This window comes from Frondihabitans sp. GW821-FHT04F02 (assembly GCF_059420045.1).
Genome location: NZ_JBWKSZ010000004.1, coordinates 1 through 56,480 on the forward strand (window position 1 = coordinate 1; position 56,480 = coordinate 56,480).

The window sequence follows — 56,480 nt, forward strand, 5'->3', positions numbered from 1 at the left end:
TCCACGTTCAAGACCGACGCCGTCAAGCCCGGACTCCTCGTCGGCACCGCCACCATCGCCGCCCAGATCGCCGAGTAATCTCACGCATCACCCCGAACGGCCCGTCGCACTTCGTGCGGCGGGCCGTTCTGCGTGCCCGACGCGCCGGCCTCGCCGCGCGTTCGCAAGGATCGGCAGGGTAGACGTCCTTGTGGGGCGCGCACCAGCTGGCCGATCTCCTTGCCAGCCGTGCACTCCGCGCCCCTTCTCCTCGCGAGCGCACACCCCGTCCTTCCCCAAGGAACGAGGCGCGGCAGCGGGCTAGTGGAGCTTCGCGTCGCGCACGCGATCGAAGACGTCGGGATAGTCGCTCAAAGCCGACCAGTGCTTCTGCGGCCACGTGATCACGAACGCGCGGCCGACGACGTCGCTGATCGGGACGTACGGCGAGACGTCCTTGCGGGCGTTGTGGTACTCCGAGTCGGCCGAGTCGTAGCGGTTGTCGCCCATCACCCAGAGCATGCCGGGCGGAACCGTCACCGAGAAGTCGTTCGGCGACGCCTTCGTCTGGTTGGCGGCGATGGTGATGTAGGGCTCCTTGATCGGGACGCCGTTCACCTGGAGCTCGCCCGACGCGTTGCAGCAGGACACCGTGTCGCCGGGCAGGCCGATGACGCGCTTGATGAGGTGGTCGTCGCTGTCGTGCGTGCCGAGTCCGACCGCGGTGAGCGCCGACTGGATCGCCTCGACGGCCGCCGGCTGCGGCGCCGTCGCCGGAATCGCGTCGCTGTCGAGCCACCCGCCCGGGTCGGTGAAGACCACGACGTCGCCGCGGTTCAGCGCCGCGACCTTGGGCACGAACTCGTTGACCAGAATGCGGTCGCCGATCTGCAGCGTCGACTCCATCGATCCCGACGGGATGTAGAACGAGCGGACGACGAAGGTCTTCACCACGAAGGAGATGAGCAGGGCGCACGCCAGGATGATGACGATGTCGCGGACGAACCTGAGGGCGCCGTGGCGCGGTCGGGCGGGTGCGGTCTGTGTGCTCATGCCGTGCTCCCCCCGCTCGCCGAGCGCCTAATGCGCCGGACCGAGCATGACGGCGAGCAGCGTCGCAGCGCCGCCCACGATGAAGAAGAGGGTTCCGAGCTGCATCGTGCGGGTCTTGTTGCGGTCGGCGATCGGCACCGAGACCTCGAGGATCGGGCAGCCCGACCAGCCGATCATGCCGATGCTGAGGGCGACGAGCACGGAGCCGATCCACCAGAGCGCCGCGAGGCCGGAGTGCAGGAGGGCGGGGCGCCAGCCGGAGGAGAGCAGAAGGCCGAGGCTGAGGGCGACCGTGCCTGTCGAGACGCCGAACCAGGCAGTCCCCGTCCACATGATGCGTTCGAGGTTGTTCTCTGGGGTCATCATCTCGTGGGTCACTGGCTTATCTTGCTCCGACCGAGTCGACAATTCCAATCGACGGAGCGTGTCGATCACTCGTGGTTCGTTGCGAACCTGCCTGTTCTGCGGTTTACTCATCACGACCACTTTGAGATGAGAGACTCTCACACCCACGAGACCACACCAGCACCACGGATCAGACTTCTCCCCCGGCCTTCATCGGCCTTTCCCCAAGACGGCAGCGGCGACGGGCTGCCCTACCAGCGCGTCGCCTCCCGACCGGGTTCGTCCCGGGCCGGACACCTGCCGAACCCGGGGCGCCGCTCTCCTAGCAGGGGCGGCGACCCCGGGTTTCCTCTGCTTCGAAGCGCACTCCGAGCGGCTAGAGGCCGATGGCCGGCGGCGCGAACCTCTCGCTCAAGAAGCGCCCGTTCGTCTCGAGGGCCCCGGCGTCGTCGGCGAGAGCTGCGTCGCGCAGCCCGCTCACGGCCTCCTCGAGCACGCCGAGCTGATCGAGCAGCTCCTGCGCCGGGGTGGCACCGCTCCGGAGCACGTGCGTGGCGGCCCAGTCGCCGGGGAGCGCGAGGTACGCGCGCAGGGTGTCCGGCAGGTAGGTCGTCGCTGCGCGGGTGAGCAGGAACTCGGGCTCCGCCCGTCCAGCCACGCGAGGCAGCGTGTCGCGGAGCATCGCACTGATGCGGGCCACCCGCTCACCGGCCTCGGCCGGCACCCGGCGCGCCACTCGCGCCGGCAGCGCCGCCAGCCCGGCGTCGAGGGCGGTCTCGTCGATGACGATGTCGTCGCCCGCACCGGCCAGCCCGAGAGCGCTGAGGGCCTGCGCCGCGGTCGCGGAATCTCCGGCAGACGCGGCCACGCTCACCGATACCTGCTCGGCGAGCGCCGCGAGCCACTCGCCGAGCGGCGGCTGACGGCGCGAGATGACGACGCCGCCGCTGACGCGGGCGGCCTCGCACGCGACGCGGTCGCCCCGCTCGACCCGCGCGGTGAGGCGGACCCCGTCGCCGAGGAAGGCGAGCGATGACACCGAGCCCGGACGGCCGGCGAGGCGGTCGGCCATGCTCCGTGAGCGCTCGACCTCGACGGCGGAGTCGCCGACGGCCCTCGGGAGCTCTGTCGCCAGCCGTTCCAGCAGGTCGTGGGCCTCGGTCACCGCGGGGCGTCCGTCAGCGGGAGCACCAGGCTGGGCGTCGCGATGACGTGGTCGTCGCGCAGCGATCGCACGGCGGTGCCGATCGCGAAGAACTCGGTGGTGTGACCGCCCCAGCGGTGCGGCAGCGAGAGCAGCTGGACGCCGACGATGCCCTCGGCTTCGAGCACCTCGGCCTCGGTCTGCATTCGCCCCATGGCCAGCTCGCGCGCGTCGTAGAGCGCCTCGGTGTACTGCGGGATCTCGACGTTCGAGCCCACGGTCGAGAGCGACGCCATCATGCCGCGGTGGGCGATGTGATAGACGCAGGTGCCCATGACGAGGCCCTGCGGGGCGTACCCGGCCTGGATCAGCGTCCAGAAGTCCTGGCCCGAGAGATCGGAGGTGAAGGGCAGGCCGCGGTTGTTCCGCCAGGCACCCGTCGGGGGTGCCTCGTCGGCGATGACGGCGGTGCCGATGGCGACGAACTCGGCGAGGTCGTTGCCGTACTCCTTGAACTCGATCTCGAGCCGCACGCCGACGATCCCGTCGGCCCCGAGGGCGTCGGCCTCAGCCTCCATCCGGGTCATGGCGAGGTCGCGGGCGTGGTACATCGCCTCGGAGAGCTTGTCGAGCTCCATGTTCTTCGACCACTTCGCGATCTGCAGACCCACGTGGTAGACGCTCGACCCCAGCACCAGGCCGACGGGACGGAACCCGGCCTGCTTCACGAGCAGGAACTCGTTGACGCTCAGGTCGGAGGTGAACAGGTGCTTCTTGCCGTCGGCGAGGCGGGCTCGCGCGTCGGGGGGAAGCGAGACGTTCGAGAGGTCGCTCATCGTCGACTCCTTCGGGTGGGTGGGTCGGTCAGGGGGAGCACGTTGAGGATCCGGCCGGTGCCGGGCTTGTCCTTGCCGCGGAAGGCGTGCATCGGACCGGGCGCGAGAACAGTGCCGACGAAGAACGCCTCCGCGTGGAAGTCCTTCTCGCCGCCGCACTCGGTCTCGAACTCGTGCATCTCGGAGCGGTCGACGACGAGGTCGGAGCCGCCCATCGACTCGGCGCGCTTCGACATCAGCGAGCGGGCCTCGCCGCGGGCGGCCTGCTGCACGGCCGACAATCCCTCGATCTCGGTGTTGCCCCAGCTGAGACGCTGCGAGCGCAGCAGGGAGTCCTCGTGCTTCGTCGCGACCGACAGCCCCAGGACGATGCCGCGGGGGACGAGCGACGAGAGGATCGCCGCCGCGGTGTCTTCGGGCGACAGCACGCTCGACCAGACACGGGTGCCGTGCGCCGATGCGCTGACCAGCGAGCCGTCAGCGGAGCGGACCGCGGTTCCTGCCGCCGTGAACTCCCAGATCTGGCCTTCGAGGCGAGCCCGCTTGATGGTGACCCCGACGACCCCCTCGGCTCCGAGTGCGGCCGCCTCGGTGAGCATGCGGTTCAGCGCGCCCTGCCAGGCGGCCTCGAACGCCTTCACGTACGGCCCGAAGCCGCTGTAGCGGTTCGTGTTGCGGCCCGACGTGAAGACGGGGGTCTCGCGGTACTGGGTGAAGCCGGCGATACCGGCGTTCAGGAAGACGCCGTTCGGCTGCGTGGTCGCGTAGCCCAGGCCGTAGACGCCGCACTGGCCGCCGGTCCAGCCCAGGTTCATCACCAGGCAGCCGAAGACCTCGCCGACGGGGGCGAGTCCGGCGCTGCGGAGCGCGGCGGCCGCCGGGGCCGAGAGGAGCGAGCCGGACGTACCGCTGGCGCGCTGGCGGTCGATGCGCTCGTGCGCTGCCGGGGGGAGTCCGCCCGTCCATGGGGTCACTCGCTCATCCAAGCACCCGGTGGCCCCCGGGGCTGGGATTCATGCAGAGTGCGCAGGAACCAGGGTCGGTCGCCCTACGAGGCCGCTCGCGCCGGCAGGTGGTGCAGCGCCTCCGTCGCGAGCTCGGCCGCGATGGCGTCCCCGGCGACGAGCGCCTGTTTCAGCTTCGTGAACTCGCGCGTGCTGGCTTCGACCCCGAGGATCTCGACGATGTTGGGCAGCCGCAGCTGATAGGCGAGGCCGTCCTCGACGCTGCGGGTGACGCGGATGAGCGGCGGGTTGCCGCAGTTCACGACGAACACGTCGAACAGCTCGACCGCGTGGCCGTTGAGCGCGGCGCCGTCGCCGGCCTTCACGTCGCGCAGGCAGTCGTCGATCGAGGCCTTCGCCTGGGCCACCGCGTCGGCGGGCATGCGGCCGACCGCGAGCCGGACCACTCCGCCGAACAGGACGCCCAGGGTCTGCAGCGAGTCGACCGCCGCGTCGGGGTCGGGGATCGCGACGCGCGTATAGCGGTTGGGCTCCATCTCGATGAGGCCAGCGTGTGCGAGATCGGCGAGGGCTTCGCGGATGGGCGTGCGGGAGACGCCGAGCCACTTGAGGAGGTCGTCGTCGCTGAGACGCTCGCCGGCTTCGAGGGTTCCGTCGAGGATCGCGGCGCGGATCTGCTGCCGGACCCGGTCGCGGAGAAGCTCGCGCTCCTGCGACGGCCCACCTGGGGGGACTGGCATGTTCTTCACCTTTCTCACACGATATGCGAGACGCTAACAGGTGGGATGCCGATCGGTTCGCAAGCCGGGCTGTGTCGTCGCGGGCTGTCCGTTCACTCCAGTCGCAGATCGGGAGGCGGGGCAGTCGACTCGCGCACGATCAGCCGCGTCGCCAGCTCGACTCGCGTCGCGCTGCGCGAGGCCGACGCCCCGTTCGAGCGCTGCCGGATCTCGTCGAGCAGGATCCTCAGGGCAGTCGCACCCATCCCGGCGGTGAGCTGCTGCACGGTCGTCATCGGCGGGCTCGCCCACTGCGCCTCCGGGAGGTCGTCGAAGCCGACGACGCTGAGGTCGTCCGGAATGCGCAGACCGAGCTCGGCGGCCGCGTCGTAGATCCCGAACGCCATGCTCTCCGAGCACGCGAACAGGGCTGTCGGCCGATCGGCGTCGGCCAGCATCGGGAGCGCCGCGCGATGGCCGTCGATCCGCGACCACTCGCTGTGGGCGACCCATCGGTCGGGGACTCCGCGCCCCGCATGCCGGAGCGCGGTGCGGAAGCCGTCGACGCGGGCGTCGTTGAACAGGGTCCCGTGAGCTCCGTCGATGATGCCGAGGCGCATATGGCCGAGCGAGACGAGGTGCTCACCGGCCGATCGGCCGCCCTCCCAGTTGGTCGCGCCGACGCTCGCGATGTCGTCGGGCGGCCGGACGACCGGGTCGACGAGCACGACCGGCACGGATGCCGCCGTGAGCCCGGCCAGCTGCATCGCCGTCGGCCCGACCCCGACGATGACGGCACCCTCCGAGCGGCGACGCAGCAGGCGGGTCACCCACTCGTCGCGATCGCGGGCCACCGTGATGACGATCCCGATGCCGGCCTCGGCGGCGGCGGCCTCCACCCCTCCGAGCGCTCGTGCTGCCCACGAGTTGTCGACGGCCGTCAGGACGAGGTCGACCAGGGCGGGCACCGCGGCGGCGGCCGTCGGCCGAGCGCTCGCCCGTGCCCGGTAGCCGGTCGCGGCCACGGCCTTCAGGACGCGCTCCCGGGTCGTGGCCGAGACGTCTGTGCCGCCGCGAAGCACCTTCGAGACCGTCGGAATGCTGGTGCCCGCCAGGACGGCGACCTCCTGGAGGGTCGGTCGGATCGCGGGCATGGGATCACGGTAGTGATGTCATGTAATTTGCGCAAACTAATTTGTCTTGCACCCCAACAAAGCCTGGTGCATACTCTCGGCAAGCGCGAGTTCGGTGACGATATTGCGCAAACTCACCGTTCAAAGAAGAACAAGTCGCGGGCACCACCGCGACAGGAGGAAAGTCGATGACGACAACGAAGACAGCAGTCTCGCGCCGCGGATTCCTGGGGCTGATCGGAAGCGCGGCAGCCGTGACCACACTGGCGGCCTGCTCCGGCGGCGGCGGCGGGGCGTCCGGAGCCATGAAGTTCTGGAACATGCCCTGGGGCGGCCCGGCGTTCAACCCGCTCGACAAGACCATCACGCTCGACTACAAGCCGAAGTCGGGTCTGCCGACTCCGACCTATCAGGCCATCCAGTGGGCCAACTTCACCCAGACCTTCGCGTCGGCGATGGCCTCGAAGACCGGTCCGGCCGTGAGCTCGGGCGGCGGCACGCAGGCCTTCCAGTTCGACAAGCAGGGCTTCATCGCCCACGCGGACGACCTCCTCGACAGCTGGAAGTCGAACGGCCTCTTCGACGACTTCCTGCCCGGGCTCCTCGACACCATGAAGACGCCGAACGGCTACGTCGCCATCCCCTACAACCTCGACATGCGGGTGCTCTGGTACAACAAGAAGCTGCTCGACAAGGCCGACGCCGAGGTTCCCACCGACTGGCAGTCCTACCTCGACACGGCGGCGGCCCTGAAGAAGATCGGCGTCTACGGATTCGCCGCGAACGGCAACACCAGCGGCGGCAACGCCTTCCAGATGATCACGGGCTTCATGATCAACAACGGCGGCGGCATCTTCGACGAGGACGGCAAGCCGAACCTGGTCACTCCGGCTAACATCGGCGCGCTCGAGTTCATCGAGGAGAACATCCGCAAGGGCTATGTCGACCCGGGTGCCATCAGCTACACGGCCACGAACTCGAACTCCCAGTGGAAGGCCGAGAAGTTCGGCATGGGCATCGACGTGCCCGGACTGGCGGCGAACGTCGGCGGAAGCCAGGCGGCCGACCTCCTCGTCATGGACCCGATCGAGAGCGACGGCGGCACGAAGGGCGCTCTGTACTTCCCGAACAACATCATGATGTACACGAACACCCCGAGCCAGAAGGGCTCGGAGGAGTTCCTGACCTACTACTACAAGAACATGGCGCAGCTCTGGACCAAGAAGACCGGCATCGGCCTTCCCGTGCTCAAGTCGATCGCCGAGACGCCCGAGTTCAAGTCCGACCCGAACCAGGTGAAGATCGTGAACGACTGGCAGCCGGTCTCGAAGACCTGGGCGGCGCCGGGCGGCTCCGCCCTCTTCGCGAACGTCAGCTACGTCGACAGCACGACGCCGATGTCGGAGTTCGGCCAGGACGTCCTGTCGGGCAAGTCGCCCAAGGCCTCGCTGAGCGCCCTCCAGACGAAGCTGGCATCGCAGATCAAGTAGCTCGAAGCCGACTCAGTCGACCTGGCGCCTCGCCTGGTTCGCCCGGCGCCGCACGGATCGCGGCGGCGCCAGGGCGAGCTGGGCGCGCACGTCGCCGACGACGCTCTCGAGCACGGACAGCTGGGCGTCGTCGATGCGGTCGAGCAGCAGGTGCCGCACGAGTGCCGTGTGCTGAGGCAGGAACTCCGCAATCCGATCGCGGCCGACCTCGGTGACGCGGACTTCGACCGAGCGCTCATCCCGCGTCGACGCCCGGCGCTCGACCATGCCCGCCGCCTCGAGCTTGTCGACCTGGTACGTGATGCCGCTGCGCGACGTCACGAGCCCGTCGGCGATCTCGGTCATGCTCAGAACCCCGGCCGGCGCGGCGAGCAGCCGCTGCAGGATCCCGAACTGAACGATCGTGATCCCGGCGATGTCGCGCACCTGCTCGTCGAGGAGCGCCCGGACCGAGTCGACGGTCTCGACGAGCCCGAGCCAGACGCCGATCTCGCGGTGAGAGAGGGGTGCCGTGTGCTCGGAGAGCTCGTCGAACGAATCGGGAATGGTCACGCAGTGCCTCAGGTTGTTTCGAATTAGAAGCAGATGTTCAAAGGAACACCGCTCGTCCTAAGGAGATTCTCATGCAAGCAGTGCAGTTCCGAGCCTATGGCAGCCCCGATGTCCTCGACGTGGTCGACACCTCCGAGCCGGTCGCGCCCGCCGGGGGCGTCCTGATCCGAGTGATCGCGTCCGGCGTGAACGGCCTCGATGCCATCCTCCGCCAGGGGTTCATGGCCGAGCAGATGCCCGTCGAGTTCCCGGCCGGGGTCGGTCTCGAGGCATCGGGCGAGGTGCTGGCGGTCGGCGAGGGCGTCACCGGCACGGCCGTGGGCGACGTCGTGTTCGGGTTCGGGGCGGCGACCGCCGCCGAGAAGGCCGTGCTGGTGACGTGGGCGGCAGTTCCTGCGACCGTGGATCCGATCGAGGCCGGCGGCTGGGCCGTCGCGATCGAGACGGCCGGGCGGGTCCTGACCCTGCTCGCCCCGGCCGAGGGATCGACCGTCTTGGTGAGCGGCGCCTCGGGCGGCGTCGGCACCGCTCTCGTGCAGCTCGCGGTCGCCCGCGGTCTGCGCGTGATCGGGACGGCGAGCGAGGCGAACCAGGAGCGCGTCACGGCGCTCGGCGCCACTGCCGTCGTCTACGGCGACGGCCTCGCCGACCGCGTTCGCGCGACTGCGCCCGAAGGCGTCTCAGCCGCGTTCGACCTGGCCGGGTCGGGGATCGTCCCCGAGCTGATCGAGATCGTCGGCGACGCGTCGCACGTCATCTCGATCGCCGACTTCAGCGCCCCGGAGCACGGCGCCCGCGTCTCGACGTCGCAGACCGAGGCCGACCCGGCCGCCTCGTTCGCCGAGGCGATCGCCATCGACGGGTTCGGGATCCCCGTGGCGGCCACGTTCCCGCTGGCCCGGGCGGGCGAGGCGCAGGAACTCGTCGCCGGCAAGCACAGCGGCGGCAAGGTGCTCCTCGTCCCCTAGCGGACCCGCGCCGACCGCTTGGCTCTCGTCGATCGACCGCGCTAACCTGGGTGAATGCTGAGGGGCGGCGGCGCCGTCGCCCCTCCCTCACGCCACGATCACGAAGGAACATCGATGTCGACTCCTCCCGCCTACCCCACGCCCGCAAAGCAGCAGAACGAGCCGCCCCGCGACCAGCCGTACTACGGCGCTTCGCCGGTTGCGGCGGTCAAGCGCTTCTTCCAGAAGTACGCCACCTTCTCGGGTCGGGCGAGTCGTTCCGAGTTCTGGTGGTGGATCCTCGCGAACTTCGTCGTGACCCTGATCCTCAGCAGCATCTGGGGTGCGAGCCACCCGATGGACATGACGACGACCACTTTCAACTTCACCACGTTCGCACAGCAGAGCTCCGACCCGCTGTCGGGCGTCTGGGGTCTCATCACCCTCGTGCCGAACCTCGCGATCTCGTGGCGACGACTGCACGACACCAACCGCAGCGGCCTGTGGATCCTGATCAACCTGATCCCGATCGTGGGGTGGATCATCTACATCGTGTTCGTGGCGTCCGGCCCGAAGCCCGAGGGTGCTCGCTTCGACAAGCGCTGACGGCTGATCGCCCGTCCCTGACGAAGGAAGGCGGCGCGGGTGCTCCCTGTGGGGGATGCACTCCGCGCCGCCTGTCCTCGTGGGGCGTGCAGATTCGTGTCGGGATCCTCGTGAGGAGCCGCGGCGTCCTTATCTGAGGACGCCGAAGGCCGCTCTACGGGGCGCTGTCGAGGTCGATCTCGTCGCCCTCGAGGTCGTTCTCGGCGTACTCGGGCTCACCCTCGGTCGGCGCACCGCCCGTCGGGCCGTCGTTGCCCTCGCCGACGCCCGGCTCGACCGTCTCGCCGGCCACGGCGTCGTTGGTCGTGATGGCGTTGGCGGCCTCGAACTCGGCCTCCGGGTCGCTTGCGTCGGTGAAGGGCTCGTCGGCGGACGGCGCGTCGCTCATCAGGAGTCCAGCCCGAGCTGCTTCTGCAGGCCGGCCTCGTCGGTGGCGCCCCAGCGCTCGACGATCAGGCCCTCGTCGTTGAACTTGGCGACCTGAATGCCGCGCACGGTGAACGACTTGCCCGTCGGCTCGGCTCCCTGGAACGGACCGGTGTGCGTGCCGTGGATCGTGAAGACCGCCGTGACCTGCTCGTCGTCGGCCACGAGCGTCTCGACCGAGAGGTCGAGGTCGGGGAACGCCTCCAGGAACGACGACCAGAACTCCTGAATGCCCGCCAGGCCGGCCGACGCGTCGGGAGCCGGGTCGTGGTCGACGACGTCCGCGTGGAACGCCTCGCCGAGTCGCGATACCTCGCGAGCGGTGATGATGTCGCCGAGCTTCTGCTGGGTTGCGATGTTGGTTTCCTTAGCCATGGGCCCGGTCTACTCCGGCCGCGTCCCTTCCACTCAGCAGACGGGGGACAGCCGAGAGGTGCAGGTACACGAGGATCGCCGGGGCAGGCGTCGTCGTGGCGGGCGCAGGAACGCGCAGAACTCCTCGTCGGCCCCACGTATCGGGCCCGATATCCTCGCGGGCGCACGCGCCGTCCCTGCCGGAGGACGCCGCCTGAATAAGGTGGGAGTGCACACGCGCCCCGACCCGGAAGAGACCATGGACGACCCTCAGGCCACCGAGACCGATCGCGAGTTCCTGCGCGCGACAATCGCCGTCGCGACGCGCTCGCGCGAGCACGGCAACCACCCGTTCGGCGCCGTGCTCGTCGACGACCAGGGCCGCGTCGTGCTCGAGGCCGAGAACGGCGTCACCACCGAGCACGACATGCTCTCGCACGCCGAGGTCACCCTGGCGCGCCAGGCGTGGCGGCTGTTCGGCGCCGAGCGGCTCGCGGGCTACTCGCTCTACACGAGCGCCGAGCCGTGCGCCATGTGCTCGGGCGCGATCTACTGGTCGGGGATCGGCCGCGTCGTCTACGCCCTCGCCGAGCGCTCGCTGCTCGGCCTCACCGGCGACGACCCCGAGAACCCGACGATGTCGGTCGACTCGCGCGTGGTCCTGAACGGCGGCCAGCGCGCCATCGAGGTCGTCGGCCCGGCCCTCGAAGACGAGGCCGCCGCGCCTCACGCCGGCTTCTGGAACTAGGCGCCCAAGAACTCCTCGACCACGTCGGCGAACTCGTCGGGCCTCTCGATCTGCGGCATGTGGCCGGTCTTCGCGAACACGTGGGTCGTCGCGTGCGGGAGGGCGGCCCGGGCCGCCGCCAGGTGCGAGAACGGCAGCACGTGGTCGTGGTCGCCCCACACGACGAGGGTCGGGATCGCGAGCGGGCGGAGCTCGCTCAGCAGAGCCTCTCGCCACTCTTCTCTGACCCCGCCGAAGGTGCCGAGATCCTGCGCCAGGTCTCGGAGGGTGCGTGTGTGCGAGGGCAGCTGCGCGAGGGCGAACGAATGGTCGACGCGCTCGGGTGTCGCGAGCGACTTGCGGTAGAACACCGACTCGACCGTCTGCTGCGAGGTGGCGCGGCTCGGCCTCGTCAGGAGCGCGCCGATCGGCGGCACCGAGACCAGCCGCAGCGCGAGCGCCACCTCCGACCCGAAGCCGGCGCTGTCGGCCAGCACCAGCTCTGACACGCGCGTCGGATGGGCCACGGCGAAGGTCATCGCCACGGCACCGCCGAGCGAGTTGCCGATCACCGGCACTGCGCCGGCGACGCCCACGGCGTCCAGGAAGGCGGGCAGGATCGCGGCCAGCGTCGAGAGGGTCGACCTCCCAGGCCGCCGCGCCGAGTACCCGAACCCGGGCAGGTCGAGGCTGTAGACCGTGTGCCGCTCGGCGAGCAGCTCGTGCTGCTCGGTCCAGTCGTCGAGGCTCTGGCCGATGCCGTGCAGCAGGAGCACCGGCGACCCGGCTCCGGTGACGCGGTATCGGAGCCGAGTTCCTGCGACCGTGATGAACGCGGTGCCCGGCAGCGCCAGTGGGTCGTCCTCGCGAGGAGAGACGGCTTCGCCCCGCCGGCCGAAGCGCACGTGGTCGCCGGTGCGCCCGACGCGGAGGAGCCCGTAGTCGCGCACGTAGTTCTGGTGGAGGCGCCACGGAGAGCTCGCACCCTGCTTGGGCATCTGGTCGATGCCGCGCAGCACGTAGCCGGCCTGCAGGTCGATCAGCGACCCGACCTCGCCGCTCGCCACCGAGTCGGGAGCGTCGGGCGCGACCCAGTCGTGACCGCCGCGGTCGAGCCGGCGGAGGAGCCGGACGACGTACTCGGCGACCAGGTCGGCCTTGAGCGTCCACGACGCGTTGGTGTAGCCGATGGTCAGGGAGAAGTTCGGCACGCCGTCGAGCATCATGCCCTTGTAGGTGAGGCGCTTCGAGTAGTCGACCGCCTCGCCGTCGACCGTCATGGCCATGCCGCCCATGATGAGCAGGTTGAGCCCGGTGGCCGTGACGATCACGTCGGCGTCGAGCTCGGCGCCTGATGCGAGCGCGATCCCGGAGGGCGTGATCGCGCGGATGCGGTCGGTGACGATGTCGGCGGTGCCGGCGCTGATGGCGCGGTAGAGGTCGCCGTCGGGGATCGCGCAGAGCCGCTGGTCCCAGGGCTCGTAGGTCGGCGCGAGGTGGGTGTCGACGGCGAAGCCGGCCGGGAGCTTCGCGACGGCCGACGAGCGGAGGATCGCCTTCATCTTCTCGGGCCGGCGCCGGCTCAGCTGGTACGTGAGCATCGAGAAGCCGATGTTCTTGAGGCGCACGGCGTCGTAGGCGAGCTTCGCCGGGAGTCGTCCGCGGAGACGGTCGGCCAGATGGTCGCGCGACGGCACCGGCGAGATGTAGGTCGGCGAGCGCTGCAGCATCGTGACGTGCTCGGCCGCCTTCGCCATGCTCGGCACGAGCGTGACGGCGGTGGCGCCGCTGCCGACGATGACCACGCGCTTGCCCTCGTAGTCGAGGTCGGCGGGCCAGTGCTGCGGGTGCACGATCGGCCCGGCGAAGGTCTCCGCGCCGGGGATCGCCGGCGAGTAGCCCTCGTCGTACCGGTAGTAGCCCGAGCAGACGGAGAGGAAGGAGCACGTCACGGTGACCGTCTCGTCGCCGAGAGCGGCCTCGCTGTCGCCGGTGACGCGGGCCGTGATGGTCCACTGAGCCTCGGCACTCGACCAGTCGGCGCTGACGACGCGGTGGTGGAGGCGGATCCGGTCGGCGAGCCCCTCGTCGCTGACGGTGTCGCGGATGTAGTCGCGGATCGAGTCGCCGTCGGCGATCGCCTTCGCGTCGGTCCACGGCCGGAACGAGTACCCGAGCGTGTACATGTCGGAGTCGGAGCGGACACCGGGGTACCGGAAGAGGTCCCACGTGCCCCCGACGGCCCCGCGCGACTCGAGCACCAGGAACGACTTTCCCGGCAGGCTGCGCTTCAGTCGGCTGGCCGCGCCGATTCCGCTGAGGCCTGCGCCCACGATCACCACATCCACGTGCTCTGTCATGTCCTGACGGTATCAACACCGTGTCGACTTAATCAACACACTGTCGATAAAGGTGGCTAGAGTGGCGGCATGCCTGCACGTGGACGCCGCACCACCCGCCCCTCGGGCGACGAGCGCCAGTCGGCGATCCTGTCGACGACCGAGCACCTCCTGGCCGAGGGGTCGTTCGACGACATCTCGATCGAAGACATCGCCGCAGGCGCCGGCATCTCGCGGCCCACGTTCTACTTCTACTTCGCGTCGAAAGACGAGGTGCTCCTCGCCCTTCTCGACCGGGTGATCACCGAGGTCGAGCACCGCGTCCAGTCGCTGAGCCGCGACTTCGAAGCCGACCCCGCCGGCTCCTGGCAGCGGTCGATCGGGGCCTTCGTCGAGGTGTTCTCGGAGCACCGCGCCGTCGCCGCGGCGACCACGACCGCCCGCCTGCGCAACGCCGAGGTCCAGACCCTCTGGTCGCGCTCGCTCCAGTCGTGGGCCGACTACTCGACAGACGTGATCACGCAGGAACTCGCCCGAGGCGCGGCGATCCCCGGCCCGTCGGCGAGCGACCTCTCCATCGCCCTCAACCTCATGAACGAGCGCGTGCTGTCCGCGACCTTCGGCGGCGACACCCCGTCGATCACGGAGGCCGACGCCGTCTCGACCCTCTCGACCATCTGGATCCGCAGCATCTACGGGTCCGACCTCCCCCTCCACTGAAAGGACCACCCGTGCCCTCCATCTCCACCGTCACCGTTCTCGGAACCGGCGTCCTCGGTTCGCAGATCGCGTTCCAGGCTGCCTTCCACGGCTTCCCCGTCACCGCGTACGACGTCAGCGACGACGCCCTCGCGGCGGCCCGGACCCGGTTCGACGGGCTCGCCGCCCGGTACCAGGCCGATCCCGTCGTCGGGGCGAGCGCCGAGCAGACGGCGGCGGCGCTCGAGCGCCTGACGCTCACCACCGACCTCGCTGCGGCGGCGGCCGACGCCGACCTCGTGATCGAGGCGGTGCCCGAGAGCCTGGACGTGAAGCGGTCGGTGTACTCCGAGCTCGCCGCCTCGGCTCCGGAGAGGACGATCTTCGCCACCAACTCGTCGACCCTCCTGCCCAGCGACCTCAAGGAGTACACGGGTCGGCCGGACCGCTTCCTCGCGCTCCACTACGCGAACGAGGTCTGGCGGTACAACACGGCCGAGGTGATGGGGACGGCCGAGACCGACCCCGCCGTGTTCGAGGCCGTCGTCGACTTCGCGTCGCGGAGCGGGATGGTGCCGATCGAGATCAAGAAGGAGAAGGCGGGCTACCTGCTCAACTCCCTGCTGGTGCCGTTCCTCAACGCGGCGGCCGGCCTGCTGGTGGGCGGCTACGCCGAGCCCGAGATGATCGACAAGACGTGGCGCATCGCGACCGGCTCGCCCTCCGGGCCGTTCCAGATCTACGACGTCATCGGCCTGACGACCCCCTACAACATCGCCGCGGCCAACCCCGACCCGGGATCGCAGGCGTTCGCCGCGTACCTGAAAGAGAACTACATCGACAAGGGCAAGCTCGGCGTGGCGACGGGCGAGGGCTTCTACAGGTATTGATGCCGCGGCGAGAGCCACGGATGTGGGACGATCTCGGCGGCCCCGGACACTCCTTAGTGTGAGTGACTCCGACGAGACCGAGACAGCCCTGTGGGATCGCGCCCTGCGTGACGACGGCGACGCCTTCGGGTCGCTCTTCGACCGTCACCAGGACCGCGTCTACCGCCGCGCCCTCGGCCTCGTCGAGAACGCCCACGACGCCGAAGACATCGTCGGCGCCGCGTTCTTCGAGCTGTGGCGGAAGCGCCGCGCAGTGCGGATCGTCGACGGCTCGATCCTGCCCTGGCTCCTGGTCACCACGGTGAATCTGGCCCGCAACTCGCAGCGGTCGCACTTCCGGCACCAGCGCCTGCTCCGCAGCATGCCGCGCGTCGAGCCGACCGTCGAGCTCGACGCGGGCGCCGTCGAGGCCTCGCGGCGCCTGGCCGAGTCGCTTCGTCGGCTGTCGCCGACCGACGCCGCGCTCTTCGTGCTCGCGAGCCTCGACGAGCTGCCGCTGGCCGAGGCTGCCGCAGCCGTCGGGCTCAAACCGTCGACCGCTCGGATGCGACTGCAGCGCGCCCGCACCCGCGTGCGCGCCGATCTCCACGATCTGAACCCCGCCATCCACCTCACCGCCGAAGGACACCGCTCATGACCGCGCCTCAGCTCGACACCGACTTCGCCCGGGCCATCCGCACCGAGCTCACCGCCATCGGCACGAAGGGCAGCCGCCTCCAGCGTCGCCAGCGCACGACGCGCACCGTGGCCTGGAGCCTCGGCGCCCTCGCCCTCGCCGGTGCCACGACGGGCGCGGCCGTGGCCATCGCGAACCAGCCGGGCTCGACGACAGTGACCGCCATCGGCACATCCGTGACCGTCACGCACACGGGCACCGGCACCATCGATCTCGGCGCTGTCCCCGACCGGGCCGGCGTCGTCGTCATCGACCTCACCTGCGACAACGGCGTCGGCCAGGCCTTCGTCGAGACGACACCCGGCGACGACGGAAACCCCACCGCGCAGGGGATCGACTGCAGGAACGCCGACCACCCGATGCACGTCAGCGACGGCCTGCTGCCCGCCGACGGCTCGACCTCCATCACCGTGAAGGCCGAGCCCGAGACCACCTGGACAGCCACCGCCCGCTACGCCACCTCGACGACCAGCCCGTGGGGCGTCAACGCGAACGGCCAGACGTACGGCACGCCGAACGGCCACGGCTACCCCGACCTCGTTCCTCTGCGCGCCGACAACGGGAAGCTCGGCTACGCCCTCGCCACAGAGGCCTGGCAGCTGACCCCGGCATCCGAGAAGCTGACGTCGATCACGGTCTACGAGAAAGACGGCACGACGGTGATCGGCACGAGCAGGGTCGAGCACGCCACCGAGATCCCGGTCGACCCGAGTCTCATCCCGTACGGCGTGGCCACCGAACCCACCGGCAAGTAGGCACCGGCCCACCCGCGCCCTAGGGTCAGGTATGACCCGCACCGATTCCGCACCCGAGCTGCTCCGCCTCGGCATCCTGGCCACGTCGCGTAAACCCGACGAACGTCGCCTGCCGATCCACCCGGCCCACCTCGAGCGGATCGACGCCGACCTTCGCGTGAACATGACGCTCGAGCGCGGCTACGGCAGCCGGTTCGGCATCGACGATGCCGAGATCGAGCCCCTCGTCGGCCGCATGGCGGATCGCGCCGAGGTCATCGCGGGCACTGACGTCGTCCTGCTCCCGAAGCCCCAGTCGCAGGATCTCGCCGACCTCCGCGACGGCCAGGTGCTCTGGGGCTGGCCCCACTGCGTCCAGGACCGCGCCCTCACCCAGCTCGCCATCGACAAGGGCCTCACCCTCATCGCCTGGGAGGCCATGAACCACTGGCAGGCCGACGGCGGCTTCGGGCTCCACGTCTTCCACAAGAACAACGAGCTCGCCGGCTACTGCTCCGTGCTGCACGCGCTCCAGCTCTGCGGCTCGACCGGCGACTACGGGCGCCGCCTCAGCGCCGTCGTCATCGGCTTCGGAGCAACTGCCCGCGGCGCCGTCACGGCGCTGAACGCCCACGGCATCCACGATGTCCGCGTGCTCACCCACCGCGACACCGCGGCGGTCGGCTCGCCCATCCCTTCCGTCGACATCATCCAGTTCGAGCACAACCCCGAGGCCCCCTACGAGAGCACGGTCCACTCCGAGCACGGGCCGGTCAAGCTCGCCCCCTATCTCGCCGCCAACGACATCGTCGTGAACTGCACGCTGCAGGATCCGAACGCCCCGCTGACCTACCTCCGCGTCGCCGACCTCGGCGCCTTCCGGCCCGGCAGCCTGATCGTCGACGTCTCGATCGACGAGGGCATGGGCTTCGACTGGGCGCGCACGACCACCTTCGCCGACCCGATGATCACCGTCGGCGGCACCACCAACTACTACGCCGTCGACCACAGCCCCTCGCTCCTCTGGAACTCCTCGACCTGGGAGATCAGCGAGGCCCTGATGCCGTTCCTCCGCACTGTCATGGAGGGTCCGGCGTCGTGGTCGGGATCGGAGACCATCCGGCGGGCGATCGAGATCGATGCGGGTCACGTCCGCAACGAGGCGATCCTGGAGTTCCAGGGCCGGTCGGCCGAGTTCCCGTACGAGCCGCTGGCCTGATCGCTCGGCCGGAGGGTGTTGGCTGTCGTCATGCCCTCGCTCTCCGGAATCGACCACATCGCCCTCACCGTCCGCGACCTCGACGCAAGCGCCGCCTTCTACCGGCGCCTCTTCGGGTTCGAGCCGATCGGAGAGCTCGAGGGCGAGGGGCTGAACCGCCGCCTGTTCCGGCTCCCGTCGGGCACGAACGTGGGCCTCACCCAGCACGAGCGCGGAACGACGGGCGACTTCAGCCCCTTCACGCCGGGACTCGACCACCTGGGATTCGGCGTCGACGGCCTCGCCGAGCTGACCGCCTGGGCCGAGCACCTCGACTCCCAGGGCATCGCGCACTCCGGTCTCGTCGAGGCCCCCTACGGAACAGCGCTCAGCGTCAAGGATCCCGACGGCGTCGCCCTCGAGTTCTTCGTCGGCGCCTGACCGCCGCGCGCCCGGGGCGCAGGAACTGCCGCCGATCCTGCGAAGATCGGCCCATGACCGTCGTGCGCATCGCCGTCCTGTTCGTGTTCGCCGCCGTGGCCGAGATCGGCGGCGCCTGGCTCGTCTGGCAGGCCGTGCGCGAAGGGAAGTCGTGGTGGTGGGCCGGCCTCGGCGTCATCGTGCTCGGCGCCTACGGACTCATCGCGACGCTGCAGCCGAGCGCGGAGTTCGGCCGCATCATGGCCGCGTACGGCGGCGTGTTCGTCGCCGGATCGCTGGCGTGGGCGGTGATCGCCGACAAGTTCCAGCCGGATCGCTGGGACATCGTGGGCGCGATGATCTGCATCGCCGGAGTGGCCGTGATCATGTTCGCGCCGCATGCGCGCTCGGCGGCGTGACGGCCGGCGAGCCGCGACGCCGCGATGCGAGGATGGACGGGTGAGCAGCCCCCGACGTCCGGACGTGACGACGCTCGAGCTGGTCGGCGGGCCCGAGGCGGTCACCGTCGCGCTCCACGAGTACGAGGAGCGCTGGCCCGCCCTCTACGCCGAGCACGAGCGCCGGATCCGCGAGGCTCTCGCCGCGACGGACGCCGACGTCGAGCACATCGGCTCCACCTCGGTGCCGGGTCTCGCGGCGAAGCCGATCGTCGACGTCGTCATCGCGGTCGACGACATCACCGCCGAGGAGGACTACCTCGAGCCGCTCCTCGCCACCGGCTACGTGCTGCGCGTGCGCGAGCCGGGCCATCGCCTGGTGCGCACCGCGGCCCGCGACGTCCACGTGCACGTCTACGAGCGAGGCGCCCCGCCCATCGCCGCGTACCTGCTGCTGCGCGACCACCTGCGCCGCGACGCCGACGACCGCGCCCTCTACGAGCGCACCAAGCGAGCGCTTCTCGACCGGGCGTGGAGCGACATGAACGACTACGCCGACGCGAAGACCGAGGTCATCGAGGCGATCACGGAGCGGGCGAGGCGTCGAGATCCCGGTCGGGGTCTCGACTAAACCGACCTAACCGCTCGGTTCCGTGCCACTCTGGAGATTCGGGTCAAACCACCGAGGAAAGCGTCTGCCATGGACGGCTACGCCATCTGCAAGGATCGCCGCGACAACTTCGAGCAGATCACTCGGCACGCTGAGACGCACGCGCACCTCATCCGGCTCCTGGAGGAGTGCGCCCCGCTGGGGTCGATGGTGGTGGGGATCGTCCTGAGCTACGGCTCGCAGATCCAGCCGCGAGCGCCGCTCGAACTCATCACCTGACGCTGATCAGGCGCTGACGCCCACCTCGACGACAGCGAAGTCGCCCTCGATGAACTGCTGGTACGACAGGTCGAGAGTGCAGGCGACCGTGCTGGTCGCGGCCGGCTGGACGCGACGGAGATCACCGAAGCGGTCAGGGCGCCTCTTCGGGTACGTCGCCTGGTGGAACGCGGGGATGTCGCGGTGCGACTCGTAGAGGCTCGTCGGCTGTGCGGGTGCGGGTGCGGGTGCAGTGCCGAGCGCCGAAGCCGGCACGGCAGTCAGGGAGATGGTGTCGGTCATGCGACCTCGGTCTCGGGCGGCGTAGGCCCGGTGTCGATCGGGGTCTCCACTCGACGCGGAACCCGAGATCCGGGCGAATCGTGCGTCGTGCAGGAGGGATCGTTCATCCCGATGACCCCAGTCAACCGAGGTGATGCGGATGTGTCCAACCAGGGGGTCGGGGCATTGACGGCGGCCGCGCGGTCGGCTAGCGCTCACCCGGCGTCATATGTACCCCGTTCTGTACCCCGCCCAGCAGAAGTGCGACGATTTGTAAAGGGGTACGCGCGCCCAGGGAGAGGCGCATAGAAAGAATCCCGTGCCCCTTCCGCTCGACGCCGTCACCGTTCCCGGCGAACTCTCCGACGCCTCTACCGCGGCCCCGGTGCTGTCTCTCTCGGTGGTGATCCCGGTGAAGAACGATGCGCGGATGCTCGAGAGCTGCTTGGCCTCCCTCGCGCGGCAGGAGCGGGCACCCGGCTTCCAGCTGATCGTCGTGGACAACGGCTCGGCCGACGGCAGTGCGGCCGTCGCCACGCGAGCGGGCGCCACGGTCCTGTTCGAGGCGAGACCGGGCATCGCGGCGGCGAGCGAGACCGGCTACGACCACGCGCGCGGCGACATCATCGCGCGCATCGACGCCGACACGGTCCTCCCGGTCGACTGGGTTCGAAACCTCCTCGACGCCTTCCAAGGTGCGCCCCGCGTCGACGCCGTGACCGGCCCGGCGGGCTTCCTGGACGGCCCGCGGCTTCTCCGACGCCCCGCCGCCGTCGCCTATCTCGGCGCCTACTTCGTCCTGGGCGCCCTGGCCCTGACGCACGTTCCCGTCTTCGGGTCGAACTTCGCCATGCGCCGCTCCGCCTGGGAGTCGGTGCGCAACGAGATCCACCTGTCGCCCGACCTGCACGACGACTTCGACCTCTCGTTCCATCTCGGCGAGCGCCATCGGATCCGCTTCGCACCGCGCGTGCGTGTCGGCATCTCGATGAGGCCGTTGATCGATGGCGCAGGATGGCGGCGGGTGCGACGAGGCTTCCGCTCCGTCGCGATCCACTGGCCGCACGACCTGCCGTGGCGACGACTCGCCCGCGGCTGGCGTCTCAGGCGCGAGGCGTCGCGTCAGCGGCCGGCCGGATGAACCCCGCTGCGATCGCGGCTGCCAGGATGACCGCGCCGGCCACGACGAAACTGGTCTGCATGCCGCTCACGAAGTGAGTTCGGTCGGCGATGAGCAGGCCGAAGACCGCTATGGCGACCGCCCCTCCGACCTGCCGGAAGGTGTTGAACACGGCGCTGGCGGTACCCGACCGCTCGGCCGGGACGCTGGCCAGGACCACCGAGGTGACGGGCGGCATCGCGACCGACCCGCCCGCTCCCGTGAAGATCGAGCCGACCAGCACGCCCCAGGGGGCGCCGAGGGGCGCCGTCGCGATGAGCACGACGAGGCCGACGACCATCGTGAGGAGCCCGGAGACCACCGGCACCCGCGCGCCGAAGCGGTTCGCCAGAGTGCCGCTGACGATGTTCCCGGCGACCGCGAACGCGGCCGAGGGCAGGAAGACCAGACCCGCGAGCAGCGGCGACAGCCCGAGGTGCTGCTGCAGGTAGAGGCTGTTCACGAACACCGTGCCGAAGTTGCCGACCATGAAGGCGAACCCGACGACCAGCGCGATCCGCATGCCCCTCGGCCTGAGGAGCGGCAGCGGCATCATCGGGTGCCTCACCCGGGATTGAACGCGCAGGAACGCCGCCACCCCCGCCGCACCCACCGCGAACGCGACCACGACCACCGGCGCCCCGAACCCGATGGCGCCGCCCTCGATGAGTCCGAACACGAGGCCGCCCAGAGCCAGAAGCGCCGCCACCTGCCCCGCCCAGTCGAACGTCGTCGGCCGGGCCTCTGAGGGGGCGACCGCCCGCAGCAGGAGCAGCATCACGGCGCACACCGGCAGGTTGATCGCGAAGACGAGGCGCCAGTCGAGCGTGGTGAGGGCGCCGCCGAGGACGGGGCCGACCGCGCCGGCGACCGCGCCGCCGACGGCCCAGATCCCGAGGGCGCGGGCGCGTTCCTGCGCCCCGGGGTAGGCCTCGCGGATGAGCGCCATCGACGCGGGCAGCATCACGGCGGCGGCTGCGCCCTGGACAGCCCGCGCGGCGATCAGGACGCCCAGGCTGGGAGCGACCGCGCACGCCACGGACGCCACCAGGAAGCCCGCGATGCCGACGCCGAAGGCGCGCTTGGCGCCGATCCGGTCGGACAGGTTGCCGGCGAACAGCAGGAGCGACGCGAAGAGGAGCGTGTACGCGTCGATGACCCACTGCAGCCCTGACGTGCTGCCGCCGAACTCGCGGCCGATCCGGGTCAGCGCGACGTTCACGATCAGGATGTCGAGCGTGATCAGGAAGAAGCCGAGAGACGCCAGGAGGAGGGTTCGGCGCGCGCGAGTGGTCGTCATGGCTCGAGCCTGCCGTTCTGGCCCGGGCGCTGGAAGGTACTGGCGAGAGGTGTACCAGCAGGGCATTCCACGGCGGGCCCCGCGGCCGTAGGTTCGCCTCATGAGCAATTCGGACGAGGTGCGCGAGTTCCTGAGCAGCAGGCGGGGCAGGATCAAGCCCGACCAGGTCGACCTGCCCGCCGGCGGCAACCGGCGCGTTCCGGGGCTCCGCCGCGTCGAGGTCGCGCAGCTCGCCGGCGTGAGCGTCGAGTACTACTCGCGCCTCGAGCGCGGGACCCTGGCAGGCGCCTCCGACGGCGTGCTGCACGCCGTCGCTCAGGCGCTGCTGCTGGACGACGCCGAGCGGGAGCACCTGTTCGACCTCGCTCGCGCCGCGAACGCGTCGCCGATCCCGAGTCGGCGGCGAGCCGCGCGCACCGAGTCGGTGCGGCCCGGGCTGCAGCTGATCCTCGACGCCATCACCGGCGGGCCGGCATTCGTGCGCAACGGCCGCCTCGACATCCTCGCCTCGAACGCGCTCGGCAAGGCCGTCTACTCCGACCTCTACGCCAGCCCCGAGGCGACCCTGCCGGGCAAGCCTCTGAACCTCGCGCGGTTCTGCTTCCTCGACCTCGATCGAGCCGAGCGGTTCTACCCCGAATGGGCGAAGGCGGCCGACCAGACGGTCGCGATCCTGCGGACCGAGGCCGGGCGCGACCCCTACGACAGAGACCTGCAGGACCTCATCGGCGAGCTCTCGACCAGGAGCGAGCAGTTCAGGACCCGATGGGGTGCTCACGAGGTGCGCCGGCACGCCACGGGAGCCAAGAACTTCCACCACCCCGAGGTGGGCGCGCTCGACATGATCTTCGAGGGCACCGACCTGATCGCCGACCCCGGCCTGAGTCTGCTCATCTACACCGCCGAGCCCGGAAGCCCGACCGCCGAGCGGCTTGCCCTCCTGGCGTCGTGGGCCGCGACTCCGGCCGGCGCCACGGCCGCCCACTCGGCAGCCGACCTCACGAAGGAGAACGACTGATGCAACGACTTCCCAAGAAGCCCACCGCCAAGAACCCGCCCGCCAACTTCACCGGCGACGTCTGGGTCGACTCGATCCTGACCCCGCAGGCCGACGGGCAGCGGGCCAGCGCGGCCAAGGTCCGCTTCTCTCCGGGCGCGCACACCAACTGGCACTCGCACGCGCTCGGCCAGACCCTCTACGTGACCGAGGGGCTCGGCCTCGTGCAGAACCGCGGCGGCGAGATCCTCGAGATCCGTCCCGGCGACACGATCTACACGCCCCCGGGCGAGGAGCACTGGCACGGCGCGACCCCCGACGACTTCATGGAGCACATCGCGCTCATGGACATCCCCGACGACCCGGCGACGGCCACGACGTGGCTCGAGCCCGTGACCGACGCGGAGTACCCGGGGAGCGCCCAGTGAGCGCGGCCGAGGAGCAGGCCGCGCTCTTCCCCGGCGGCGGCCCGTCGCCGCTCAGCACGACCGATCCGGAGTTCTGGGCGTTCTACGCCGACTTCGCCTTCGACCAGACGCTCGCGCACAGCTCGCTCGACCGTCGCGACCGGCTGGTGTACCAGCTCGCCGCGACCATCGCCGTCGGCGCCGTGTCGGAGTACCGCGTGCTGCTGGGTGCGGCCCTGACCGTCGGCGTGACGCCGGTCCAGGTCAAGGAGCTCACGTACCAGGCCGTCGCCTACGTCGGCATCGCCCGGGTCGTCGACTTCCTGTTCGCGACCAACGACGAGTTCGCCGCACGAGGCATCGCCGTGCCGCTCGAGGGGCAGTCGACCACCACGCCCGAGACGCGGGCCGCCGTCGGCCGCGCGAAGCAGGAGGAGATCGTCGGGGCCGAGCCGGTCGCCGGCATGTACGCGAGCGCTCCGGACGACGCGGTGCACTTCCAGCAGTTCCTGTCGTCCAACTGCTTCGGCGACTACTACACGCGGACCGGCTTCGACGTGAGGCAGCGCGAGCTCATCACCTTCGCCCTGCTCGTCGCCCTCGGCGGCGCCGACAACCAGGTGCGCGGTCACGTCTCCGCGAACCTCCACGTCGGCAACACGCGCGCCGACCTGCTCGACGTGCTGACCGTGCTGGTCGCCTACGTCGGCTACCCGCGGACCCTCAACGGCCTGGCGCAGGTGAACGAGGCGGCGCCTGCGTCCTGACACGGGCCGGGAGGCGTCGCGGAGGATGCTCAGAAGGGCGCGTGTACCGTCACGCGCATGGACGACAGCACTCCAGCCCCCGACAGCGCTGCCTCAGAACTGGGCCTGGCGGTCAACGCCGAGGCATCGGCCGCCCTCTCGCAGGATCCCGCCCTGGTCGACGCCGCCGAAGAGAACCTGCGCGACACGGTCGACAGCCTCGTCGACGAGCCCCTCACCGACAGGCAGCAGGACGTCGTGGAGTCGCTCGCGGCCGCGAGCGGCTCGATCACGGCGGGTCTCTCCGGTGCCCTGGCGGCGCAGCAGGACCGCCCCGTCGAGGAGGTCCTCGGCGCCACGGCCCGCGTCCTCCTCGCGCGGCAGGCGCAGGCCGAAGACGACTGACGCCCACCCGACGTTCCCAGCCGATAAACGCAGAACCTCGGACGCCGATGCCTCGTCGAGGTTGGATCGGAATCTGGAGGTTCCGATGAAGTACATCGTCTACGGCGAGAACAAGATCATGACCGGCGACCGCATCGCGCACGCGGTGCTCGCCTACGCGGCGGCCCTGGGCGAGAACGGGACGACCGACATCGTCGACGTCCCGACGGCCGACGAGTACGGCCAGGCCGTGACCGCCGAGCTGCTGCTCGGGCCGGCCAGCCAGGTGATGGTCGAGGTCGCTCCCGACGACGAGCTCGAGCCCGAAGACGACGGCCTGGTCGCGGAGCTCGTCCGCCGCACGGCCGCGGTCGGGGGAGCCCGGTTCGCGGACGCCGCCTCCGCTCACTCCTCGGAGGTGCCGGCGGCTCCGCCCGAGCCTCGTCCGTCGTCCGGCGAGCCGCGCCGGGCCTTCCCGTTCGGCAGCTAGCGCGGCCCTCCGACGACGAGAGCTCGGCTGACGACCAGCGGACGCGGAGCGCCCGTCGTCAGGCGCTGACCAGCAGCTCGTGGTCGAGGACCTCGTCCGTGGCCAGGACCTTGTAGCCCTCCTCGTCGAAGAAGACGGTCATCCGATCCCCGTCGTGGCTCATGACCGTGCCCGCGCCCCAGGCCTCGTGCCGCACGTGCGAGTCGACGGGAAAGGCGCGTTCGCCGGAACTGGGCGCAGCGTCATCGACCCGGGGTCCGTCGGCCTCGCGCGCGCACCCGTCGCAGTTGCCGCACCGCTCGGGCGAGTCCTCGCCGAAGTACCCGAGCAGGGTGTGGCGACGGCATCCGGGCTGCTCCGCGTAGTTCCGCATCATGTCCTGGCGGGTCTTCTCGACCCGTTCGCGGGTCTTCGCCACATGCCTGGCCGAATCAGCGGCCTCGGCCGCTTCGAGACCCTTGCGAACCACGAACCCGCGCTTCTTCTCGATGATCGTCTCCGCCTCGAGGAGGAGGTCGATGAGGCGCGTCACCGTCTGCCGCGTGTGGCTCAGCTGCTCGGCGACCGCGGTGCGCGTCACCGGCCGGCCTGCCGCCTGAATGGTCGTGAAGACCGCTCGGAGATGCGACCGACGAGGCAGACCGGAGGCGAAGAAGCTTCGCAGGGCGAGGTCTTCCGGGCGGTAGTGCAGGGTGGCCGACGCGGGCTCGCCGTCTCGGCCGGCCCGCCCGATCTCCTGGTAGTAGCTCTCCAGGGAGTCGGGGACGTCCGCGTGGATCACGGCTCGGATATCCGGCTTGTCGATGCCCATCCCGAACGCGCTGGTGGCGACGACGAGGTCGACGTCGCCCGCGTGGAAGCGCTCGTGCACCTGACCGCGTTCCGCCGAGCTCTGACCGCCGTGGTACGCCACGACGGTCAGGTCGGGCCGCCGCTTCGAGAGGGCGTCGGCGTAGTACCCGGTCTCCTTCCGGGTCGCCACGTAGACGATCGCCGGAGTGGCTGCATTCGTCGCATCCTCGACGACGGCGTCGCGCTTCTGCTGATCGTCTTCGTGCCGGGTCACCGCGAGGCTGAGATTGGGGCGATCGAAGCCGTGGCTGAGAACGAGGGGATCCCGAAGTCGAAGCCTCTCGACGATCTCGTCGCGGATCGGGCCGGAGCCGGTCGCCGTCAGCGCCAGGACGGGAGGCCGGCCGAGGTCCGCCACGATCTGCCCCAGGTGGAGGTAGTCGGGCCGGAAGTCGTGGCCCCAGGACGAGACGCAGTGAGCCTCGTCGACGACGAGCAGCCCGACGCCGCTCGCGGCCAGCCTCGCCACCGTCTCCGGGCTCGCGAGCTGCTCGGGCGCAAGGAAGACGTAGGTGATCTCGCCGGCGTCCAGGCGCTCCCAGCCCTCGGCGTTCTCGCTGTCGGTGTGACTGGAGTTGATGGCGATCGCCGCCGGCGCCTCCGGGTGCCCGACGAGCCCCGCGACCTGGTCGGCCTGTAGCGCGATCAGGGGCGAGACGACGACGACCGGCTTCCCGAGGACGGCGCCGGCGACCTGGTAGATGGCCGACTTCCCGAAGCCGGTCGGCATCAGTGCCAGCACGTCGCGTCCGGCCAGGACAGCTTCGATGGCCTCGAGCTGCGCCGGGTGGAGCTCGTCCCAGCCGAAGGCGGATGCGGCTGTCTTCTCGATGGTCGTCCGGTCGGTCGATGTCGTCGTGCTCACTGCGTGTCCTTCGAATGGTGGACTCTCAGTTCACGAGTCCGCCGTGGGACACGCCCGACACTGCCAGTCGATGCGCGGGCGTGTACCCCCGGAATACGACGACGCGCCACTACTCCCCCGGCGCCGTGCCGGTTACCTCCTCGAGCCGCTTCGAGACGTCGATGCTGGAGCCCGAGCGACCTGGATGTACCCCCAGCGAGAACGGCCTAGCGTCAGCCGAAGTCGAGGGATCTCCCTCGACCTAGGTGTCGAGCAGAGGAATCATGATGTCGCTTGGAGACAAGGCAAAGGATCTGACCCAGAAGGCAGCCGGTCACGCCGAGGAGTTCGTCGGCGAGAAGACCGACGACGCCGAGCTGACCGCTCAGGGCAAGAAAGACCAGCAGATGGGCGAGGCCCGCAAGAACGTCGAGGACTCGAAAGACGAAGCCCGCGACACGACAGACGACACGGAGGGTGCGGGCCGGGTCTGACCCCGCCTCACCTCACACCCGGGCGCAGGCCCAGCACATCGCCGAGGTGCTTCTCGGCCACGACAGAGAGATGCAAATGGCACACGGAGTAGCAACAGTCTGGGTTCCGGTCACCGACATGAAGAGGGCGGTCGCCTTCTATCGCGACACTCTCGGACTCGACGTCAAGAGCGAGAGCGACGACTGGTCGGAGCTCGACGCCGGAGGGCTCATGATCGGCCTGAACGGACGCGAGGACGCCAGCGTCTCGTCCTCGGGCGGAGCAGTCATCACCTTCCAGCCCGACGGGACCATCGAAGACGAGCTGGCCGAGATCGCGTCTCGGGGCGCGGACATCCAGGGCGAGATCAGCGACCACGAGTGGGGTCGCATCGTCCCGTTCAAGGACTCCGAGGGCAACGACCTGCAGTTCTACACGCCGCCGCAGGGCTGACGGCCTCGCAGGTGGTCGTCCTCAGCTGAGGACGACCACCCACGCGACCACCGACAGACCCACGACGCGCAACCAGAGGGCGGCCGCGCCGGCTCCGCGCCACACCGCCGCGAACTCCGCGACAGCGACGGCGAGCGCCACGAGCGTGACGAGCACGACGCCGCCTCCGACGGGGCTGCCGACGATCATCGCCCCCACCTGCTGGAACGCGACGATCCCCCACGGAACGATCCCGACGGCTGAGCCGAAGCCGAGGGCGTGGCGCGGGCCTCGACCCTGGACCATCCCGAAGAGCACCCCGCCCGATGCCAGCGCGTAGATGCCGACGAGTGCGCCGACGTCTTCGACGCCGTTGAGCAGTGCGACCACGAAGACGACGATCGGCCACGTCAGAAGAGGATCGATCCGCGGGCCCAGGCGCCGTGGCACGAAGCGCCCGACCGCGAGCAGGGCGACCACGACCCCGAGCGCCACCCCGATATCGACGTGCGCGATCAGGTGCCGGGAGGCTCCCCCGAACGCCGCGGTCACCGGGCGGAGCGCAGGATCCCGGCCCCCCGCCACCACGACCAGCAGGGCGACCGCCTCCACGGCGAGCAGCACGCCCGCCCACCGTCGCCCGCCCACCGGCCCGGCTGCGACTCCACGCCCAGCGCTCATGTGCGTCAGGCTACGCTCCGCGAGCGGTCGAGCGGCCGGGCGCTCCAGCGGTCCAGCAGCCCAGCGGTTCAGCCGTCACAAGCCGAGAGCGGCGCGCAGGAACGGCGCGGTCCGGCTGGACGGGTGGTCGGCCACCTGCTCGGGCGTGCCCTGAGCCATCACCCGGCCGCCCGCGTCACCGGCGTCCGGGCCGAGGTCGATCACCCAGTCGGCCTGGGCGACGATTCGCATGTCGTGCTCGACGATGATGACCGTGTTGCCGCCGTCGACGAGGTCGTGCAGATGCCCGATCAGCCGGTCGGAGTCGGCGGGGTGCAGGCCCGACGTGGGCTCGTCGAGAAGGTAGAGGGTGTCGCCGCGCTGTCCTCGGCGCAGCTCGGTCGCGAGCTTGACCCGCTGGGCCTCCCCGCCCGAGAGCTCGGTCGCCGACTGCCCCAGCGACACGTAGCCGAGGCCGACGTCGAGGAGGGCGTCGACGTGGCGTGCCACCTCGGCGTCGGCGCCGAAGAACTCCTTGGCGCGGCTGACGCTCATGGCGAGCACGTCGGCGATGGTGCTGCCGTCGAGCTCGATCTCGAGCGTCTCCGGGTTGTAGCGCGTGCCGCCGCAGGCGCTGCACAGCGCGTGGACGGTCGGCAGGAAGAGCAGCTCGACCTCCATCGTGCCTTCGCCCTTGCAGACGGGGCATCGCCCGGCCGGCAGGTTGAACGAGAAGCGGCTGGCGGCGTACCGGCGGCGACGGGCCTCGGGCGTGGCCGCGAAGCGGGCCCGGATGCGGTCGAAGAGCCCCGTGTACGTCGCGACGTTCGACCGCGGCGTCCGGCCGATGGGCTTCTGGCTCACCTGGACGACGCGTCGCAGGCGTCCCTCGGGGCCGACCGCGCGCCCTGAGGTGATGTCCGGGACCGAGGCGAGGAGGGGATCCTGCGCGGCCCCTGCCGGCTCGTCGGCGTCGAGGGACTCCTCGTCGACGTCGGCGCCCAGGCTGCCTTTCAGCAGGTCGGGGACGGCATGGGTCACCAGCGTCGACTTGCCCGAGCCCGACACCCCGGTGACGGCGGTGAGGGCACCCAGCGGGAAGCTCACCGACACGTCTCGCAGGTTGTTCCGGGTCACGTCGAAGAGCTCGAGCCGGTCGTCGCCCGATCGGCGCTCACGGACGGAGGCCGACCCCGGCTCGCCGAAGAGGTACGCGCGGGTGACGGACTCCTCCACCTCGCGCAGCCCCTCCAGCGGGCCGGAGTAGAGCACCTCTCCGCCCGCGGTCCCGGCACCGGGGCCGATGTCGACGATCCAGTCCGCCTGGCGGATCACGTCGAGGGAGTGCTCGACGAAGAACACGGTGTTGCCGGAGTCCTTCAGGGCATGCAGGATCCGGGAGAGCGACTCGGTGTCAGCCGGATGCAGCCCGGCTGACGGCTCGTCGAGCACGAACACGACTCCGAACAGACGCGACAGCACCTGGGTCGCCAGCCGCATCCGCTGCAGCTCGCCCGACGACAGCGTCGGCGTCGTGCGGTCGAGCGAGAGGTAGCCGAGACCGAGGTCGATGATCGGCGAGAGCCGGGCGAGCAGGTCGCCGGCCAGCCGCTGGGCCGCTAGCCGCTTCTCGGGAGCGATCGGAGGCGCGGACGACCAGTCGGGAAGCAGAACCTGCCTCATCAGCTCGGCGATGGCGTTCAGCGGCATCGCCGCCACCTGGGTGATGTCGTGACCCTCGACCGTGACGGCCAGGGCGTCGGGCTTCAGCCGCCTGCCGTGGCAGGTCGGGCAGACGACGCTCACCATGAACTCGGCGGCCCGCTCCCGCATGCGCGCGCTCTTCGAGTTCGCGAACGTGTCGAGGACGTACTTCCTCACACCCAGGAACGTGCCGTAATAGGAGTGCGGGGCCTTCGCCGCGACCGCCTTGCGCACCTGCGCGGGCGAGAGGTCGCGGTAGATCGGCACCTGCGGGGAGTCCTCCGTGTACAGAGCCCAGTCCCGCTGCTCGCGTGGCAGGTCTCGCCACGGCACGTCGATGTCGTAGCCGAGAGAGACGAGGCTGTCGCGCAGCTGCTTGCCGTGCCACGCCGAGGGCCACGCGGCGAGCGCGCGATCGCGGATCGTCAGCGTGTCGTCGGGAACCATGAGCTCCTCGGGCACGTCGTAGACGCGGCCCAGACCGTGGCAGGTCGGGCAGGCGCCCTGCACGGTGTTCATCGAGAAGTCCTCGGCCAGCAGCAGCGGGGCACCGGGCGGGTAGGTTCCGACCCGCGAGAAGAACATGCGAAGCACATTCGCCAGGGTCGTTGCGCTCCCGACCGTCGACCGAGCCGTGCCGCCGGTCCGCTGCTGCGGGAGGGCGACCGCAGGCGGCAACCCGTCGATGCGGTCGACATCGGGGGCGCCGACCTGGTCGATCAGACGGCGCGCGTACGGGGCGACGGACTCGAAGAAGCGCCGCTGCGCCTCGGCGTACAGGGTGCCGAAGGCCAGGGAGCTCTTTCCCGATCCCGAGACGCCGGTGAAGGCCACCAGCGCATCGCGGGGGATGTCGACGTCGACGTCGCGGAGGTTGTGCTCGCGTGCGCCGCGCACTGCGACCACGTCGAGTCGATTGCGGTCATCAGTCGTCACAGACCCACCCTAGGGTCGCGCACCCGTCGGCGCCCGTGTGCCGACCGGGTGACAAACCTGCTCCTCGCCCGGAGCCGCGGCGCGTAGCGTCCGAGACAAATCGAGAGGGAATGATGACTGACCAATACACGATGCAGGACCCGACGAAGATGTACGCCGACCGGACCCCCGACGAGCAGTACCTCACGGGCGCCGGCACCGACGAAGAGCTCGCCCAGAACGTCCCGGCCGACCACGGCGAGGACTCCTACCGCGGCTCGGGTCGCCTGCAGGGCCGGAAGGCTCTGATCACCGGAGGCGACTCCGGCATCGGCGCCGCCGTGGCCATCGCCTACGCACGCGAGGGCGCCGATGTCGCGATCGTGTACCTGCCCGAAGAGCAGGAGGACGCCGACCGGATCCTGCAGCTGATCCGCGACGCCGGGCAGAAGGGCGTCGGCATCGCCGGCGACCTCAAGGACGCCGAGTTCGCCCGCGAGACGGTGGCGACCACGGTGCGCGAGCTCGGCGGCCTCGACATCGTCGTCAACAACGCCGGCAAGCAGCAGCACGTCGAGGACATCGTCGACCTCACCGACGAGGAGTTCGACGAGACCTTCAAGACCAACGCCTACGCGACGTTCTGGATCACCAAGGCGGCGGTCCCGCACCTCGCCCCGGGGTCCGCGATCATCAACACGACGTCGATCCAGGCCTACGCCCCGTCGCCCCACCTGGTGCACTACGCGGCCACCAAGGCGACCGTCAACAACCTCGCCAAGGGCCTCGCGGCGCAGCTCGCACCCAAGGGCATCCGAGTGAACGCGGTCGCACCGGGCCCGATCTGGACCCCGCTGCAGCCCGCCGGCGGCCAGCCCTCCGACGCCCTGCCCGAGGCCGGTGAGCAGACCTACCTCGGCCGCTGGGGTCAGCCCGCCGAGCTCGCGCCCGCGTACGTCTTCCTCGCCAGCGGCGAGTCGTCGTACGTGGTCGGCGAGACGCTCCACGTCGACGGGGGCATGCCCACCCCGTAGCGGGTGCGCGAGCGGCACGTCGGAATACCTCCGCGTGCCGCTCGTTGGGCTTCACATGTCGGAAATCACCACACGAACCGCCCTCGTCGTCGGCGCCTCGGGGATCACGGGCTCCGCGCTCGTCTCCCAGCTCGTCGCTGACGGCTGGCAGGTCCTCTCCCTCTCGCGCAGCGCGAAGTCGGCGCCGGGTATCCGGGGCATAGCCGCCGACCTCCTCGACCCGGTGAGCCTCGCGGCCGCCCTCGCCGACGAGATGCCGACCCACGTCTTCTTCACCGCGTGGCAGCGGCGCGAGACCGAGGCCGAGAACATCGCCGTCAACAGCGCGATGGTCCGCGACCTCCTCGCCGCGCTGGACCACGCGCCGCTCGAGCACGTCGCCCTCGTGACCGGCCTCAAGCACTACCTCGGGCCGTTCGAGGCGTACGCCGCGGGCGAGATGCCCGACACCCCCTTCCACGAGGACGAACCCCGTCTCGACACTCCGAACTTCTACTACGCGCAAGAAGACGAGCTGTTCGCCGCCGCCGAGAAGCAGGGCTTCACCTGGTCTGTGCACCGCTCCCACACGGTCATCGGCCACGCCGTCGGCAACGCCATGAACATGGGCCTCACCATCGCCGTCCAGGCCGCGATCGTCAACGAGCTCGGTCTCGACTTCGTCTTCCCCGGCAGCGAGGCGCAGTGGAACAGCCTCACCGACATGACCGACGCGGGTGTCCTCGCCGACCAGATGGTGTGGGCCGCCACCGATCCCGCCGGCGCCGACGAGGCGTTCAACATCGTCAACGGCGACGTCTTCCGGTGGCGCTGGATGTGGCCGCGCCTCGCCGCCCACCTCGGCGTGCCGGCCGAGCGCATCGTCGGTTTCGCCGACGCGCCTCGTCCCCTGGAGCAGCAGATGCAGGATCACGAGTCCGTCTGGCCGCGCATCGCCCAGAAGCACGGCCTCGTGGAGCCCGACGTCAGCCGACTCGCCTCCTGGTGGCACACCGACGCCGACCTCGGCCGCGAGATGGAGGTCGTCACCGACATGGGCAAGAGCCGCGAGGCGGGGTTCCTCGTCTTCACGAGGACCGAGCGGTCGTTCGCCGAGCTGTTCGACCGCTATCGAGCCGACCGGATCATCCCGCCGGTTCTGTAGCGATCGCGCCGACGGGCTCGCATTGCCTCGAGGGCGGCGGCCCGTCAGACTCGGTGCATCGACGTCCGTCCCCGTCTGGAGTGCTCATGGCTGACAAGCCGACTGTCCTGTTCGTCTGCGTGCACAACGCCGGCCGGTCGCAGATGGCCGCCGGGTTCATGACGAGCCTCTCCGGCGGACGGGTCGCAGTCCTGTCGGGCGGCTCGGAGCCGGGCGACCGGATCAATCCGGTGGCGGTGGCGGCCATGGCCGAGGAGGGCATCGACATCACGGGCACCGTGCCCCGGCTGCTGACGACGGATCAGGTCCGGGAGTCCGACGTCGTCATCACCATGGGCTGCGGCGACGCATGCCCGATCTTCCCCGGCAAGCGCTACGACGACTGGGAGCTCGTCGACCCCGCCGGAAAGGGCATCGACGACGTCCGGCCCATCCGCGACGACATCAAGGGCCGCGTCGAGGCTCTGCTGGCGGAGCTGCTGCCGGCGGCCGCGGGGGCGTAGAGACGGAGTGCTCGGATCGGGGGGCCAGTTCCTGCGCCCGGTATCGCAGGCCCCGGAGCAGAGAGAACCGCACCTGAACTGGGGCTGACCGTGGCCTGGCGCGGCCCTAGGATGAGCACACGCCGGCCCGATTGCGGGGTCTGCACTCTTTTCGCTCCCGGGGGAACACCGTATGTCCGCACCACGCCCGCGCCGTCGCGCGCTCACTCTCACTCTCGTCGCGGCGACCGCCACCGGCCTCGTGCTGGCCGGCGTCGTTCCCGCGATGGCAGTCACGGCGGCACCTGCCGCGCCCGTCACGTCGACCGCGGCGATGCCCAGCCCGCTCGGCACCGTCGGCCAGGCGGCACCGCACTCTCGCTCGGCCCGATCGGCAGCACCCGGAGCGAGCTCGCGCCTGCTCACCCCGTCGACAGTGGTCGGCACGCACCCGGGCGACCAGGTCGACCCCGTCACGATCAACACCCCGAGCAATCGCGACCAGGCTGTCGCGGGCGACGGGTCGGTCGCGGGAGACACCCTCTACGGCTACGGGTACATCGCCTCGCAAGACAGGAACGTGCTCGAGCAGTGGACCGATCAGGGCTGGGAGCGCCTCCCGGTCACCCTGACCGGCTCGGTCTATCAGCCCGTCGGGTTCGGCGGCGACCTCTACTTCATGACGTGGAAGGCCGCATCCTCCGGCCTCGGCACGTCGACGCTGTGGCACAAGAGCGGCGACGACTACATCGCGGTGAAGTCGTTCAAGGGCTTCACGAACCTGTCGGTCGCGGGCACGCGCCTGTCGCTGCTCGTCGACACCAAGGCGAAGACGACTGCTTACACCTACGACGGCTCGAAGCTGGCGGGCGGGACCGCGTCGACGACGAAGCACATCCTCGGCTTCATCGCGCTCGGCAGCACGCGCTACCTCTGGATCGGCGGCAGCGGCTGGAACGCGGCCATCTACCGGGTCGACGCGAAGGCGATCACCCGCGTCGTGTCGTCGCCGTGGGCCATCGCCGGCACCGTCTGGAAGGGCGCCGTGTACTTCGGCGGCGCCACCAGCACCAGCACCGGCATCTACAAGTTCACCGGCACGAGCATCGTCAAGGCGACCTCGGTCGAGCTGGCCGCGAACTTCGACTACACGTACTGGATCCCGACGGTGGGCGTCTACGACGGAGACCTCTACTTCACGGCCGACTACCTCGACGAAGAGACCTACCTCTACCAGTACGACGGATCGACGGTCACCCAGATCACCACGATGTCTCACCCGGGCATGTGGTTCTACGACTTCACCGAGTTCGACGGCAAGCTGTTCTACGGCGGGGGCGACGGCAAGCACCGGTACACCTGGTACTTCGACCGCGACGCGGCCCCGACGGGAGCGGTCGCAGGAACGACCCCGACCCTGTCCGGCACGGCCACCGTGGGGCACCGCCTCACCTCCGAGGCCGGCGCCTGGACTCCGACCGCGACGCTCGTCTACCGCTGGTTCCGCCACGGAGCGACGGGCACCTCCCCGATCGACGGCGCGACCGGCAGCTCGTACGTGCTGACCGGGGCCGACCGCGGCGCGACCGTCACGGTCTCGATCGAGGGCTCGGGGCAGGGGTATGAGACGACGACCCTGGAGAGCGCGGCGTCCGACACCGTCGCGACCGGGACCATCACCCTGGCTCCGGTCATCTCCGGGACGATGAAGGCGGGGACCACCCTGACGGCGCTGCCGCACCTCACCCCGACGACCGCCACGACGGCGTACCGCTGGTACCGCGACGGCAAGCCGCTCGCGGGCGCGACCACGAAGACGTACAAGGTCACGTCAGGCGACGTCGGGCACAAGCTCCAGGTCGCCGTTCACGCGACCGCGACCGGCTACACGGACGCCTCGGCCACGTCGGCGGCGCGCACGGCGAAGCGCTAGCGCCCGCGCGCCGCGAACTGGGGGCACGACGCCCCAAAAGGGGTTCGTGCGGCGACGAGACGCGACCTTTACGGTTAACCAACTTGACCGGGAGGCTCGCCTTGAACGTGACGGGCCCTGAGCTCCGCAGACGAATCGGCGTGCTCTCCACCTCCGTCATCTCGCGATGGCCGCGGGCCGGCGTCGCGGATTCGGGCCGGATCGTCAGCGCCGGAATGCGTCGCTTCGACCGGCTCTTCGACCTCATCGTCGGCGGCTTCGGGATCCTCTACGCGCTGCAGACCGCCGACTCGCTGGTCGCCGGACTCCCCTCCCTGTCGAACCCGCTCGGAGTCGCCATCATCGTGATGGTGTGCATCGGCGTCGCCGCCGGTGTCGGTCCTCTCGTCGCTCCCGCGCACGCCGCGCGCGTCTTCCTCGTCGGGGCGGCGGTCTACGGAGTCGCCCTCCTGCTGTGGGCGCACACGGTGACGCCGCCGGTCCCGGTGAATCCGATGCCCTGGCTGATCGCCGTGTGGCCGGTCGGCGCCGCCTATCTCGCGCGGGGATCGCGGACCCTCTTCGTGCCGATCGTGATCGCGACCGCCGTCAGCGCCGTGGCCAGCGTCGCCCTGCGGCTCCGCGGCGACGTGGCTGCGCCCGACGTCGCCGTCGACAGCCTCTTCATGACGGGGCTCGCGCTCGTGCTGGTCCTCCTCCTCGGAACCGTCCGGCACCGCGTCGTGGCCGCCGCGCTGGCGCAGCAGTGCTCGGTCGACAGCTTCGCCGCCGCGCAGCTCGAGGAAGCGACCGAGCAGGAGCGCAAGCGGACGGACGCGCTGCTGCACGACGCCGTGCTGACGACGTTCCTCTCGGCTGCCTCGGCCGACGACGACGACGCAGAAGAACTCGCCTCGCGGATGGCGGCGAACTCCCTGCGCGTGCTCCTGCATGTCAATGCCGTCGGCCGCAGCGAAGACGCCGTGCCCTTCGGACAGATCGTCGCCGACCACCGCGACCAGCTCGGCGCCTGGCTGAGCCGCTTCGACCACGACCTCGCCGCGGTGGAGGTCGTGATGCTCCCCGAGAACGTCGCCCGGGCCCTCGTCGACATGCTCGCGCAGTCGCTGGCGAACAGCGTCCAGCACGCCGAGGGAGCCACCCGTCGAACCGTTCGAGCCCACCAGCTCGGGTCGGACGGCATCCGCATCGTGATCGAGGACGACGGGTGCGGCTTCGACCCCGAGGTACTCGGACAGCGGGGCAGCGGGGGTGGCAGCGAGTCGTCCCGCGCGCTCCGCGCGCTGGAGGGACGGGTCGATATCGATACCGCTGCAGAGACCGGTACCCGCATCGTCCTCAGCTGGGGGTCCGTCGCCATCGTCGGCACGGAGCTCCTCGTCGAACAGGAAGACCGGGCACGGCCGTGATCAATGTCCCCCGCTGGCTGACGCTCGGCCTGACGCTGAGCTTCGCGCTCTTCGCGGTCGTCTTCGCCCTCGTCGTCCTCGTCTCGAGGCCGGAGACGACCTCGACGGCGGCGGGGCTGGCGCTCTTCACGGCCGCTGTCGTGGCCTGCCTCGGCGTACCTCCGGCCGCCGTTCCGTCCCTCCGCCGGGCGGGCTTCATCGCGATCGTCGGGCTGGCGCTTCCCGTTCTCGGCAGTGCCGCCCTCGACCCCGACACGGACTCGTTCTCGAATGGCGCCTGGTACGTCAGCGCCGTGGTCTGCCTGGTGGTGCAGCTGCTGCTGCATCGCCGGCAGCGACTCGCCTGGCTGGTCCTCGCCGGTCTCGTCGTGGAGACGATCATCTGGGCCGGACCCTGGGGCCTCCTGCGCTTCGGCATCCTCGCCACGATTCTGATGATCGCCGTCGTCACCGCCTCGGCCTGGGCGATCGGCGTGACCGGCACCGAGATCTCCCGGCACGCCGAATCCGAGCGTCAGGCAGCGACCTGGCGTGCCGCCCAGGATGCCTTCCACTCCGAGCACCGGGTCCGCCTCGGCAACACCGCGCTGGTCGCCGCGCCCATGCTCCGGACCATCACCGAGCAGCGAGGCCGGCTGACCGCGGCAGACCGTGCGGAATGCCGGCTGCTCGAGCAGACCATCCGCGACGAGATCCGCGGGCGGCAGCTCCTCACTCGCACGATCCGGGAGCAGGTCATGCTCCACCGACGACGCGGTGCGGTCGTCCAGGTCAACGACGACGGCGGCCTCGACGGAGTCGACCCCGGCGATCTCGATCGCCTGCTCGCCCAGCTGGCCGGCGCGATCACCGGCTTGACCTCCGACCGCATCATCATCCGCACGGCGCCGATCGACTCCCCCACCGCCATCACCGTCGCTGCCATGTCGGTCGACCCGGTGGCCGCGGCGCTCGGTCTCGACGACGACGACGACCAGATCGACCTGTGGCTCGAGCTGCCGCGGGTCGCGCGCTGACCGACCAGGGCGACGACAGGCCGGTCACGACGGCCGGCCCGCCGCTCAGGCGCGCTGCCTCGTGCGCCGCAGGTCGACCAGACCCAGCGTGAGCGCCGCCCCCGAGAAGATCAGCGAGACGATCAGGGCGAGGCCGAGCGCGTCGGCGAAGGTTGCGACGTGGGGTGCCGGCACGCCCTCGGTGCGCGAGACGACGGCCGAGCCGAGCAGGGCGACGAAGACCGTCGCGAGGATGGTCTGACCGGTGGCCGACCCGATCCTCTGCGCGGTCTGCAGCACGCCGCCCGCAGCACCGCCCATGCGCGGATCGACGTCCATGAGGCTGAGCGTCTGGTTCGGCGTGACGATGGCGCCGCCGGCGATCCCGAGCACGAACAGGGGCAGAGCGAGGCGCAGGATCACCGTGGCCGGGTCGGTCAGGTCGGGCCGGCTCTGGACGACGACGCCGATCACGATCGTGCCGGCGAAGAACACCGACACCGCGCCCACGACCAGGGGCCGTCCGATGCGAGGAACGAGCCGGCCGGCGACGGGAGCCCCGAGGACGGAGCCGAGCGCCAGGGCCGATACGCCGAGGCCGGATTGCAGGGCCGTGAATCCGAGGCCGTTCTGGTAGTAGAGCGACAGGATGAGCGGGATGCCGGTGTTGCTGCAGAAGAACACCACCGCGAAGGCGACACCGGTCACGAAGGTCGGAACGCTGAAGAGCTTCAGGTTGAGCAGCGGTGACGCCGCCTCGTGCGTGAGCCGCGACTCGCGGCGGACGAAGAGGGCGAGGAAGCCCGCCGCGGGCGCGAAGAAGACGAGCACCCATCCGCTGTGCAGCTCGTTGACCTCGACGATCGGGAACAGCACGCAGAAGAGCGCTGCGCCGAGGAGGACCGCGCCGGCGATGTCGAGCCGGCCCGACGCGTCTTTACTCGGCTCGAGCCTCGGCACCCACCGACGCGCGAGGATCACCGCGACGATGCCGATCGGCACGTTGATGAAGAACACGAGACGCCAGCCGAAGTCCGGGCCGCCGAGAGCGATGAGGAGCCCGCCGAGCACAGGACCGAGGGCCGTGCCCACGCCGACCGTGAGCCCGAGACCGCCGAACGCCCGGCCGCGCTCGGACTTCGGGAACGCGGTCTGGATGTAGCCGGACACCTGCGGCCCGATGATGCCGCCGAAGAGCCCCTGGACCACCCGGGCCGCGATGAGAACGATCGGCACGGGGGCGAGGCCGACGGCGGCGCTCGCGAGCACGAAGCCCGAGACGCCGATGATGAAGATCCTGCGCCTCCCCCGAGTGTCTCCGAGTCGCCCGCCGATGACGGGCATGAGGCCGAACGCGAGGATGTACCCGCTGACGATCCACTGGAGCTCCGCTGCGCCGGCGCCCGTCGAGCGTCCGATCGACGGGAGCGCCACGTTCGTGACGCTCACGTCGAGGAGCGCCGCGAACTGCCCCATGAGCATGACGAACAGGGCCCGCCAGCGCCGGGGATCGAGGTCCTGGCGCGGGGACGGATCGCGTGCCGTGTTTGAGACCGTGAGCTATCGTCTCCGCAGCGTGACGACGAGATGCAGCAGGGGCACCGCGGCCGCCGCCATGAGGATCGAGCCCAGCACCTCGTCCGTCGAGCGCAGGAAGACGCCGCCCACGAGGAGCGCCGCGAAGACGATCGCCGACCCGAGCCGGCTGACAGAGCGTTCGACGGCCCCGAGGCGCCGGTCGATCTCGGGAGTCCGGACGGCGAGCTGGCCGCGCTCGAGGCGGGTGGCGAGCTCGTCCATCCTCCGCGGAAGCCGGGCGACCGTGGCGCCGTAGGCCAGCGCCTGCTGAGGAAGGTCGCGCAGGGCGTCCCGGCCGTTGGAGCTCAGGATGGTGCGCGCGAAGGGGTCGACGGCATCCCACATGTTGAAGTCGCGATCGAGGGCGCTCGTCACTCCCGACACCAGCGAGATGGTGCGGATCAGGAGGAGGAAGCTCTCGGGCAGCTGGAAGGGGAGGCCGCGGATGGTCTCGCCGAACTGCCGGCCGAACGCCTCCAGCTCGCGCGGGTCGATGGTCTGGAGCTCGGCGATCCCCAGGCCGCCGAAACGGTCGAACAGCGCCGACATGGCGCGTTCCAGCTCATCGGTGTCGGCCGTCGACAGCAGCACGCCGAGCTCGCCCAGCGAGGCGACCAGCTCCCGGCTGTCGCGTCCGACGGCGGCGAGGATGAAGTTGCGGAGTCCGGCGCGGAGCGGGTCGGAGATCTCGCCCATCATGCCGAAGTCGACGTAGCTCAAGTGCCACCTCACCCCGTCGCCGGTATCGGATCCGTCGACGACCGGGGTGACGAAGATGTTGCCCGGGTGGGGGTCGGCGTGGAAGAACCCGGAGACGAAGATCTGCTGGAACGTGACGCGAGCCAGCTCGTTGGCCACGACCGCAGGATCGATGCCCGCCCTCTCGAGACCCTCGACGTCCGTGATCTTGATCGCGGTGACGTCCGAGAGCGTGAGAGCCCGGAGCGAGCTGCGCTCCCACACCACCACCGGCGCCTCGACCAGGGGGTCGGCGGCGAAATCCCGGGTGAAGCGCTCGGCGTTGCCGGCCTCGTGCAGGTAGTTGATCTCTTCGAGGCTCGTCGTCGCGAACTCCTCGACGAGCGCGGGTGCGTCGGCGCGCTTCGACACGAGGCTCACGTGCGAGAGCCAGCGGCCGATGCGGCGCAGCGCTGCCAGATCGACGGCCACGATCTCGTCGATGCCGGGTCGCTGGATCTTGACGATGACGTCTGCGAAACCCAGGTCGGCGGCGAGCGCGGGCGACAGGCGCGCCCGGTGCGCCTGGCCGAGGGATGCCGCGGCGATGGGCGCCGGGTCGAAGAAGGCGTAGGCCGACTCGAGCGGCATGCCCAGCTCGGCGACGGTCTGCTCGCGGATCCTGTCGAAGGGCTCTGCGGCCACTTCGTCTTGCAGTCCCTCGAGTTCGCTCGTGACCTCCGGCGGAAGGATGTCGAGTCGCGCCGAGAGGAACTGCCCGACCTTGATCATCAGACCGCCGAGGTCGACCGCGAGCACCCGGAACCGTCGGGCGAGGAACTGCAGCCGGGCGGTTCGGCCGCGAGCGGAGAATCGGCGGAGGCCGATGCGCGGGAGGAAGAGCTCGTACCACCAGGCCTGCGCCAGGAAGATCCACGCGAACCGCACGATCCGTCGGTAGCGCGCCCGCGAGGCGCGACTGGTCTGCGGCGCGGAGGGCGTGCCGCTGGCTTGCGGCATGCCCTACTCCTCGGCGAGGATCGCGTAGAGCTTGCGGCGCGCCTCGTCGACGACGGCGATCGCCCGCTCTGACTGGCCGGGATCACCGGTCTGCGCGACCTGGGTCATCACCTGGGCCAGTCGCGCACCCGACTTCGTCAGGGCGAGAGCTCCGTGCAGACCCTGCCCCGCCGGCTGCTGCGGCTCGCTCGTCGGCTCAGAGCGGGCGGATGCGACGGATTCGGCCGCGGCGCGGCGCCCCGCATCGGTCAGAGCGTAGATCTTGCGCTCTCCGACCTGCGCAGCCGAGATCAGGCCCTCGTCGACCATCACCTGCAGGGCCGGGTAGACGGCTCCTGGGGTCGGCTTCCACGCTCCGTCCGAGCGGGCTTCGACGGCTCGGATGATCTGGTAGCCGTGCATCGGCTCCTCGCTGAGTTCGAGCAGGATCGCTGCGCGGATGTCGCCGCCGTCTGCGGCTTCCGGGCTCCCGACCGTCGTCGAGGAAGAGCCGAATGCCTGACGGAGACCGTCGACGGCGCCCCGCAGATCGAAACCGGGTGAGGACGACGAGCTCATAACAGGGTGTCCCTTCAGGACGTAAGCCGAATCTTGACGATACATCGCTGTCCTGTGTGACAGGCAGTGCTCGACCTCCCCCGCTCGGCCTCAGCGCCGCGCCCCTCCGGTCACTCCGAGGGCGCGACGCCGAGCTGGCGCACCAGCCTCGGGATCTGCTCCCTGAACGGGAAGAACCCGCGCGACGCGTGCGGCCACGCCAGGCTGTCCCACCGACGGCGGATGCTGACGAGGGCGACCCCTTCGGAGGCGAGGACGGGACGCAGCTTCTCGAGCCTCTCGTGGACGGGGCCCATCGGTGCCGTCGGGACGACCACGGTGTCGAGCTGCTCGGACTCCGCCCAGCGCAGGACGGTGGAGGGCCGCGTGTCGGCCAGGAGCTGCGCCGGGCGGCCGCCGGCATCGAGTGTGCGGGCTGCGGCGTCGTCGAGCGCCGTCGCCGTGAACGCCGCCACGGCCTCCGACGCCTCCAACGGAGATCGCTCTCCCGAGTCGGCGACGGCGGCGGTCGCCACCAGCCGGTCGGCGAGCCCGGGCTGCTCGGCGAGCAGGCTGCCGGCCTCGAGGTCCTCCTCGTGCAGCAGCAGGCCGACGCGATCGCCGAGCTGTCCCACGACGTCGTCCGGCTCGATCGCCACCCGGGGCGGGAGGGGGTCTTCGGAGAGCGCCCGGGCCTCGCCGGCGAGTCCGGCAGGCGAGAAGCGCCCCTCCGTGTACTTCGCGATGTTGGAGGCCGACGCGAGGTAGGTCTTGCCCGTGGTCTGGAGACCGGCGACCCACCGCCACGACAGCGTGTTCGACGCCGCATCCCCGTCGAGCAGGTGCCGGTAGAAGAAGTCGGCGCCGAGCTGCCAGGGCAGGCCGAGGGTGAAGATCCAGATGCTGGCGAACCACATCCGCGTGTGGTTGTGCAGGTAGCCGGTGTCGATGAGCTCGTGCACCCAGGCGTCCATCGCGTCGATGCCGGTCCGCCCGGCCACGGCGTCGAGGTAGGCCTGCGGGAGATCGCCGATCGCGAACTCGCCCACGTCGCGGCGATAGCGACGCCACACCTCGGGGTTCTGCTCCAGCCAGCCCTTCCAGTAGGTGCGCCAGAACACCTCCTGCACGAACTTCTCGGCGCCGCGGAGGCTGTGCCGGTCGAGGACGGCGGCGACGACCTCGTGCTCGGTCACCAGGCGATGGCGCACGTAGGGCGACAGCTCCGAGACGTTGTCCCTCGACACTCCGAGGTCGTGGTTGCGGTCGCGGGCGTAGTCGGAGCCCGCGCGGGGGACGAACTCGTCGAGCGCGTCGAGGCCGGCGGATCGGGTGGGGATGAACACCCTTCCATCGTGCGCCCCGCGGAGCCGCGAAGGCTGACAGGGGTGCGCATCCGGCGAGCGCGGGTGGCGCTAGCTCGGGCTCAGTGCCTCCTCGTCCGCCGCGCCGTTCCTCTGCACCGCGAACTGGGTCCGGTGGAGCTCCTCGTACCGACCGCCCGCGGCCAGCAGCTCTTCGTGCGTGCCGCGCTCCACGATCGAGCCGTCCTCCACCACGAGGATCATGTCCGCGCTCCGGATCGTGGAGAGGCGGTGTGCGATCACCATGGCGGTGCGCCCTTCGAGCGCCTCGCTGAGGGCCGCCTGCACGGCGGCCTCCGACGTCGAGTCCAGGGCCGCCGTCGCCTCGTCGAGGATGACGACCCGCGGCTGGGCGAGCAGGAGTCTCGCGATCGTCATCCGCTGACGCTCGCCCCCGGAGAGCCGGTAGCCGCGCTCCCCCACCATGGTGTCGAGCTGGTCGGGCAGCGAGCGGATGAGCGGCTCGAGCCGTGCGCGGCGCACGGCGTCCCACACCTCGTCGTCGGTCGCGTCCGGACGCGCCAAGCGGAGGTTCGAGAGGATGGTCTCGTGGAACAGGTGGCCGTCCTGCGTCACCATGCCCAGGGTGTGCCGCATGGACGCGAACGTGACGTCGCGGACATCCGTTCCCGACAGGCGCACCGCACCGCTGTCGACGTCGTAGAGGCGCGAGAGAAGCTGCGCGATCGTCGACTTGCCGGCGCCGGACGTCCCGACGAGGGCGACCGTCTGCCCCGGCTCGATCCGGAAGGACACGCCGTGCAGCACCTCGTCGCCGCCGCGGGTGTCGAGAGTCGAGACCTCCTCCAGGGAGGCGAGCGACACCTTGTCCGCTGACGGATAGGCGAAGCGGACGTCGTCGAACTCGACGGAGACCGGGCCTTCGGGCAAGGCGGCGGCGTCGGGCTTCTCCTGGATGAGCGGTTCGAGGTCGAGCACCTCGAAGACCCGCTCGAAGCTGACCACCGCGCTCATGATCTCGACTCGGGCGCTCGCGAGGCCGGTCAGCGGAACGTAGAGGCGGGTGAGGAGGAGCGCCAGAGTGACCACGTCGCCGGTGTTCAGCTGGCCGCCGAGTGCGAGGAAGCCGCCGAGGCCGTACACGAGCGCGAGCGCGAGAGCGGAGACGAGCGTCAGGGCGGTCACGAAGACGAACTGCAGCATCGCGGCGCGCACCCCGATGTCGCGCACGCGGGCGGCGCGCACGCGGAACTCCTCGGCCTCCTCGTCGGGCCGGCCGAACAGCTTGACGAGGGTGGCGCCCGGCGCCGAGAAGCGCTCGGTCATCTGCGTGCTCATGGCGGCGTTGTGGTCGGCGGCCTCGCGACGCAGCGCCGCGAGACGACTGCCCATCCGGCGCGCGGGCACCAGGAAGATGGGCAGCATGACGACGGCGAGGACCGTCACGAGCCACGACGTGCTGAGCATGACGATCAGGGTGAGGATCAGCGCCACGGAGTTCGTGACCACGCCGGACAGCGTGCCGCTGAAGGCCTGCTGCGCCCCGATCACGTCGTTGTTGAGGCGGCTCACGAGGGCGCCCGTCCGTGTGCGAGTGAAGAACGCGATCGGCATCTTCTGCACGTGGTTGAAGACCGCGGTGCGGAGGTCGAGGATGACGCCCTCGCCGATGCGCGCCGAGTACCAGCGCGTCACGAGCGACACGCCGGCGTCGGCCACGGCCACCGCGGCGATGCCGATCGCGAGCCAGGCGATCGTGGCGATCGCGCCGTCGGCCACGATGACGTCGACGACCCTGCCGGCCAGCACCGGCGTCGCGACCGCGAGGAACGCTCCGACGACGGAGAGGAGGACGAAGACGATCAGCTTGGCCCGGTAGGGCACCGAGAACGTCAGGATCCGACGCACGGACGCACGCGAGATGCCGTGCTTGCCGTCTCGGGCGGACGAGATCTTGTAGAGCGAGCTCCAGGCCGCGGACTCCATGCTCATTGCTGTTCCTTCCGTCGACCCCCGGCTCAGCCTGGTCGGTGGACGGGGCGGTGGCGCAGCCGGGGCAGGCCGAGACTAACCCACTGCGCGCCCTGCGAGACTTGTCGCATGCCCGTCCACGGTTCCCCGCTCCAGCGTCTCGGCTTTCTCACGATCGGCTCGTTCGACCCCGCGGCCCCGGCCGGCGGCCACGAGGACACGCTGCGCGTGATCGAGCGCGGCGAGCAGCTCGGCCTCGACAGCGCCTGGCTCCGCCACCGGCACCTGCAGCCCGGCATCTCGTCGCCGGTCGCGATCATGGCGGCGGCGTCTCAGCGGACGAGCCGCATCGAGCTCGGCACGGCAGTCACTCCGATCGGAGCGGAGAACCCGTTCCGGCTCGCCGAAGACCTGGGCACCGTCGATGTGCTGCTGGGTGGGCGCCTCAACCCCGGCTTCTCGGCGGGAACCCCGATGAACTTCGACCTCTACCGCGACGCGATCTACCCCGACACCGCTGAGCAGGAGGACCTCGGCTACGACCGCCTGATCCGCCTGCGCAACCTGGTGCGGGGCGACGCCGTCAGCGAGGCCGGCCGACGCGGCATCGAGGAGTTCAGCGGCATCGTGCAGCCCCACTCCCCCGGCCTCGTCGACCGCCTCTGGTGCGGCGTCGGCAGCACCCGCTCGGCCGTGTGGGCGGGCGAGAACGGCTTCCACCTGCTCGCCTCGAGCGTGACCCGCGCCGAGCACGGCACGGACTTCGCCGTCAACCAGCGCGCCCAGATCGACGCGTACCGTGACGCCCACCCGAAAGGCGCGGCTGCCCGCGTCTCGCAGGGTCTCGTCGTCGTGCCCACCGACTCGGCGACGCCGGAGCAGCGCGCCCGCTACGCGACTTACGCCGAATCGCGGGCCGGCCGCGTCGGTGTTCCCCAGGGCCCCGGCAAGCTGCTGTTCGCGGCAGACCTCGTCGGCACCTCTGCCGAGATCGCCGACACGCTGCACGCCGACCCCGCCTACCAGGCCGTCGACGAGGTCGCGTTCGCACTGCCCTTCGCGCTCGAGCCCGACGACTACGCGCAGATCCTGACCGATCTCGCAGAGCACCTCGGCCCCGAGCTCGGCTGGGCGCCGTCCGCCTGAGCCGGTTCACTCGTCGTCACAGGCTCACAGTCTCAAGCGTGGCTTCATCAACCGTCTGGTTGATAAATTCATAGAGACTTGATAACTTTGCCGTGCCCCGAACGGGGGTGATCGCGTTCTCCCGCGATCGGGCCTCTGACTCTTGCCGCTGATCGATCACCGGCACTGAGGCCCCACCGGCTACGGCCGCGGTGTCGCACATTCCCGGGCGACATAAGAACTTCCCGAAAGGCCTCTTCCTTGGCTAACGAAAAAAGGCGGAGGTCGCTTCTGGCGGCCACCGCGACAACCTGCGCGCTGGTGCTCATCGGCACCTTCGGAGGCGCTGCCGCCGTGCAGGCCGCTCCTGCCCACACCCCCGGGCATGTCGCCCCGGGTCGAGCCGCCAATGCCGAGAAGGCCGAGGAGGCCATCCGCGACGGCTCGGGCCGCATCACCGAGGTGGCTCCGGTCGACGGCACCTGGATGAACCGCAAGCTCTCCGCCGACAAGCGGGCAGACCTCCTCATGGGCCAGATGACTCTCGAGGAGAAGGTGTCGAGGCTGCACGGCGACTTCAGCGGTGAGACTGCCTTCTACATCGCTCCTCTCGCGCGCCTCGGCATCCCCGCCCTGCTCCTCACCGATGCGGGCTCGGGCGTCCGCGTGACGAACTCGGCCACGAACGACGGAAAGGCGACGGCGCTTCCGGCGCCGATCGCACTCGGCGCGACCTGGGACACCGCCATGGCGAGCCAGTACGGCGACGTCCTCGGCAAGGAGGTCCGTGCAACCGGCCAGAACGGCCTCCTCGGACCGACCGGCGACCTCGTCCGGGATCCTCGCTGGGGACGCCAGTTCGAGGCCCTCGGCGAAGACCCGGCCCTCGCCTCCGCGCTGCTCGGGCCGGAGATCAAGGCCGTGCAGTCTCACGACGTGGTCGCGACCATCAAGCACCCCGCCGTCTACAACGAGGAGACCAGTCGTCTCAACGGCGGCAACGTCACCGTCAGCGAGCGTGCGCTCCGCGAGACGTACCTCGCACCGATCGAGGCTTCGATCAAGGCCGGCGTCGGCTCGGCCATGTGCTCCTTCAACAAGGTCAACACGGTCTACGCCTGCGAGAACTCCGAGGTCTTCGACATCCTCAAGAAGAGCTACGGCTTCAAAGGCTTCATCCAGACGGACTACGGCGCCGCTCACAGCACCGTCGCCGCCGCGAACTCCGGCCTCGACGTCGAGTTCCCCGCCGCCGGCTACTTCGGGCAGCCCCTCATCGACGCCGTGAACAACGGCCAGGTGTCGCGTGCCACCGTCGATGACAAGGTGCACCGAGTCCTTCGCACGATGTTCGCCATGGGCGCTTTCGACCGCCCCATCGGCACCAGCCCGCTGACCGTGAGCGCCGACCGCGCCGCGGCCGCGAACATCGCCGAGAAGTCCGCCGTTCTTCTGAAGAACAGCGCGGCGACAGGTGCTGCGTCCCGTGCAGCCGTCCTGCCCCTTGATCCTGCGAAGACGAAGTCGGTTGCCGTGATCGGCGCCGACGCCGACGCCCTCGCCACGGGCGGCGGCAGCTCGGTCGTGAAGCCGACCGCGTCGGTGACCCCTCTCGCCGGCATCAAGAAGCGTCTCGGGTCCTCCGCGGCCGTCTCGTTCACGCCGGGAACCGACCCGGTGGGCCCGGCTCACTCCCTGAGCGGCGCCGCCGTTCCGTCGTCCGTGATGGCGACGTCGTCCGATCCGACGACCACCGGCCTCACCGCCGAGTACTGGTTCAACCAGGACCGGTCGGGCACCCCGGATGTCACCCGCACCGACAAGCAGGTCGCGCTCAGCGCCGGGTTCCTCGCCATTCCCGGGCTGTACGGATCCTCGGTCCCCGCCGTTCCGGGCTACAACTTCGGCGGTCCGCTCTCGGCACGCTGGTCGGGAACCATCACCGCACCGGCCGACGGCGCCTACACCCTGTCGCTGACCGGTTTCGGCAGTTCGAGCCTGTACCTCGACGGACAGCAGATCATCGACGGGTCCAACCCGCACGCGGTCCGCACCGACACGGGAGCCACCCTGCGCCTGGTCAAGGGCGAGTCGCATGACCTCCGCGTCGAGTACAGCAACAACGCCTCCGACCCCGACCAGGAGAGCTCCGCCGACCTCGTCATGACCTGGACTCACCCGTCTCAGATCGTGGTTCCGGCAGTCGCCGAGGCCGTCGCCGCCGCCAAGAAGGCGTCCGTCGCGGTCGTCTTCGCTCGCGACTACGTCGGCGAGGGTCGCGACAAGAAGACCCTGACTCTGGCGAACGAGCAGGACGCTCTCATCTCAGCCGTGACGAAGGCGAACCCCCGCACCGTCGTGGTCCTGACGACGAGCGGATCGGTGAACATGCCGTGGCTCGGTTCCGTGCCGTCGGTCCTCGAGGCCTGGTACGGCGGACAGGAGCAGGGCACCGCAATAGCTCGCGTCCTGTTCGGCGACGTCAACCCGTCGGGCAAGCTGCCGGTCACGTTCGCCAAGAACGACGTGTCGACGCCCACCTCGGCGCCGGCATCGTTCCCCGGCATCGACCGCACGGCGACGATCGATGGAGTCAACATCGGCTACCAGGCCTACCGCGCTGCCAAGATCTCCCCGCAGTTCGCGTTCGGCTCCGGTCTCAGCTACACGAAGTTCAGCTACAGCAAGTTCGCGGTCAAGGCCTCCACGAAGACCGTCACCCGCGGTGCACCCGCATCGGTCACAGCGACGGTCCGAGTGACGAACACCGGCGCCCGATCCGGCACCGAGACCGCGCAGATGTACGTCGGCACCCTGCCCTCGAAGAGGGTCGCGACATCACCGCAGAAACTGGCCGGCTTCACCAAGGTCACTCTGCGTGCGGGACAGTCCAAGACCGTCACCGTGAAGCTCAGCGCGCGAGCGTTCGCCTACTGGAACTCGTCGAAGGACGTCTGGGCCACTCCCACCGGCAAGGTCACCGTGAGCGTCGGATCGTCGTCCGCCGACATCCGGCAGAAGGCAGTCGCCGTCCTCCGGTAGACGCGATCTCGAATAGCCGCTGAGGCATGGCGCCCCAGGGCGAGTACGGTCACCTCCTAGACTCAGGGGGTGACCGTTTCGCGTCCCGGCGCTACCGGACATCGAAGCGGCCCGCCGACCAATCGCCGGGGTGCTCAGACGCGTGCGGTCATCCTGGCTGCTGCCGGGGAGCTTTTCGGCTCCCAGGGCTTCTTCGGCACGAGCGTCCGCGAGATCGCTGCCGGCGCAGGGGTGAGCCATGCAACCCTCCTTCACCACTTCGCATCCAAGGAGCTCCTCCTCGAGGCCGTCCTGGACGAACGGGAACAGCAGGTGTACCGCCTCGTCGGTCCGGTCGATCCTCGTCCCGACTTCCGGGCGTTCTACCGCCGCCTGACTCAGCACAACGAGTCCGTGCCCGGCCTGATCGCCCTTTTCGCCCGCACCTCGGTGGATGCGACGAATGCCAAGCACCCGCTGCACGAGCAGTTCCAGACCCGGTACGACCGGGTCGTCCGCACGATGACGATCGAGTTCGAACGGCTGGAGACACTTGGGCTCCTCCGACCGGGAATCGAGCCAGCGAAAGCGGCACGCACCCTGATTGCCACCCAGGACGGCGCCCAGATCCAGTGGCTCTTCGACCCCGAGGGCGTCGACATCAACGACATCATCCAGAGGCTGCTCGACACGCTGCTCACAGAGCCGCCCGCCGAGCCGGAGACGGCGTCGGCCCCCTAGCGATTTCGGCCAGGTGTTCGCGGCTGCGGGGCCCGAAGGGGAGCAAGAGTCGGCGGGCCGCCACCGATCGGGGTACTTACGGGTTGCAATCTGAGAGTTCTCTGATGTGATCTCGACAAGCCGCCCGACCAGGCGTAGCTTCTGATCCACACCGGACCAACCATCCGGCCTTCGAGTCTTACCAGCTCGTTCGCTCGCTGTCGTTCATCGACGGCAGACGACCTCAGTCAACCGATGAAGGTGATTGCCGTGGATCAGACGGATGCTCGCACCCGACTCCACCTGGCGCGCCTGCTTCTCCTCTCGGGCCTCGTCGCTCTCGCCTTCATCGCCATCGGCTTCCTCTCGTCCAGCCAGGCCCACGCCGAGACGGCACCCCCGTCGGGTGGCCTGCTCGGTGGTGCCACGTCGGCCGTCGGCAAGACGGTCTCGGGTGTGACCGGCGCTGTCGACAAGCCCGTCGCGTCCGTCGGCTCGACCGCGGGAGCCGCTGTCAAGGCGGTCACCGGCTCTGTCGCGAAGGCGACCGCTCCCGTTCAGCCCGTGCACCAGGTGGTCGTGAAGGCCACCCCGGTCGTGACGAAGCCTGTCCAGGCCGTGTCGACCGTCACCGCATCGAAGCCCGTCGGCACCGTCGTCACTCCGGTCGCGCAGACCGTCGACAAGGTCGTCGCGGCCGTCCCGGTGGTCGCTCCCGTCGTCCACGCTGTCGCCGGCACCACCCCCGTCGAGACCGTGACCACCCCGGTCAGCTCCGGCGTCGACGACGTCGTGTCGACAGTCGGCGAGAGCGTCTCGACGGTCGGCGACGGTGTCGCCGAAGGGACGGACGGCGGCTCGACCGGAACGCCGGCACTGCCCGTTCCGACCATTCCCGGGTCCGACATCCCGACCCCCGCCGCCCACGGCTCGGCTGCCCACGGCTCCGTCGCTGTCGGGCCGGCAACCGACGGCTCGGCTGCGATCTCCCTCGCTTCTCCCGACAAGGTCGCCGCCGCCCTTCAGGCCGCTGCACAGGGCGTCTCGCACACTTCCGGCCTCCTCGTCGCCCCTGCCGAGACCAGCGCAATCACCTCGGCTTCCGCTCTCGAACCGGTCACTCCGGCTCACTCGCCCCTGGCACCCGAGGCCCCGGCACCGGCGGCCCCCGCAGCCACGTCGAGCGCATCGGCCGCTCAGGGCAGCAACGGCAACGGCAGCTCCCCCGCCGCGACCGACGGTTCGGGATTCTCGATCCTCCTCGCCGCCGGCCTGGCCGCGCCGAGCACGTCTTCCGAGATCCCCTCGGCCCCCACGTACGACTTCGACACCTCACCCGACTGACGGTCCGCTCCCTGCCCCTCTCGGAGGCAGATACGCGACCACCGCTGCTCCAGACGCACGCGTCCGACCAGCAACCGCACATCCCGACTCCGGGATGGCGGACCATCAGTCACATTTGTGGAGTCATCATCATGAACAAGTACGTCTCGCGCGGACTCATCGGAGTCTGCTTCGTCGGAGGCCTCTGGGCCTGCGGCACGGTCGCCGCCAACGCGGCCACCACCACCGGTTCCGACGGCGTCGCCTCCGGCACCCAGGTGCTCGGCACAGTCACCGCCCCGGTCACCGCATCGGGCAACGCCCTCAGCGTCGTCGGCCACTCATCCAGCACGGCTCCGGCCGCGACGGCTCCGGCCGCTCACACGGCACCGGCAGCACCCGCCGCATCGGCACCTGCCGCACCCGCCGCTTCGGCGCCCACCACGACCGGCGTCGGCGGCCTCCTCTCCGGCACCCAGGGCATCGTGTCGGTCGCCGTTCCCGTTCACGTCAGCGGAAACGCGGTGAGCGTCGCAGGGCATTCGACCAGCGCAGGATCCACGGCCACCGCCCCGGCACCCGCCGCCCCGGCCGCCTCGCCCTCGACCACCCCCGCCTCTGGCACGGCGCACTCCGGCAGCACCACCTCCGGTGCCGACTCGGTCGCCTCCGGCACGCAGGTCGCCCCCGACGTCGCCGCTCCGGTGACCGTCAGCGGCAACGCCATCTCCGTCCTCGGCGACTCGCACAGCGCGGGCTCGACCTCGGCGCCCACGACCGGCACTGCGCCGGCCGAGGGGACCGGCAGCACGACGACCGGCGCTGACAGCGTCCTCGGGGGCACGCAGGCGCTCATCGGGCTGGACGTGCCGATCACGGTCGCCGGCAACAGCGTCTCCGTCCTCGGCGACTCCTCCAGCACCGGATCGTCCACCGCCGGCGGCACCACGACCGGAACGACGCCGGCCGCCGGAACCGGCAGCACGACCACCGGCGATGACGGCATCGCGTCGGGCACGCAGATCGTCCCCGACGTCACCGCCCCGGTGACGGTCGGCGGCAATGCCATCTCGGTCCTCGGCGACGCCACCAGCACCGGAACCACCACCGGCACCGGAACCGGCACGACGACGGGAACCGGCTCCTCGGCCGGTACCGGCTCGACCACCACCGGTGACGACAGTGTCGCCGGCGGGACGCAGATCGCCCCTGTGATCACGGCCCCCGCGACCGTCGGCGGCAACGCCATCTCGGTCCTCGGCGACTCCACCAGCACCGGAACCGCCACCGGCACGGCTCCTGCCACCGGAACGAGCTCGACCGGCAACAGCACCACGGGTGACGACGGGATCCTCGGCGGCACCCAGGTGATCCCGGTCGTGACCGCACCGGTCACCGCCGGCGGAAACGCCGTCAGCGTCATCGGCGACACGACCAGCACCGGCACCACGACCGGCACCACCGGCACGGGCTCGACCGGCGGAGCCGGCAACACGACCACCGGTGACGGCGGCATCCTCGGCGGCACCCAGATCGTGCCGGTCATCACCGCCCCGATCGACCTCGGCGGCAACGCCGTCACCGTCATCGGCGGCTCCACCACCACGCCGACCACGGGAACCGACCCGTCCACGCCCGTCACCCCGGTGACGCCCACGGACCCCGCCACCCCGGTCACCCCGACGGCCCCGGCCACACCGGGCAACCCGACCACCCCGGGCGACACCGGCTCGACGACCACTCCCATCGTCGTCGCCTCGACCGCTGACGGTTCGGTCGCCACCACCGGTACCGTGACGGCCGCCGCCCTCGGTGGCAGCACGGTCCTCGCCTCGGGCGTCACCCCGGCGGCAGCCGGATCGCTCGCCTACACGGGGAGCAACACCCTCCCCCTCGTGGGTGGCGCACTCGCGCTGCTGCTCGCCGGTCTCGCGCTGGCGCTGGTCACCCGTCGCAAGGCGGCCCGCCTGTAACACCACCGGGGCATGCGCCGTGGGCCGGATCAGGGCCCACGGCGCATGCCCCTGCCTGCGAGCGGCCGTCTCTGGTTCTCCCTCTTCCGTCTTCTCGGCATTTTCCCTAGACTCGATACAGTTAATTTGTTTGTTACCTTTACTAATTCGATGCGCCAAGGCGACGAGACGAAGCAGGGTTGCTATGAGCTCTCCCACATCCGACGACACGACAGCAGCCGCCGAGGCGCGCGCTGTGCCGGCCTTCTCCCTGAGCCGCCGAGGGCTTCTCGGAGGGGCAGCGGCGGGTGCCGCGTCTCTCGCAGTACTCGCCTCGGCCCGGCCCGCGTCGGCCGCGCCGCTCCTGTCCGCCACGAAGGATCCGAGAGCAGAAAGTCCGAGACCGGCGAGCGCCCTCTCCTCGCAGCAGAATGCCTTCCTGTTCCTCGACGCGCGGTTAGACGAGTACGGCGGCGGAACACAGCTCCGCCTTCCCCGCAGCTACGCCGGGGGGTTCTTCACCACGCCCACCTTCGACTTCGTGTCGTCGTTCGCGTACGACGATGCGCTGGTCATCCTGGCCTACCTCGCTCGGGGGCTTCGCCGCGACGTCACGCGCGCGACGCTCCTCGGCGATGCCCTCCTGTACCTGCAGGCGAACGACCCTCTGGCCGACGGTCGCACCCGGGCGTCCTACCAGCCCGACAACTTCCCGGTCGCGTCACCTCCGCGCCCGCTCGACGTCGGGTCGCCGGCCGCGTTCACCGGAAATCAGGCGTGGGTCGGCATGGCGTTCGCTCACCTCTACAAGGCCACCCGGTCTCGACGGTTCCTCGCCGGTGCCCTTCGTCTCGGCCAGTGGATTCGAGAGAACACCCTCGACGTCACCCGCGCGCCCTTCGGCTTCACCGGGGGTCGAGACGCCGACGACAACCCGTTGACCTTCAAAGCCACCGAGCACAACATCGACGTCACCGCCTTCTTCACCCAGCTCGCGCAGCTGACCGGTGACCGTACCTGGAGCAAGGACGCCCGCGTGGCCCTGTCGTTCATCGCGGCAATGCAAGACGGCACGGACTCCCACCTGTGGACGGGCACTAACCCCGACGGGGTCACGACGAACTACTACCCCATTCCCGAAGACGTCCAGAGCTGGGCGTACCTGGCGACCCGAGACCGCCGCTACGCGCCCTCCCTCACCTGGGTGACCGACAATCTCACGGCGACAGACGGCCCCTACACCGGCCCGTCTTTCAGCAACACCGACACGAGCAAGGTGTGGTTCGAGGGCACAGGCCAGCTCGCTCTGGCCCTTCGCACACGGAACGCCCCCGGTGACGCGGCCCGAGTGCACCAGCTCCTGAAGACGCTTCGCACCGCTCAACGGGAGCAGCCCAACGGAGACGGGAGAGGCATCGTCGCCGCCTCCAGCGACGGCCTCGACACCGGGTTCGGCGACCTGTACTACTCGAGCCTGCACACCGGCGCAACCGCTTGGTATCTCCTCGCCCTCACGGGCTCCAACCCGTTCCGGTTCAGCCGATGGAACGGACTGGCCCGATGAGCTACGCCGACGGCCTCTCCCGCCGGGGCTTTCTCATGGGATCAGCGACCCTTGCCGGGGCGGCGCTGACGACCTCCCTGCTGCACGCGTCTCCCGCCCATGCGGCCGCAGCCGCAGCGCCGTCGGCGACGTCGATCGCCAACGGATACGCCTTCCTGCAGAGCACATTCAACCAGTACGGTTCCGGCTCGACTCTGCGCGTGCCGCAGAGCTACACGGGCGGCATCGAAGGCGCGAACGGGTTCGTCTCGAGCTTCGCGTACGACGACGCGATCGTGATCCTGGCATGGCTCGCCAGCGGCACCGCGGCGAACATCCAGCTGGCGACGGTCCTCGGCGACAGCCTCCTCTACGCGCAAGACCACGACCCTCTCGGCGACGGGCGAACTCGCGCCTCGTACCAGCCGAACCCGTTCATCACCTCGTCCGGCGCTCCCTACATCGGCTCGGCCGCAGCGAACACCGGCAACCAGGCCTGGGTGGGGATCGCCTTGGCCCGGCTGTCGAAGGTCACGGGGCAGACGCGGTTCCTGCAGGGCGCCCTGACGCTCGGCAACTGGATCCAGACCAACACCTGGGACGCCGCCAAGTCACCCAACGGCTACACCGGCGGCCGCGACGCCAGCAACACCGCACTGACCTACAAGGCCACCGAGCACAACATCGACACCGGCGCGTTCTTCACTATGCTCGCGACCCTCACCGGCGCCGCCGTCTGGACCACCCGCGCCACCGCCGCCTTCGCCTTCGTCGCCGCGATGAAAGACACCGCGACCGGACACCTGTGGACGGGCACCAACACCGACGGCACCAGCATCAACCGCACCCCGATACCCGGCGACATCCAGAACTGGGCCTACCTCGCCACGGCGAGCTCGAACTACTCCCCCGCAGTCACCTGGGTCAACAACACCCTCACCACTACCGACGCCGGCCTCACCGGAAGCAGCTACAGCGACGCCGACACGACCAAGGTATGGCTCGAGGGCACGGCACACCTGGCTCTCGCCGTGCGAGCCCGAGGAGCCACCGGCGACCCCGCTCTCTACAGCAAGCTCATGACTACAATCCAGACTGCCCAAGCCACCGCACCCACGGGCGATGGCCTCGGAATCGTCGCCGCCTCGAGCAACGGCCTCATCACGGGGTTCGGTGACACCTACAACGCGACCCTGCACCTCGGGGCCACCGCCTGGTATCTCCTGGCCGCCCAGGGCGCTAACCCGCTCCGCCTCTGACACCCCGATGGAGCGCAGGATCCCGGCGCCTCGTCCGCAGGCACCACCCGTCGGCGCCCCCCTCACTGGCGTCGGCAGAACCACCTCACGACTGAGTAGCCGGCCCATCGATGGTCATCGAGCGGCTCGACGCCAAGCGACGATCATGCCGGGCAGCCTGGTCAGCACGACGACTCCCGCCGCGAAGCAGAAGGTGAAGACGTAGGGGCTCGGCGACGGGGCCCTCATGGTCGCGGCAATGGAGGGTTCCAGCGCCACGAGGGGCACGTACACAAGTGCACTGATCA

Annotated in this window: 56 protein-coding genes (1 of these 56 running past the window's edge); 34 read left to right on the forward strand and 22 right to left on the reverse strand. The window is 70.2% G+C overall.

Features of this window, described 5'->3' with window-relative positions; genetic code table 11:
• Window positions 1–300: 300 nt before the first annotated feature.
• From lepB to AC07TY_RS11520, 7 genes are all read right to left on the reverse strand, one after another.
• The gene (lepB, locus tag AC07TY_RS11490; RefSeq protein ID WP_494785439.1) at window positions 301–1,032 is read right to left on the reverse strand and encodes a signal peptidase I; all 732 of its coding nucleotides are present in this window, start codon (window positions 1,030–1,032) and stop codon (window positions 301–303) included.
• A 27-nt stretch (window positions 1,033–1,059) separates the two neighbouring features.
• A complete protein-coding gene (locus tag AC07TY_RS11495; RefSeq protein ID WP_123506571.1) occupies window positions 1,060–1,410 on the reverse strand; it encodes a hypothetical protein in 351 nt (116 codons plus the stop codon).
• 343 nt (window positions 1,411–1,753) lie between these two features.
• A complete protein-coding gene (locus AC07TY_RS11500; protein WP_494785440.1) occupies window positions 1,754–2,542 on the reverse strand; it encodes a hypothetical protein in 789 nt (262 codons plus the stop codon).
• The gene (locus AC07TY_RS11505; protein WP_494785441.1) at window positions 2,539–3,357 is read right to left on the reverse strand and encodes a heavy metal-binding domain-containing protein; all 819 of its coding nucleotides are present in this window, start codon (window positions 3,355–3,357) and stop codon (window positions 2,539–2,541) included. The genes AC07TY_RS11500 and AC07TY_RS11505 overlap by 4 nt, the downstream gene beginning before the upstream one ends.
• Window positions 3,354–4,331, reverse strand: coding sequence for a heavy metal-binding domain-containing protein (locus AC07TY_RS11510; RefSeq protein WP_494785442.1), 978 nt, complete (start codon window positions 4,329–4,331; stop codon window positions 3,354–3,356). The genes AC07TY_RS11505 and AC07TY_RS11510 overlap by 4 nt, the downstream gene beginning before the upstream one ends.
• A 74-nt stretch (window positions 4,332–4,405) precedes the next feature.
• The gene (locus AC07TY_RS11515) at window positions 4,406–5,062 is read right to left on the reverse strand and encodes a GntR family transcriptional regulator (RefSeq protein WP_494785443.1); all 657 of its coding nucleotides are present in this window, start codon (window positions 5,060–5,062) and stop codon (window positions 4,406–4,408) included.
• A gap of 92 nt (window positions 5,063–5,154) precedes the next feature.
• Window positions 5,155–6,195 (reverse strand): LacI family DNA-binding transcriptional regulator, encoded by a 1,041-nt coding sequence (locus AC07TY_RS11520; RefSeq protein WP_494785444.1) that lies wholly within the window; start codon window positions 6,193–6,195, stop codon window positions 5,155–5,157.
• Window positions 6,196–6,362: 167 nt separating this feature from the next.
• Here AC07TY_RS11520 and AC07TY_RS11525 point away from each other — a divergent pair, with 167 nt between their 5' ends.
• Window positions 6,363–7,664: an ABC transporter substrate-binding protein gene (locus tag AC07TY_RS11525; protein WP_494785445.1), complete on the forward strand. Its 1,302-nt coding sequence runs from the start codon at window positions 6,363–6,365 to the stop codon at window positions 7,662–7,664.
• Between the two features lie 12 nt (window positions 7,665–7,676).
• On the opposite strand, the gene AC07TY_RS11530 is transcribed toward AC07TY_RS11525, so the two are convergent.
• The gene (locus AC07TY_RS11530) at window positions 7,677–8,216 is read right to left on the reverse strand and encodes a MarR family winged helix-turn-helix transcriptional regulator (RefSeq protein ID WP_494785446.1); all 540 of its coding nucleotides are present in this window, start codon (window positions 8,214–8,216) and stop codon (window positions 7,677–7,679) included.
• Window positions 8,217–8,287: 71 nt separating this feature from the next.
• Here AC07TY_RS11530 and AC07TY_RS11535 point away from each other — a divergent pair, with 71 nt between their 5' ends.
• Window positions 8,288–9,184 (forward strand): NADP-dependent oxidoreductase, encoded by an 897-nt coding sequence (locus AC07TY_RS11535; RefSeq protein ID WP_123506578.1) that lies wholly within the window; start codon window positions 8,288–8,290, stop codon window positions 9,182–9,184.
• 114 nt (window positions 9,185–9,298) lie between these two features.
• On the forward strand, window positions 9,299–9,769 hold the full coding sequence (locus AC07TY_RS11540) for a DUF805 domain-containing protein (protein WP_123506579.1): 471 nt from the start codon (window positions 9,299–9,301) through the stop codon (window positions 9,767–9,769).
• 154 nt (window positions 9,770–9,923) lie between these two features.
• Here AC07TY_RS11540 and AC07TY_RS11545 read toward each other — a convergent pair whose 3' ends face one another.
• Together AC07TY_RS11545 and AC07TY_RS11550 are read right to left on the reverse strand one after the other, a co-directional pair.
• Complete coding sequence (locus AC07TY_RS11545; RefSeq protein WP_123506580.1) at window positions 9,924–10,157, reverse strand: hypothetical protein; 234 nt, start codon at window positions 10,155–10,157, stop codon at window positions 9,924–9,926.
• A complete protein-coding gene (locus tag AC07TY_RS11550; RefSeq protein WP_123506581.1) occupies window positions 10,157–10,570 on the reverse strand; it encodes an ester cyclase in 414 nt (137 codons plus the stop codon). The genes AC07TY_RS11545 and AC07TY_RS11550 overlap by 1 nt, the downstream gene beginning before the upstream one ends.
• Before the next feature lie 238 nt (window positions 10,571–10,808).
• Here AC07TY_RS11550 and AC07TY_RS11555 point away from each other — a divergent pair, with 238 nt between their 5' ends.
• The gene (locus AC07TY_RS11555) at window positions 10,809–11,297 is read left to right on the forward strand and encodes a nucleoside deaminase (RefSeq protein ID WP_123506582.1); all 489 of its coding nucleotides are present in this window, start codon (window positions 10,809–10,811) and stop codon (window positions 11,295–11,297) included.
• Here the strand turns inward: AC07TY_RS11555 and AC07TY_RS11560 are convergent.
• The gene (locus AC07TY_RS11560; RefSeq protein WP_494785447.1) at window positions 11,294–13,636 is read right to left on the reverse strand and encodes an alpha/beta fold hydrolase; all 2,343 of its coding nucleotides are present in this window, start codon (window positions 13,634–13,636) and stop codon (window positions 11,294–11,296) included. The two genes, AC07TY_RS11555 and AC07TY_RS11560, sit on opposite strands and share 4 nt — an antisense overlap.
• Window positions 13,637–13,705: 69 nt before the next feature.
• Between AC07TY_RS11560 and AC07TY_RS11565 the strand changes: the two genes are divergently transcribed.
• The 9 genes from AC07TY_RS11565 (at window position 13,706) to AC07TY_RS11605 (ending at window position 19,519) form a co-directional block, all read left to right on the forward strand.
• Entirely contained in the window at window positions 13,706–14,335 is a 630-nt protein-coding gene (locus AC07TY_RS11565; RefSeq protein WP_494785448.1) for a TetR/AcrR family transcriptional regulator, read from the forward strand.
• Window positions 14,336–14,346: 11 nt separating this feature from the next.
• Window positions 14,347–15,204 (forward strand): 3-hydroxyacyl-CoA dehydrogenase, encoded by an 858-nt coding sequence (locus tag AC07TY_RS11570; RefSeq protein WP_123506585.1) that lies wholly within the window; start codon window positions 14,347–14,349, stop codon window positions 15,202–15,204.
• Window positions 15,205–15,262: 58 nt separating this feature from the next.
• On the forward strand, window positions 15,263–15,841 hold the full coding sequence (locus AC07TY_RS11575) for an RNA polymerase sigma factor (RefSeq protein WP_158614232.1): 579 nt from the start codon (window positions 15,263–15,265) through the stop codon (window positions 15,839–15,841).
• Window positions 15,838–16,635 carry a hypothetical protein gene (locus AC07TY_RS11580; protein ID WP_494785449.1) on the forward strand — a complete coding sequence of 266 codons (798 nt, stop codon included), beginning with the start codon at window positions 15,838–15,840 and terminating at the stop codon, window positions 16,633–16,635. Before AC07TY_RS11575 ends, AC07TY_RS11580 begins: the two co-directional genes overlap by 4 nt.
• A 31-nt stretch (window positions 16,636–16,666) precedes the next feature.
• Window positions 16,667–17,833, forward strand: coding sequence for a N(5)-(carboxyethyl)ornithine synthase (locus AC07TY_RS11585; protein ID WP_494785450.1), 1,167 nt, complete (start codon window positions 16,667–16,669; stop codon window positions 17,831–17,833).
• A 30-nt stretch (window positions 17,834–17,863) separates the two neighbouring features.
• A complete protein-coding gene (locus tag AC07TY_RS11590) occupies window positions 17,864–18,253 on the forward strand; it encodes a VOC family protein (protein WP_123506589.1) in 390 nt (129 codons plus the stop codon).
• Between the two features lie 53 nt (window positions 18,254–18,306).
• Window positions 18,307–18,651, forward strand: coding sequence for a YnfA family protein (locus AC07TY_RS11595; protein WP_488625129.1), 345 nt, complete (start codon window positions 18,307–18,309; stop codon window positions 18,649–18,651).
• A gap of 40 nt (window positions 18,652–18,691) precedes the next feature.
• Window positions 18,692–19,261, forward strand: a complete 570-nt coding sequence (locus tag AC07TY_RS11600) for a GrpB family protein (protein ID WP_494785451.1) — start codon at window positions 18,692–18,694, stop codon at window positions 19,259–19,261.
• Window positions 19,262–19,330: 69 nt separating this feature from the next.
• Complete coding sequence (locus AC07TY_RS11605) at window positions 19,331–19,519, forward strand: hypothetical protein (protein ID WP_123506592.1); 189 nt, start codon at window positions 19,331–19,333, stop codon at window positions 19,517–19,519.
• A gap of 6 nt (window positions 19,520–19,525) precedes the next feature.
• Here the strand turns inward: AC07TY_RS11605 and AC07TY_RS11610 are convergent, their stop codons facing one another.
• Window positions 19,526–19,801, reverse strand: a complete 276-nt coding sequence (locus AC07TY_RS11610; protein WP_494785452.1) for a hypothetical protein — start codon at window positions 19,799–19,801, stop codon at window positions 19,526–19,528.
• A 298-nt stretch (window positions 19,802–20,099) separates the two neighbouring features.
• Between AC07TY_RS11610 and AC07TY_RS11615 the strand changes: the two genes are divergently transcribed.
• Complete coding sequence (locus AC07TY_RS11615; RefSeq protein WP_494785453.1) at window positions 20,100–20,921, forward strand: glycosyltransferase family 2 protein; 822 nt, start codon at window positions 20,100–20,102, stop codon at window positions 20,919–20,921.
• Here AC07TY_RS11615 and AC07TY_RS11620 read toward each other — a convergent pair.
• Window positions 20,884–22,239, reverse strand: coding sequence for an MFS transporter (locus tag AC07TY_RS11620; RefSeq protein WP_494785454.1), 1,356 nt, complete (start codon window positions 22,237–22,239; stop codon window positions 20,884–20,886). The two genes, AC07TY_RS11615 and AC07TY_RS11620, sit on opposite strands and share 38 nt — an antisense overlap.
• Window positions 22,240–22,339: 100 nt before the next feature.
• On the opposite strand from AC07TY_RS11620, the gene AC07TY_RS11625 reads away from it, so the two are divergent.
• From AC07TY_RS11625 to AC07TY_RS11645, 5 genes are all read left to right on the forward strand, one after another.
• Entirely contained in the window at window positions 22,340–23,257 is a 918-nt protein-coding gene (locus AC07TY_RS11625; protein WP_494785455.1) for a helix-turn-helix transcriptional regulator, read from the forward strand.
• Window positions 23,257–23,664: a (R)-mandelonitrile lyase gene (locus tag AC07TY_RS11630; protein ID WP_494785456.1), complete on the forward strand. Its 408-nt coding sequence runs from the start codon at window positions 23,257–23,259 to the stop codon at window positions 23,662–23,664. Before AC07TY_RS11625 ends, AC07TY_RS11630 begins: the two co-directional genes overlap by 1 nt.
• Window positions 23,661–24,410, forward strand: a complete 750-nt coding sequence (locus AC07TY_RS11635) for a carboxymuconolactone decarboxylase family protein (RefSeq protein WP_494785457.1) — start codon at window positions 23,661–23,663, stop codon at window positions 24,408–24,410. The genes AC07TY_RS11630 and AC07TY_RS11635 overlap by 4 nt, the downstream gene beginning before the upstream one ends.
• Window positions 24,411–24,467: 57 nt before the next feature.
• Entirely contained in the window at window positions 24,468–24,794 is a 327-nt protein-coding gene (locus AC07TY_RS11640) for a hypothetical protein (protein WP_494785458.1), read from the forward strand.
• 85 nt (window positions 24,795–24,879) lie between these two features.
• A complete protein-coding gene (locus tag AC07TY_RS11645) occupies window positions 24,880–25,263 on the forward strand; it encodes a hypothetical protein (protein WP_488625138.1) in 384 nt (127 codons plus the stop codon).
• A gap of 58 nt (window positions 25,264–25,321) precedes the next feature.
• Here AC07TY_RS11645 and AC07TY_RS11650 read toward each other — a convergent pair whose 3' ends face one another.
• Window positions 25,322–26,980, reverse strand: a complete 1,659-nt coding sequence (locus AC07TY_RS11650) for a RecQ family ATP-dependent DNA helicase (RefSeq protein ID WP_494785459.1) — start codon at window positions 26,978–26,980, stop codon at window positions 25,322–25,324.
• A 263-nt stretch (window positions 26,981–27,243) separates the two neighbouring features.
• Here AC07TY_RS11650 and AC07TY_RS11655 point away from each other — a divergent pair, with 263 nt between their 5' ends.
• Entirely contained in the window at window positions 27,244–27,453 is a 210-nt protein-coding gene (locus AC07TY_RS11655; protein ID WP_494785460.1) for a CsbD family protein, read from the forward strand.
• Window positions 27,454–27,529: 76 nt separating this feature from the next.
• A complete protein-coding gene (locus AC07TY_RS11660) occupies window positions 27,530–27,886 on the forward strand; it encodes a VOC family protein (RefSeq protein ID WP_123507090.1) in 357 nt (118 codons plus the stop codon).
• 21 nt (window positions 27,887–27,907) lie between these two features.
• Here the strand turns inward: AC07TY_RS11660 and AC07TY_RS11665 are convergent, their stop codons facing one another.
• Entirely contained in the window at window positions 27,908–28,546 is a 639-nt protein-coding gene (locus AC07TY_RS11665) for a hypothetical protein (RefSeq protein WP_494785461.1), read from the reverse strand.
• Between the two features lie 75 nt (window positions 28,547–28,621).
• Window positions 28,622–31,165, reverse strand: coding sequence for an excinuclease ABC subunit UvrA (locus AC07TY_RS11670; protein ID WP_494785462.1), 2,544 nt, complete (start codon window positions 31,163–31,165; stop codon window positions 28,622–28,624).
• 110 nt (window positions 31,166–31,275) lie between these two features.
• Here AC07TY_RS11670 and AC07TY_RS11675 point away from each other — a divergent pair, with 110 nt between their 5' ends.
• The 6 genes from AC07TY_RS11675 to AC07TY_RS11700 all read left to right on the forward strand — a co-directional run bounded on the left by AC07TY_RS11675 (window position 31,276) and on the right by AC07TY_RS11700 (window position 38,162).
• Window positions 31,276–32,178 carry an SDR family oxidoreductase gene (locus AC07TY_RS11675; RefSeq protein WP_494785463.1) on the forward strand — a complete coding sequence of 301 codons (903 nt, stop codon included), beginning with the start codon at window positions 31,276–31,278 and terminating at the stop codon, window positions 32,176–32,178.
• A gap of 55 nt (window positions 32,179–32,233) precedes the next feature.
• Window positions 32,234–33,322 (forward strand): SDR family oxidoreductase, encoded by a 1,089-nt coding sequence (locus AC07TY_RS11680; protein WP_494785464.1) that lies wholly within the window; start codon window positions 32,234–32,236, stop codon window positions 33,320–33,322.
• Window positions 33,323–33,408: 86 nt separating this feature from the next.
• The gene (locus tag AC07TY_RS11685; protein ID WP_488625143.1) at window positions 33,409–33,825 is read left to right on the forward strand and encodes an arsenate reductase ArsC; all 417 of its coding nucleotides are present in this window, start codon (window positions 33,409–33,411) and stop codon (window positions 33,823–33,825) included.
• A 172-nt stretch (window positions 33,826–33,997) separates the two neighbouring features.
• A complete protein-coding gene (locus AC07TY_RS11690; protein ID WP_494785465.1) occupies window positions 33,998–35,737 on the forward strand; it encodes a hypothetical protein in 1,740 nt (579 codons plus the stop codon).
• 140 nt (window positions 35,738–35,877) lie between these two features.
• Window positions 35,878–37,146: an ATP-binding protein gene (locus AC07TY_RS11695; protein WP_494785466.1), complete on the forward strand. Its 1,269-nt coding sequence runs from the start codon at window positions 35,878–35,880 to the stop codon at window positions 37,144–37,146.
• Entirely contained in the window at window positions 37,143–38,162 is a 1,020-nt protein-coding gene (locus AC07TY_RS11700; RefSeq protein ID WP_494785467.1) for a hypothetical protein, read from the forward strand. Before AC07TY_RS11695 ends, AC07TY_RS11700 begins: the two co-directional genes overlap by 4 nt.
• A 45-nt stretch (window positions 38,163–38,207) precedes the next feature.
• Here AC07TY_RS11700 and AC07TY_RS11705 read toward each other — a convergent pair whose 3' ends face one another.
• The 5 genes from AC07TY_RS11705 to AC07TY_RS11725 all read right to left on the reverse strand — a co-directional run bounded on the left by AC07TY_RS11705 (window position 38,208) and on the right by AC07TY_RS11725 (window position 45,271).
• Window positions 38,208–39,617 (reverse strand): MFS transporter, encoded by a 1,410-nt coding sequence (locus AC07TY_RS11705; protein WP_494785468.1) that lies wholly within the window; start codon window positions 39,615–39,617, stop codon window positions 38,208–38,210.
• Window positions 39,618–39,701: 84 nt separating this feature from the next.
• On the reverse strand, window positions 39,702–41,417 hold the full coding sequence (locus AC07TY_RS11710; RefSeq protein ID WP_494785469.1) for an ABC1 kinase family protein: 1,716 nt from the start codon (window positions 41,415–41,417) through the stop codon (window positions 39,702–39,704).
• 3 nt (window positions 41,418–41,420) lie between these two features.
• Window positions 41,421–41,975, reverse strand: coding sequence for a PadR family transcriptional regulator (locus AC07TY_RS11715; RefSeq protein WP_494785470.1), 555 nt, complete (start codon window positions 41,973–41,975; stop codon window positions 41,421–41,423).
• A gap of 110 nt (window positions 41,976–42,085) precedes the next feature.
• Window positions 42,086–43,300, reverse strand: coding sequence for an FAD-binding domain-containing protein (locus AC07TY_RS11720; protein ID WP_494785471.1), 1,215 nt, complete (start codon window positions 43,298–43,300; stop codon window positions 42,086–42,088).
• 69 nt (window positions 43,301–43,369) lie between these two features.
• Window positions 43,370–45,271, reverse strand: coding sequence for an ABC transporter ATP-binding protein (locus AC07TY_RS11725; protein ID WP_494785472.1), 1,902 nt, complete (start codon window positions 45,269–45,271; stop codon window positions 43,370–43,372).
• Window positions 45,272–45,379: 108 nt separating this feature from the next.
• Between AC07TY_RS11725 and AC07TY_RS11730 the strand changes: the two genes are divergently transcribed.
• The 7 genes from AC07TY_RS11730 to AC07TY_RS11760 all read left to right on the forward strand — a co-directional run bounded on the left by AC07TY_RS11730 (window position 45,380) and on the right by AC07TY_RS11760 (window position 56,193).
• Complete coding sequence (locus tag AC07TY_RS11730) at window positions 45,380–46,396, forward strand: LLM class flavin-dependent oxidoreductase (protein WP_488625152.1); 1,017 nt, start codon at window positions 45,380–45,382, stop codon at window positions 46,394–46,396.
• 240 nt (window positions 46,397–46,636) lie between these two features.
• A complete protein-coding gene (locus tag AC07TY_RS11735; protein WP_494785473.1) occupies window positions 46,637–49,417 on the forward strand; it encodes a glycoside hydrolase family 3 protein in 2,781 nt (926 codons plus the stop codon).
• Window positions 49,418–49,486: 69 nt separating this feature from the next.
• Complete coding sequence (locus AC07TY_RS11740) at window positions 49,487–50,137, forward strand: TetR/AcrR family transcriptional regulator (RefSeq protein WP_494785474.1); 651 nt, start codon at window positions 49,487–49,489, stop codon at window positions 50,135–50,137.
• 249 nt (window positions 50,138–50,386) lie between these two features.
• A complete protein-coding gene (locus tag AC07TY_RS11745; protein ID WP_494785475.1) occupies window positions 50,387–51,460 on the forward strand; it encodes a hypothetical protein in 1,074 nt (357 codons plus the stop codon).
• A 131-nt stretch (window positions 51,461–51,591) separates the two neighbouring features.
• On the forward strand, window positions 51,592–53,412 hold the full coding sequence (locus AC07TY_RS11750; RefSeq protein WP_494785476.1) for a chaplin family protein: 1,821 nt from the start codon (window positions 51,592–51,594) through the stop codon (window positions 53,410–53,412).
• Window positions 53,413–53,596: 184 nt separating this feature from the next.
• Entirely contained in the window at window positions 53,597–54,955 is a 1,359-nt protein-coding gene (locus tag AC07TY_RS11755; protein WP_494785477.1) for a hypothetical protein, read from the forward strand.
• Entirely contained in the window at window positions 54,952–56,193 is a 1,242-nt protein-coding gene (locus tag AC07TY_RS11760) for a twin-arginine translocation signal domain-containing protein (RefSeq protein WP_494785478.1), read from the forward strand. The genes AC07TY_RS11755 and AC07TY_RS11760 overlap by 4 nt, the downstream gene beginning before the upstream one ends.
• A 114-nt stretch (window positions 56,194–56,307) precedes the next feature.
• Here AC07TY_RS11760 and AC07TY_RS11765 read toward each other — a convergent pair whose 3' ends face one another.
• Window positions 56,308–56,480, reverse strand: the 3' portion of a protein-coding gene (locus AC07TY_RS11765; protein WP_488625159.1) for a hypothetical protein. The gene runs 268 nt beyond the window's last position; 173 of the gene's 441 nt are visible here — the last part of the coding sequence; the start codon falls outside the window, past its right edge; its stop codon occupies window positions 56,308–56,310.

Excerpts from the sequence above, each read along its gene's own strand:
- AC07TY_RS11550 (WP_123506581.1), bottom strand. The coding sequence starts at position 10,570 with ATGGCTAAGGAAACCAACATCGCAACCCAGCAGAAGCTCGGCGACATC.
- AC07TY_RS11760 (WP_494785478.1), top strand. The coding sequence starts at position 54,952 with ATGAGCTACGCCGACGGCCTCTCCCGCCGGGGCTTTCTCATGGGATCA.
- AC07TY_RS11665 (WP_494785461.1), bottom strand. The coding sequence starts at position 28,546 with ATGAGCGCTGGGCGTGGAGTCGCAGCCGGGCCGGTGGGCGGGCGACGG.
- AC07TY_RS11715 (WP_494785470.1), bottom strand. The coding sequence starts at position 41,975 with ATGAGCTCGTCGTCCTCACCCGGTTTCGATCTGCGGGGCGCCGTCGAC.
- AC07TY_RS11750 (WP_494785476.1), top strand. The coding sequence starts at position 51,592 with ATGAACAAGTACGTCTCGCGCGGACTCATCGGAGTCTGCTTCGTCGGA.
- AC07TY_RS11545 (WP_123506580.1), bottom strand. The coding sequence starts at position 10,157 with ATGAGCGACGCGCCGTCCGCCGACGAGCCCTTCACCGACGCAAGCGAC.
- AC07TY_RS11540 (WP_123506579.1), top strand. The coding sequence starts at position 9,299 with ATGTCGACTCCTCCCGCCTACCCCACGCCCGCAAAGCAGCAGAACGAG.
- AC07TY_RS11660 (WP_123507090.1), top strand. The coding sequence starts at position 27,530 with ATGGCACACGGAGTAGCAACAGTCTGGGTTCCGGTCACCGACATGAAG.
- AC07TY_RS11585 (WP_494785450.1), top strand. The coding sequence starts at position 16,667 with ATGACCCGCACCGATTCCGCACCCGAGCTGCTCCGCCTCGGCATCCTG.
- AC07TY_RS11630 (WP_494785456.1), top strand. The coding sequence starts at position 23,257 with ATGCAACGACTTCCCAAGAAGCCCACCGCCAAGAACCCGCCCGCCAAC.
- AC07TY_RS11755 (WP_494785477.1), top strand. The coding sequence starts at position 53,597 with ATGAGCTCTCCCACATCCGACGACACGACAGCAGCCGCCGAGGCGCGC.
- AC07TY_RS11555 (WP_123506582.1), top strand. The coding sequence starts at position 10,809 with ATGGACGACCCTCAGGCCACCGAGACCGATCGCGAGTTCCTGCGCGCG.
- AC07TY_RS11610 (WP_494785452.1), bottom strand. The coding sequence starts at position 19,801 with ATGACCGACACCATCTCCCTGACTGCCGTGCCGGCTTCGGCGCTCGGC.
- AC07TY_RS11590 (WP_123506589.1), top strand. The coding sequence starts at position 17,864 with ATGCCCTCGCTCTCCGGAATCGACCACATCGCCCTCACCGTCCGCGAC.
- AC07TY_RS11560 (WP_494785447.1), bottom strand. The coding sequence starts at position 13,636 with ATGACAGAGCACGTGGATGTGGTGATCGTGGGCGCAGGCCTCAGCGGA.
- AC07TY_RS11640 (WP_494785458.1), top strand. The coding sequence starts at position 24,468 with ATGGACGACAGCACTCCAGCCCCCGACAGCGCTGCCTCAGAACTGGGC.
- AC07TY_RS11605 (WP_123506592.1), top strand. The coding sequence starts at position 19,331 with ATGGACGGCTACGCCATCTGCAAGGATCGCCGCGACAACTTCGAGCAG.
- AC07TY_RS11595 (WP_488625129.1), top strand. The coding sequence starts at position 18,307 with ATGACCGTCGTGCGCATCGCCGTCCTGTTCGTGTTCGCCGCCGTGGCC.
- AC07TY_RS11565 (WP_494785448.1), top strand. The coding sequence starts at position 13,706 with ATGCCTGCACGTGGACGCCGCACCACCCGCCCCTCGGGCGACGAGCGC.
- AC07TY_RS11680 (WP_494785464.1), top strand. The coding sequence starts at position 32,234 with ATGTCGGAAATCACCACACGAACCGCCCTCGTCGTCGGCGCCTCGGGG.
- AC07TY_RS11580 (WP_494785449.1), top strand. The coding sequence starts at position 15,838 with ATGACCGCGCCTCAGCTCGACACCGACTTCGCCCGGGCCATCCGCACC.
- AC07TY_RS11685 (WP_488625143.1), top strand. The coding sequence starts at position 33,409 with ATGGCTGACAAGCCGACTGTCCTGTTCGTCTGCGTGCACAACGCCGGC.
- AC07TY_RS11535 (WP_123506578.1), top strand. The coding sequence starts at position 8,288 with ATGCAAGCAGTGCAGTTCCGAGCCTATGGCAGCCCCGATGTCCTCGAC.
- AC07TY_RS11730 (WP_488625152.1), top strand. The coding sequence starts at position 45,380 with ATGCCCGTCCACGGTTCCCCGCTCCAGCGTCTCGGCTTTCTCACGATC.
- AC07TY_RS11525 (WP_494785445.1), top strand. The coding sequence starts at position 6,363 with ATGACGACAACGAAGACAGCAGTCTCGCGCCGCGGATTCCTGGGGCTG.
- AC07TY_RS11675 (WP_494785463.1), top strand. The coding sequence starts at position 31,276 with ATGATGACTGACCAATACACGATGCAGGACCCGACGAAGATGTACGCC.
- AC07TY_RS11710 (WP_494785469.1), bottom strand. The coding sequence starts at position 41,417 with ATGCCGCAAGCCAGCGGCACGCCCTCCGCGCCGCAGACCAGTCGCGCC.
- AC07TY_RS11690 (WP_494785465.1), top strand. The coding sequence starts at position 33,998 with ATGTCCGCACCACGCCCGCGCCGTCGCGCGCTCACTCTCACTCTCGTC.
- lepB (WP_494785439.1), bottom strand. The coding sequence starts at position 1,032 with ATGAGCACACAGACCGCACCCGCCCGACCGCGCCACGGCGCCCTCAGG.
- AC07TY_RS11505 (WP_494785441.1), bottom strand. The coding sequence starts at position 3,357 with ATGAGCGACCTCTCGAACGTCTCGCTTCCCCCCGACGCGCGAGCCCGC.
- AC07TY_RS11655 (WP_494785460.1), top strand. The coding sequence starts at position 27,244 with ATGATGTCGCTTGGAGACAAGGCAAAGGATCTGACCCAGAAGGCAGCC.
- AC07TY_RS11725 (WP_494785472.1), bottom strand. The coding sequence starts at position 45,271 with ATGAGCATGGAGTCCGCGGCCTGGAGCTCGCTCTACAAGATCTCGTCC.
- AC07TY_RS11515 (WP_494785443.1), bottom strand. The coding sequence starts at position 5,062 with ATGCCAGTCCCCCCAGGTGGGCCGTCGCAGGAGCGCGAGCTTCTCCGC.
- AC07TY_RS11520 (WP_494785444.1), bottom strand. The coding sequence starts at position 6,195 with ATGCCCGCGATCCGACCGACCCTCCAGGAGGTCGCCGTCCTGGCGGGC.
- AC07TY_RS11625 (WP_494785455.1), top strand. The coding sequence starts at position 22,340 with ATGAGCAATTCGGACGAGGTGCGCGAGTTCCTGAGCAGCAGGCGGGGC.
- AC07TY_RS11705 (WP_494785468.1), bottom strand. The coding sequence starts at position 39,617 with ATGGGGCAGTTCGCGGCGCTCCTCGACGTGAGCGTCACGAACGTGGCG.
- AC07TY_RS11645 (WP_488625138.1), top strand. The coding sequence starts at position 24,880 with ATGAAGTACATCGTCTACGGCGAGAACAAGATCATGACCGGCGACCGC.
- AC07TY_RS11620 (WP_494785454.1), bottom strand. The coding sequence starts at position 22,239 with ATGACGACCACTCGCGCGCGCCGAACCCTCCTCCTGGCGTCTCTCGGC.